This is a genomic window from Curtobacterium caseinilyticum, assembly GCF_030363035.1.
Lineage (GTDB): Bacteria > Actinomycetota > Actinomycetes > Actinomycetales > Microbacteriaceae > Curtobacterium > Curtobacterium caseinilyticum.
The window spans coordinates 168968-217110 of sequence record NZ_JAUCMN010000007.1 but is presented as its reverse complement, the minus strand read 5'-3'; the positions used below and the strand labels follow the sequence as shown (position 1 = coordinate 217110).

The 48143-nt window shown below is 73.1% G+C and carries 50 protein-coding genes (1 of these 50 cut by a window edge); 26 read left to right on the top strand and 24 right to left on the bottom strand.

Annotation, left to right across the window (positions count from 1 at the left end; genetic code table 11):
- The first annotated feature begins 247 nt into the window (after window positions 1-247).
- Entirely contained in the window at window positions 248-433 is a 186-nt protein-coding gene (locus QUG93_RS11805) for a hypothetical protein (RefSeq protein WP_289474082.1), read from the top strand.
- 41 nt (window positions 434-474) lie between these two features.
- A complete protein-coding gene (locus QUG93_RS11800) occupies window positions 475-1332 on the top strand; it encodes an NAD-dependent epimerase/dehydratase family protein (RefSeq protein ID WP_289474080.1) in 858 nt (285 codons plus the stop codon).
- Window positions 1333-1414: 82 nt separating this feature from the next.
- Here QUG93_RS11800 and QUG93_RS11795 read toward each other — a convergent pair whose 3' ends face one another.
- The gene (locus tag QUG93_RS11795) at window positions 1415-1603 is read right to left on the bottom strand and encodes a hypothetical protein (RefSeq protein ID WP_058729355.1); all 189 of its coding nucleotides are present in this window, start codon (window positions 1601-1603) and stop codon (window positions 1415-1417) included.
- Window positions 1604-1668: 65 nt separating this feature from the next.
- Entirely contained in the window at window positions 1669-2655 is a 987-nt protein-coding gene (locus QUG93_RS11790; RefSeq protein ID WP_434533108.1) for a DNA-3-methyladenine glycosylase family protein, read from the bottom strand.
- Window positions 2656-2729: 74 nt separating this feature from the next.
- On the opposite strand from QUG93_RS11790, the gene QUG93_RS11785 reads away from it, so the two are divergent.
- The 6 genes from QUG93_RS11785 to QUG93_RS11760 all read left to right on the top strand — a co-directional run bounded on the left by QUG93_RS11785 (window position 2730) and on the right by QUG93_RS11760 (window position 8124).
- Window positions 2730-3758 (top strand): 6-phosphofructokinase, encoded by a 1029-nt coding sequence (locus QUG93_RS11785; protein ID WP_289474077.1) that lies wholly within the window; start codon window positions 2730-2732, stop codon window positions 3756-3758.
- Window positions 3759-3802: 44 nt separating this feature from the next.
- Complete coding sequence (locus tag QUG93_RS11780) at window positions 3803-4780, top strand: MDR family oxidoreductase (protein ID WP_289474075.1); 978 nt, start codon at window positions 3803-3805, stop codon at window positions 4778-4780.
- A gap of 95 nt (window positions 4781-4875) precedes the next feature.
- Window positions 4876-5574 (top strand): GntR family transcriptional regulator, encoded by a 699-nt coding sequence (locus QUG93_RS11775; protein WP_289474074.1) that lies wholly within the window; start codon window positions 4876-4878, stop codon window positions 5572-5574.
- A 40-nt stretch (window positions 5575-5614) separates the two neighbouring features.
- Window positions 5615-6400 carry an ABC transporter ATP-binding protein gene (locus QUG93_RS11770; protein WP_289474072.1) on the top strand — a complete coding sequence of 262 codons (786 nt, stop codon included), beginning with the start codon at window positions 5615-5617 and terminating at the stop codon, window positions 6398-6400.
- Window positions 6401-6570: 170 nt separating this feature from the next.
- Entirely contained in the window at window positions 6571-7149 is a 579-nt protein-coding gene (locus tag QUG93_RS11765; RefSeq protein WP_289474070.1) for a hypothetical protein, read from the top strand.
- 84 nt (window positions 7150-7233) lie between these two features.
- Complete coding sequence (locus QUG93_RS11760) at window positions 7234-8124, top strand: L,D-transpeptidase (RefSeq protein WP_289474068.1); 891 nt, start codon at window positions 7234-7236, stop codon at window positions 8122-8124.
- A 3-nt stretch (window positions 8125-8127) separates the two neighbouring features.
- On the opposite strand, the gene QUG93_RS11755 is transcribed toward QUG93_RS11760, so the two are convergent.
- The 13 genes from QUG93_RS11755 to hemE form a co-directional block, all read right to left on the bottom strand.
- Window positions 8128-8787 carry a response regulator transcription factor gene (locus QUG93_RS11755; protein ID WP_289474066.1) on the bottom strand — a complete coding sequence of 220 codons (660 nt, stop codon included), beginning with the start codon at window positions 8785-8787 and terminating at the stop codon, window positions 8128-8130.
- A complete protein-coding gene (locus tag QUG93_RS11750; protein ID WP_289474064.1) occupies window positions 8784-9959 on the bottom strand; it encodes a sensor histidine kinase in 1176 nt (391 codons plus the stop codon). The genes QUG93_RS11755 and QUG93_RS11750 overlap by 4 nt, the downstream gene beginning before the upstream one ends.
- Window positions 9960-10100: 141 nt before the next feature.
- The gene (gene hemL / locus QUG93_RS11745; protein ID WP_289474062.1) at window positions 10101-11459 is read right to left on the bottom strand and encodes a glutamate-1-semialdehyde 2,1-aminomutase; all 1359 of its coding nucleotides are present in this window, start codon (window positions 11457-11459) and stop codon (window positions 10101-10103) included.
- The gene (hemB, locus tag QUG93_RS11740; RefSeq protein ID WP_289474059.1) at window positions 11456-12511 is read right to left on the bottom strand and encodes a porphobilinogen synthase; all 1056 of its coding nucleotides are present in this window, start codon (window positions 12509-12511) and stop codon (window positions 11456-11458) included. The genes hemL and hemB overlap by 4 nt, the downstream gene beginning before the upstream one ends.
- Window positions 12508-13356 (bottom strand): uroporphyrinogen-III synthase, encoded by an 849-nt coding sequence (locus QUG93_RS11735; protein WP_289474057.1) that lies wholly within the window; start codon window positions 13354-13356, stop codon window positions 12508-12510. The genes hemB and QUG93_RS11735 overlap by 4 nt, the downstream gene beginning before the upstream one ends.
- A gap of 30 nt (window positions 13357-13386) precedes the next feature.
- Window positions 13387-14475 (bottom strand): hydroxymethylbilane synthase, encoded by a 1089-nt coding sequence (hemC, locus tag QUG93_RS11730; protein ID WP_289474096.1) that lies wholly within the window; start codon window positions 14473-14475, stop codon window positions 13387-13389.
- Window positions 14476-14510: 35 nt separating this feature from the next.
- Entirely contained in the window at window positions 14511-15743 is a 1233-nt protein-coding gene (locus QUG93_RS11725) for a ferrochelatase (protein WP_289474055.1), read from the bottom strand.
- The gene (gene hemQ / locus QUG93_RS11720; RefSeq protein ID WP_289474053.1) at window positions 15740-16513 is read right to left on the bottom strand and encodes a hydrogen peroxide-dependent heme synthase; all 774 of its coding nucleotides are present in this window, start codon (window positions 16511-16513) and stop codon (window positions 15740-15742) included. Before hemQ ends, QUG93_RS11725 begins: the two co-directional genes overlap by 4 nt.
- Before the next feature lie 70 nt (window positions 16514-16583).
- A complete protein-coding gene (locus QUG93_RS11715) occupies window positions 16584-16814 on the bottom strand; it encodes a hypothetical protein (protein ID WP_289474051.1) in 231 nt (76 codons plus the stop codon).
- A 34-nt stretch (window positions 16815-16848) separates the two neighbouring features.
- Window positions 16849-17283 (bottom strand): phage holin family protein, encoded by a 435-nt coding sequence (locus QUG93_RS11710; RefSeq protein ID WP_289474049.1) that lies wholly within the window; start codon window positions 17281-17283, stop codon window positions 16849-16851.
- Complete coding sequence (locus QUG93_RS11705; RefSeq protein WP_066651317.1) at window positions 17280-17534, bottom strand: hypothetical protein; 255 nt, start codon at window positions 17532-17534, stop codon at window positions 17280-17282. Before QUG93_RS11705 ends, QUG93_RS11710 begins: the two co-directional genes overlap by 4 nt.
- Before the next feature lie 98 nt (window positions 17535-17632).
- Entirely contained in the window at window positions 17633-18961 is a 1329-nt protein-coding gene (locus QUG93_RS11700; RefSeq protein WP_289474046.1) for a protoporphyrinogen/coproporphyrinogen oxidase, read from the bottom strand.
- A complete protein-coding gene (gene hemE / locus QUG93_RS11695) occupies window positions 18958-19989 on the bottom strand; it encodes a uroporphyrinogen decarboxylase (RefSeq protein ID WP_434533109.1) in 1032 nt (343 codons plus the stop codon). The genes QUG93_RS11700 and hemE overlap by 4 nt, the downstream gene beginning before the upstream one ends.
- Before the next feature lie 232 nt (window positions 19990-20221).
- Here hemE and QUG93_RS11690 point away from each other — a divergent pair, with 232 nt between their 5' ends.
- Both QUG93_RS11690 and QUG93_RS11685 read left to right on the top strand, forming a co-directional pair.
- Window positions 20222-21544: a glutamyl-tRNA reductase gene (locus QUG93_RS11690; protein WP_289474042.1), complete on the top strand. Its 1323-nt coding sequence runs from the start codon at window positions 20222-20224 to the stop codon at window positions 21542-21544.
- Window positions 21499-21972 (top strand): NUDIX hydrolase, encoded by a 474-nt coding sequence (locus QUG93_RS11685; RefSeq protein WP_289474040.1) that lies wholly within the window; start codon window positions 21499-21501, stop codon window positions 21970-21972. Before QUG93_RS11690 ends, QUG93_RS11685 begins: the two co-directional genes overlap by 46 nt.
- Window positions 21973-22010: 38 nt before the next feature.
- Here QUG93_RS11685 and QUG93_RS11680 read toward each other — a convergent pair whose 3' ends face one another.
- The 4 genes from QUG93_RS11680 to QUG93_RS11665 all read right to left on the bottom strand — a co-directional run bounded on the left by QUG93_RS11680 (window position 22011) and on the right by QUG93_RS11665 (window position 26808).
- On the bottom strand, window positions 22011-22289 hold the full coding sequence (locus QUG93_RS11680; protein ID WP_289474038.1) for a hypothetical protein: 279 nt from the start codon (window positions 22287-22289) through the stop codon (window positions 22011-22013).
- A gap of 107 nt (window positions 22290-22396) precedes the next feature.
- The gene (locus QUG93_RS11675; protein WP_289474036.1) at window positions 22397-23392 is read right to left on the bottom strand and encodes a serine hydrolase; all 996 of its coding nucleotides are present in this window, start codon (window positions 23390-23392) and stop codon (window positions 22397-22399) included.
- Entirely contained in the window at window positions 23392-25356 is a 1965-nt protein-coding gene (locus QUG93_RS11670; protein ID WP_289474034.1) for a M13 family metallopeptidase, read from the bottom strand. Before QUG93_RS11670 ends, QUG93_RS11675 begins: the two co-directional genes overlap by 1 nt.
- A gap of 39 nt (window positions 25357-25395) precedes the next feature.
- Window positions 25396-26808 (bottom strand): hypothetical protein, encoded by a 1413-nt coding sequence (locus tag QUG93_RS11665; RefSeq protein WP_289474032.1) that lies wholly within the window; start codon window positions 26806-26808, stop codon window positions 25396-25398.
- A gap of 160 nt (window positions 26809-26968) precedes the next feature.
- Here QUG93_RS11665 and QUG93_RS11660 point away from each other — a divergent pair, with 160 nt between their 5' ends.
- The 10 genes from QUG93_RS11660 (at window position 26969) to QUG93_RS11615 (ending at window position 37012) form a co-directional block, all read left to right on the top strand.
- Window positions 26969-28567: an APC family permease gene (locus tag QUG93_RS11660; RefSeq protein WP_289474030.1), complete on the top strand. Its 1599-nt coding sequence runs from the start codon at window positions 26969-26971 to the stop codon at window positions 28565-28567.
- 10 nt (window positions 28568-28577) lie between these two features.
- Window positions 28578-28949, top strand: coding sequence for a tRNA-dihydrouridine synthase (locus tag QUG93_RS11655; RefSeq protein WP_289474029.1), 372 nt, complete (start codon window positions 28578-28580; stop codon window positions 28947-28949).
- Window positions 28949-30250 (top strand): glutathionylspermidine synthase family protein, encoded by a 1302-nt coding sequence (locus QUG93_RS11650; RefSeq protein ID WP_289474028.1) that lies wholly within the window; start codon window positions 28949-28951, stop codon window positions 30248-30250. The genes QUG93_RS11655 and QUG93_RS11650 overlap by 1 nt, the downstream gene beginning before the upstream one ends.
- Window positions 30251-30281: 31 nt before the next feature.
- A complete protein-coding gene (locus tag QUG93_RS11645; protein ID WP_289474027.1) occupies window positions 30282-30848 on the top strand; it encodes a hypothetical protein in 567 nt (188 codons plus the stop codon).
- 56 nt (window positions 30849-30904) lie between these two features.
- On the top strand, window positions 30905-32242 hold the full coding sequence (locus QUG93_RS11640; RefSeq protein ID WP_289474026.1) for a uracil-xanthine permease family protein: 1338 nt from the start codon (window positions 30905-30907) through the stop codon (window positions 32240-32242).
- 369 nt (window positions 32243-32611) lie between these two features.
- Window positions 32612-33940 carry an MATE family efflux transporter gene (locus tag QUG93_RS11635; protein ID WP_289474094.1) on the top strand — a complete coding sequence of 443 codons (1329 nt, stop codon included), beginning with the start codon at window positions 32612-32614 and terminating at the stop codon, window positions 33938-33940.
- Complete coding sequence (locus QUG93_RS11630; protein ID WP_289474025.1) at window positions 33937-35151, top strand: lipopolysaccharide biosynthesis protein; 1215 nt, start codon at window positions 33937-33939, stop codon at window positions 35149-35151. Before QUG93_RS11635 ends, QUG93_RS11630 begins: the two co-directional genes overlap by 4 nt.
- Entirely contained in the window at window positions 35148-35654 is a 507-nt protein-coding gene (locus QUG93_RS11625; RefSeq protein ID WP_289474024.1) for a hypothetical protein, read from the top strand. The genes QUG93_RS11630 and QUG93_RS11625 overlap by 4 nt, the downstream gene beginning before the upstream one ends.
- A 375-nt stretch (window positions 35655-36029) precedes the next feature.
- Window positions 36030-36734 carry a hypothetical protein gene (locus QUG93_RS11620; protein WP_289474023.1) on the top strand — a complete coding sequence of 235 codons (705 nt, stop codon included), beginning with the start codon at window positions 36030-36032 and terminating at the stop codon, window positions 36732-36734.
- Window positions 36725-37012 carry a PLD nuclease N-terminal domain-containing protein gene (locus QUG93_RS11615; protein ID WP_289474022.1) on the top strand — a complete coding sequence of 96 codons (288 nt, stop codon included), beginning with the start codon at window positions 36725-36727 and terminating at the stop codon, window positions 37010-37012. Before QUG93_RS11620 ends, QUG93_RS11615 begins: the two co-directional genes overlap by 10 nt.
- Before the next feature lie 205 nt (window positions 37013-37217).
- On the opposite strand, the gene QUG93_RS11610 is transcribed toward QUG93_RS11615, so the two are convergent.
- A complete protein-coding gene (locus QUG93_RS11610) occupies window positions 37218-38375 on the bottom strand; it encodes a LacI family DNA-binding transcriptional regulator (RefSeq protein ID WP_289474021.1) in 1158 nt (385 codons plus the stop codon).
- 108 nt (window positions 38376-38483) lie between these two features.
- On the opposite strand from QUG93_RS11610, the gene QUG93_RS11605 reads away from it, so the two are divergent.
- The 4 genes from QUG93_RS11605 to QUG93_RS11590 all read left to right on the top strand — a co-directional run bounded on the left by QUG93_RS11605 (window position 38484) and on the right by QUG93_RS11590 (window position 42717).
- Window positions 38484-39884 carry an MFS transporter gene (locus tag QUG93_RS11605; RefSeq protein WP_289474020.1) on the top strand — a complete coding sequence of 467 codons (1401 nt, stop codon included), beginning with the start codon at window positions 38484-38486 and terminating at the stop codon, window positions 39882-39884.
- A 9-nt stretch (window positions 39885-39893) separates the two neighbouring features.
- Entirely contained in the window at window positions 39894-40589 is a 696-nt protein-coding gene (nucS, locus tag QUG93_RS11600; RefSeq protein WP_289474019.1) for an endonuclease NucS, read from the top strand.
- Between the two features lie 197 nt (window positions 40590-40786).
- A complete protein-coding gene (locus QUG93_RS11595) occupies window positions 40787-41449 on the top strand; it encodes an HAD hydrolase-like protein (protein ID WP_289474018.1) in 663 nt (220 codons plus the stop codon).
- Complete coding sequence (locus tag QUG93_RS11590; protein ID WP_289474017.1) at window positions 41446-42717, top strand: MFS transporter; 1272 nt, start codon at window positions 41446-41448, stop codon at window positions 42715-42717. The genes QUG93_RS11595 and QUG93_RS11590 overlap by 4 nt, the downstream gene beginning before the upstream one ends.
- Window positions 42718-43298: 581 nt before the next feature.
- Here the strand turns inward: QUG93_RS11590 and QUG93_RS11585 are convergent.
- From QUG93_RS11585 to QUG93_RS11570, 4 genes are all read right to left on the bottom strand, one after another.
- Window positions 43299-44132 carry an SDR family oxidoreductase gene (locus tag QUG93_RS11585; RefSeq protein ID WP_289474016.1) on the bottom strand — a complete coding sequence of 278 codons (834 nt, stop codon included), beginning with the start codon at window positions 44130-44132 and terminating at the stop codon, window positions 43299-43301.
- A 109-nt stretch (window positions 44133-44241) separates the two neighbouring features.
- Window positions 44242-44883, bottom strand: coding sequence for a nucleoside/nucleotide kinase family protein (locus tag QUG93_RS11580; protein ID WP_289474015.1), 642 nt, complete (start codon window positions 44881-44883; stop codon window positions 44242-44244).
- Window positions 44884-44983: 100 nt separating this feature from the next.
- Window positions 44984-45373 (bottom strand): hypothetical protein, encoded by a 390-nt coding sequence (locus QUG93_RS11575; RefSeq protein WP_289474014.1) that lies wholly within the window; start codon window positions 45371-45373, stop codon window positions 44984-44986.
- Between the two features lie 64 nt (window positions 45374-45437).
- Window positions 45438-45878, bottom strand: a complete 441-nt coding sequence (locus tag QUG93_RS11570; protein ID WP_289474013.1) for an NUDIX hydrolase — start codon at window positions 45876-45878, stop codon at window positions 45438-45440.
- A gap of 380 nt (window positions 45879-46258) precedes the next feature.
- Here QUG93_RS11570 and QUG93_RS11565 point away from each other — a divergent pair, with 380 nt between their 5' ends.
- Both QUG93_RS11565 and QUG93_RS11560 read left to right on the top strand, forming a co-directional pair.
- Window positions 46259-47542, top strand: a complete 1284-nt coding sequence (locus QUG93_RS11565) for an alpha/beta hydrolase (RefSeq protein ID WP_289474012.1) — start codon at window positions 46259-46261, stop codon at window positions 47540-47542.
- A 13-nt stretch (window positions 47543-47555) separates the two neighbouring features.
- On the top strand, window positions 47556-48143 hold the 5' portion of the coding sequence (locus QUG93_RS11560) for a DUF4184 family protein (RefSeq protein ID WP_289474011.1). It continues 168 nt past the right edge of the window; the window shows 588 of its 756 coding nt (coding positions 1-588); the start codon lies at window positions 47556-47558; the stop codon falls past the right edge of the window.

Genomic DNA, 48143 nt, shown 5'->3' with positions numbered 1-48143 from the left:
GGGTGGAGAACCAGCTACCTGCGGCTGGTGAGCGCTCCGGGTGTTTCCCGGTTGATGCAAGGGATTCGACACCCTCGGGAGAAGGGTTTGGACGAGTTTGCTGACGTTATCGTTCTGTTACAAAGTCGGGGGACGAGGACGACTCAGCTCACCGAGCAGGTCGCGCCGGGACGCGGCACGGCCCCCGCACCCGGGGGACGCCCGCTCCCGGACGGCGGTGGAGCCGCCTGCGCGTAGCGTCCCCGGCATGAACGACCAGCACAGTGACACCAGCCCGACCGACGGCTCGACCGACGCTCCGGAGAGCGAGTTCCAGCGCACCGAGGACCTGCCCGACGGCTCGTCCACCGGCAACGCCACCGAGGACCCCCAGCAGGACAGCGACGTCGACTCGGGTGGCGAGCCCGCCTCTCCGGAGAACGACCAGCTCTGAGCTGTCGGCGGGCTCCGACGCTCGCCTGACAAGCTCGGGTCATGCACCACGACTCCCCCGTCGTCATCGCCGGCTGCGGTGACCTGGGCACCGAGGCCGCCCTGCGCTTCGCAGCGCTCGGCCACCCGGTGACCGGGTTCCGCCGCCGCGCCGAGCTCGTCCCGGAACCGATCACCGGCCGGAGCGTCGACCTGCGCCGCGAGGCACCGTCGATCGACCCCGACACCGGGGTCGTCGTCGTCGCCTTCGCAGCCGGGTCCCGTGACGTCGACGAGTACCGCGCGACCTACGTCGACGGGCTGCGGAACGTGCTGGACGGCATCGAGGCATCCGGCGCATCGCCCCGCATCGTCGTCGTGTCGTCCACGGCCGTCCACGACGTGGACGACGGCAGCGAGGTCACCGAGGACACCCCGACCAGCGCCGCGACCCCCACGGCCGGCGTCCTCATCGAGGCCGAGGCACTGCTGCGGGAGCGGGCACCCGAGGCCGTGCTCGTCCGGCTGTCCGGGATCTACGGGCCGGGGCGCGAGCGGCTGATCGACCAGGTCCGGTCCGGCCGGGCCAGGCTGTCGTCCGGTACCTCCCCGCACACGAACCGCATCCACCGGGACGACGCCGCCGCCGCGCTCGTCCACCTGGCGGGTGTGGACGACCCTGCGCACACCTACCTCGGGACCGACGACGAACCGGTCCGGCTCGACGACGTCCTGACGTTCCTGGCGGACGAACTCGGCGTCGAGCAGCCGCCGAGCGCGGAACCCGACGGCCGGCAGGCCGGCGGGGACAAGCGGCTCTCGAACGCCCTGCTCCGCTCGACCGGCTGGGAGCCGCGCTACCCGACGTTCCGCGAGGGGTACCGCGCCGTGCTGGCCGGCGAGGGCACCCGGCACCCGTAGACGCCGCACCGACGACGGACCGGAGGCTCGTGGCGGCTCCGCCACGTGCCTCCCGTCCGTCAGGTGGCCGCCTCAGCGACGCTCAGTGCTCGTCGTAGTGGTCCTCGTGACGGGCGTGCCGGTGGCCGTCGTGCACGAAGTCGACGTGGTCGCCGTGCTCGACGGTCTCGTGCTCGCCGCCGTCCTGCTCGTGGTCGTGGTCGGCGACGTCGTGCTCGGCGACGCGGTGCCCCTCGGCCTCGGCGGCGGGGGTGGTGTTCGGGTCCGACATGGTTCCTCCTTCGTGAGATCGGTTCTCACCTGGAGCCTACGTCGGCGACCCTCGTCCTGTCCGGCTCAGTGCCAGCGGTGGTCCTGGATCGTCATGCGCGGGCCGAACGCCGGCTTCCGGAAGCCCGAGCCCCCGATCAGTCGCACGACGCGCTCGCGGTGCCCGCGCCAGGGCTCGAGGAGCTCGAGCATCCCGTCGTCGTCGACGGGGCCGCCCGTCAGCGCCCACCCGACGAGGGCCGGCACGTGGTAGTCCCCGACGCTCGGCGAGTCCGGGTCGCCGTGCGCCCGCTGCGCCGTCTCGGCCGCGGTCCACTGCCCGATGCCCGGGATCGACTGCAGTCGCTGCGACACGACCGCGCCGCCCCGGCCGAGCGCAAGCGTCCGCTCGAGTGCCGGCGCGACCTTCACCGCCCGCATCACCGTCGCCGAGCGGCCGGGCTCGATGCCGGCCCGGTGCCACTCCCAGCTCGGGATCCGCGCCCACTGCTCGGGGGCCGGCGGGACGAACATCTCCACCGGCACCGGACCGGGCGCGGGTTCGCCGAAGCGCCGGAGCAGGTACCGCCAGGCGCGCCAGGCCTGCCGCGACGTCACCTTCTGCTCCATGATCGCGGGCACGAGCATCGCGACGACCGTGTTCGTCCGGAGCAGCCGTAACCCCGGCTGCCGGTCTCGGGCCTCGGCCAGGAAGGCGTGTGCGGTGACGTCGAGCTCGGACCAGTCGTCACCGCGCCCGAGCAGGTCGGGGGCGTGGGTCACCGCCCAGGCGGCGCCGGAGCCCCACGCGGAGACCGCGATCGCGTCGCTGCCCGCACGGCGCACGAGCACCGAGGCAGCCCCGGCCGGCGTCCGCAGCGCGAGCCACGTGTCGGACCCGACCACCTGGAAGGCGGGGTCGCCGGAGCCGCGCTGCAGGGGCCGGAGGGTCGCGCGGACGTCCACCGCGCCTCCAGGCCGGTACACGGTGTCCACCCGCCCGGCCGCAGCCGACCCGCCGGACGCACCAGCGGCACCGGAGGCACCCGGGGCGACGACAGCTGGGAGGGACACACGGGGATGGTAATGCCACACCACCGTCAGACATGATGGGGAGGTCCCCGCAACCCGACGACGTTGGAGTCTCCGTGCGCATCGGCATCCTCACCTCCGGAGGCGACTGCCCCGGCCTCAACGCGGTCATCCGCGGCATCGTGCTCAAGGGCATCGCGATCTACGGCCACGACTTCGTCGGGTTCCGTGACGGCTGGCGCGGCGTCGTCGACGGGGACATCGTGCCCCTCGGACGCAAGGACATCCAGGGCATCGCCAAGCAGGGCGGCACGATCCTCGGCACGAGCCGGACGAACCCCTTCGAGGGCCCGAACGGCGGCGTCGAGAACATCACGAAGACCCTCGAGCGGCACGGCATCGACGCCATCGTCGCGATCGGCGGCGAGGGCACGCTGGCCGCCGCGAAGCGCCTGACGGACGCCGGCCTGAAGATCGTCGGCGTCCCGAAGACGGTCGACAACGACCTCGGCGCCACCGACTACACGTTCGGCTTCGACACGGCCGTCGCCATCGCGACCGAGGCCATGGACCGCCTCCGCACCACGGGCGAGTCCCACTCGCGCTGCATGGTCGCCGAGGTCATGGGTCGCCACGTCGGCTGGATCGCGCTGCACTCCGGCATGGCCGCGGGCGCGCACGCGATCCTCATCCCGGAGCAGAAGACGAGCATGGAGCAGATCGCGGCGTGGGTGCAGGCCGCCTACGACCGCGGACGCGCACCGCTCGTCGTCGTGGCCGAGGGCTTCGTGCCCGACCACGAGGACACCGCGCACACCGAGCGGGGGCTCGACGCGTTCGGGCGACCGCGGCTCGGCGGGATCGGCGAGCGCCTCGCCCCGCTCATCGAGGAGATGACCGGCATCGAGACCCGCGCCACCACACTCGGGCACATCCAGCGCGGTGGCACCCCGACGGCGTACGACCGGGTGCTGTCGACGCGGCTCGGCCTCGCGGCGATCGACTCCGTCGTCGAGGAACGCTGGGGTCGGATGGTCGCGCTGCGCGGGACCGAGATCGAGCACGTGTCCTTCGCGGACGCGCTCGGCGAGCTCAAGACGGTGCCGCAGGCACGGTACGACGAGGCCGCCATCATGTTCGGCTGAGCGGCGCGGCGTCCGGCCGGGAGGCACGGGGTAGCGTCCGACGCATGACGCGCGCAGTCCTCGTCTCCCGTTCCGCCCCGCCCACGATCACGCAGATCGACGTGCCCGACCCGGACGAGGGCGAGGCCCTCGTCGACGTCACGTGCTCCAGCGTGAACTACAAGGACGGCCTCGCCCTGGCGGGCAACCCGGGCGTCGCCCGGATCGACCCCCTCGTCCCCGGCATCGACGTCGTCGGCACCGTCTCGGCGCTCGGTCCGGGCGTCCACGACGTCGCCATCGGTGACCGCGTGGTCTGCAACGGCGCCGGACTCGGCGAGACCCGGCACGGTGGCTGGGCCGAGCACGCGATCGTGCCGAGCGGGTCGCTCGTGGTGCTGCCCGGCGCCGTCGAGGACTCGTTCGCGGCCGCGATCGGCACCGCCGGCTTCACCGCGATGCTGTCCGTCCTGGCGCTCGAGCGCACGGTCGCCCCCGACGACGGTCCCGTGCTCGTGACCGGCGCGTCCGGCGGGGTCGGGACGGTCGCGATCGCCCTGCTGGCCGCCCGCGGGTACCGGGTGACGGCCTCCACCGGACGGACGTCGAACGCGGCGTCGCTCCGGACGCTCGGAGCGACCGAGGTCGTCGACCGAGCGACCCTCGCCGAGCTCGGCCGACCGATGCAGCGCGCGACCTGGGCGGGTGCGGTCGACAGCGTCGGGGGCGCAACCCTCGCGAACGTCCTCGCGTCGACGAAGTGGGGCGGCGCCGTGACCGCCTGCGGCCTCGCGCAGGACTCGGCGCTGCCGACGACCGTGATGCCGTTCATCCTGCGCGCGGTCTCGCTGCTCGGCATCAACTCCGTCGAGGCACCGCTGCCGCTGCGCCAGCAGGCGTGGGACCGGCTCGCGACCGACCTCGACCGCGCCCTGCTCGCCGACGTCACCCGCACGGTCGACCTCGAGCACGCCATCGCGATCGGCGCAGACGTCGTCGCCGGGAAGGTCCACGGACGGACGGTGGTCGACGTGCGGCGGTGAGGGTCGGGCAGCACATGCCGGGTGTTTTCCCAAACGCTTGCTAACTGACACGCTAGGTTTGGCACACGGAACACCCGAACCTGTGAGGAGCAGCCATGCCGGTACCCAAGTCGTCGGTCGAGTCGTCGCCGCGGAAGCTCCTGCGCGACGTCGTCCTCGAGAAGATGCTCGCGGCGATCCAGGACGGCACACTGCAGGCCGGCGAGCGCCTGAACGACGACGAGCTCGTCGCCTGGCTCGGGGTGAGTCGCACGCCGATCCGCGAAGCGATCGCGAAGCTCGTCGACTTCGGCCTGGTCGAGATGGAGGCGAACCGCTACACGCGCGTCGCCTCCCCGACCCGTGAGCAGTACGACGACGCGTTCCAGCTCCTGTTCGGCTTCGCCGAGCTCGCGGCGCGCTGGGCCGTGCCGAAGCTCGACGACGCCGCGGTCAAGCAGCTCGGCAAGCTCCTCGACCAGGCCCGGAAGCACGCCGACGCCGAGGACCGCGCGCTCAACGACGACATCGACGCGCTCATCGCCTTCCTCGTCGCCCACTCCGGCAACGAGCTGCTGGTGAAGACCTCCGAGGGCATCGTCAACCGCGCGAAGTTCGTGCGGATCGGGCAGCCGGAGTTCGTGTTCTGGGACGTCAAGCACGGGCTCGACTCCTTCCACGCCGCGGCGAAGGGTCGCGACGGCGAGGCCGCCGGGGCCGTCATCCGGTCGATGTCCCGCGCGATGGCGGAGCACCTGACGGAGATGCGCGCCGCGAACGCGAACGCCGACGCCGACGCCGACGCGACCGCTTGAGACGGGCGGTGCGGGCTACCCGACCGGGCAGACTGGCCGGGTGACCGACGTCCTGCTCAGAACTGCAGCCCTCCGTGTCACCCGCTCCGGGCGGGACCTGCTGCACGACGTGGCGCTGACCGTCCGCAGCCGTGAGCACTGGGCGCTGCTGGGTCCGAACGGCGCGGGCAAGTCGACCCTGCTCGCGGTCCTCGGTGCGAACGGGCACCCGACCGCGGGCACCGTCGAACTGCTCGGGCGTCGGCTCGGCCGCGTCGACGTGCGGGAGCTCCGCGAGCACATCGGGCACGTCGACCCGCGGCACCGCATGCTGTCGCCGCTGACGGTCACCGAGACCGTCCTGACCGGGCTGACCGGCACGACGGACCTCATGATGCGGTGGGAGCCGACGCCGGACCAGCTCGAGACCGCCCGACGGCACGTCGCGGACGTCGGCCTCGCGGCACGGGCCGACGCCCGGTGGCCGGTGCTGTCGCAGGGCGAACGCGGTCGGACCCTCATCGCCCGGGCGTTGATGAGCGAACCGCGCCTGCTGCTGCTCGACGAGCCGGCCACCGGACTCGACGTCGCCGCGCGCGAGCACCTGCTCGAGACGATCGACGCCCTGCGCCAGCGCCAGCCGGACCTCGGCAGCGTGATGGTGACCCACCACCTCGAGGACCTGCCCGCGTCGACCTCGCACGCGATGCTGCTGCGCGACGGCGCCGTGGTGGCCCAGGGCCCGGCCGACGAGGTCGTCACGTCCGAGGCGGTGTCGCACGCCTTCGCCTTCCCGCTGGCCATCGAGCGGACCGCTGGCCGCTGGCACGCGCGCCGCGCGGAGTAGCCGCACCGCGCCTCCCGTCCGGAACCACCTCTGGTCGGGGAACCGTGCGCCGCGTCGTCCGGACGGCGGGGTGCGCAACCGTCCGTCCGGACGGTGTGACATGTGGTGTTCCAGCGCTTCACTGTTCATGTCGACGGAGAGACCGCCGACACGACCGAACGGAGCACATCGTGAACACCATCAAGAAGACCATCCTCGCCACGTCGGCCGGGCTCGCCCTCGTGGGTGGGGTCGTCCTCGCGCCGCTCACGGCGCACGGCGAACCGGACCGGTCGGGAACCGGTCGACCGACCACCTCGCAGCAGCAGACCGGCAACCAGGGGCAGGACCGGAAGGACCCTCGGACGACGGACACGAAGGGGTCCGGCGGGAAGTCGGGGTCGACCGGGTCCGACGCGCGGGGGTCGGGCGGGAACGACGGGTCGACCACGCCCGCGGACCAGGAGAAGCAGCTGCAGTCCGAGCAGCAGCGCCAGCAGCAGCCGGCGGGTGACCGCTTCACCTGCACGAAGGGCACGAAGCCGACACCGGTGTACGGCAAGGACGGACACATCACGCCGGAGAGCGCTCGGCAGCTCCTCGCGGCCGGGTGCAGCGCGAACGACGGATCGGAGCTGGAGGAGGCGGCGAATCCTGACCGTCACTCGGGGAAGAGCACCCCCGGATCTGGCAGCTCCAAGCCGAAGGCCCCGGTCGGGAAGCAGGGCGTCACCCAGCCCCCGACCAAGCTCCCGCGCGTCGCGGGGTGATCCGGCTCGGGGCCGCGGCGCCACGTCGCCGCGGCCCCGCCGTCCCCCCACCGCTGATCCCCGGACCGTCGAAAGGACCGATCCATGACCCTCGACCGCCGTGCGGCGCTCCGTTGCCTCGGACTCACGGTGGGTGCTGCCCTCGTGGCAGGTGCGTCGGCGTGCAGCACCACCTCCACGGACCCGCGTCCGTCACACCCGACGTCACCCGCGCAGGGCCAGTCCCCGCCGAGCCCCACACCGAGCCCTTCCCCGGAGGCGAGCACCGCACCGGCCGGTCCGCCCACCGAGGACCTGCCGGTCGCCGTGCACGACGCCGTCATCGGCGCACTCCTGCCCGGGCCCGACGCTGTGGCGTCACACGCCGGCCTCCTCGAACACGACCTGGTGCTGTACGCGGCCCGCGACGGAGAACCGGTCGCCGTGCTCCCCGGGCGCAACTTCCTGCGGGGACCGACCGTCGTCGCCGCGGTGACCACGACCGGCGACTGGACGCTCGTCCTGACGCCCGCCCGGCAGACGCTGCCCTCGGCAGCGGGTGCGTCGGGGGCACCCGCACAGACGGCGGCGTGGGCGCGGACCGACGAGCTGCCCACGATGCAGCCAGCCACCGCCTCGGTCACGGTCCGTGTGGCGGAGCAGTCGATGACGATCACGACAGCGCAGGGATCGCACCGGCACGAGGTCGGAGTCGGACAGGACTCCACCCCGACGCCGACAGGTGTGAGCGGCTACCTCCAGGCCCGCTACGTGGACCCCGCGCAGGCGCTGGCGCCCGGGGCGATCCAGCTCACCTCGCTGCACGCGACCGCAGCCGACGAGCCGTACACCGGCACCGACGGCGGGCTCATCGCGATCCACGCCAACCCGGACCCACGCGGCCGCGTGTCGCACGGGTGCATCCGCGTCCGACCGGGTGCCATCGCGCAGCTCGACGCACTGCCGCTGGGGACGCCGATCGTCGTCCTGCCCTGACGATCAGTCCCGGACCACCCCGCAGCGGAACGCCTCGATGACGATGTGCACGCGGTCACGGACCCCGAGCTTCCGCAGGATGCTCGCGACGTGGCTCTTCACGGTCGCCTCGGAGATGAAGAGGGACCGGGCCACCTCGGCGTTCGACGACCCGTCCGCCAGGGCCCGGACGACGTCGAGCTCCCGAGCGCTGAGGGCGCCGAAGGGCGAGGCCTGAGCCTGCTGCGAGCGGGCCGTGAGCAACGCCGGCTTCACCGTCTCGACCAGGCGTCGGCACGCTCGAGGCGCCACGATCGCATCACCCGCGGCCACCGTCCGGACCGCAGTGCAGAGCTCCGCGGCGGAACTCTCCTTGAGCAGGTAGCCGCTCGCGCCGGCGGCGAGGGCGCCGAACACGTGCTCGTCGAGGTCGAACTGCGTGAGCACGAGGACCTTGACGGCCGGGAAGCGCTCCGTGATCCGCCTGGTGGTCTCGATGCCGTCGATCCCCGGCATCCGGACGTCCATCACGACGACGTCCGGTCGGAGGACACCGACCCGTTCCAGGGCCTGGAGACCGTCCTGCGCCTCCCCCACGACGACGAGGTCGTCCGCCGTCCCGATCACCATCGCGGTCCCGGTGCGGAGCAGGTGCTGGTCGTCGACGACGAGGACGCGGATCACCGTGCCACCACCGTCGAACGACGCTGGGCGGTCGCGAGGCCGCCGGGCGGAGGGACGACCGCCTCCACGCACCAGGTGCCGTCCTCATGCCCGGGCCCGACTCGGAGGCTCCCCCCGAGCGTCGCCACGCGCTCGGCCATACCGCGCGTCCCACGGCCGGACCCGCGCGTGGTGGCGACCACACCGTCGTTCAGGACCCGCAGGGAGACCCCGCCCTCCTGGTCGTGGCGGACCTCGAGTTCGACCCGATCGGGACCTGCATGGCGCAGCACGTTCGTCAGGGCCTCCTGCACCACCCGGTACACCGTCGCCGCGACCCGCTGGTCCCGCGGCTCCCCCGAGATCGTCGCCGTCAACGGGACGCCGACCGCCCGGACGCGCGCGATCATGGCGTGGACATCGCCGTCGACCGGGTCGCTCTCGGCGAGTCGCACGAACCGTCGGACCTCGGCCATGCCGTCCCGCGCAACGCGCGCGACGTCGTCCAGGAGACGCATCGCCGTGTCCGGTTCGGCCGCGACACGGCTGCGCGCGACCTCGCTGAGTCGACTGACGACGGCGAGGGAGTTGGAGCAGACGTCGTGGACCTCGAGGGCCAGCGCCGCTCGCTCCTCGGCGCGCTGGGTCGTCCTGCGCTCGATGCGCGACTGTGCGAGGAGCCGGAGCACTCGCCAGCGGTACGCCTGCACGCGCCGCACCGCCAGCCCCGCGACGATGCCGAACGTGTAGACGATCAGGCACGTCCAGAACCCTCGTGTCGTCCGGCCGATGAGCTGTGTCGAAGCCACGAGCACGGAGAGCGCCACACCGCCCGCGACGAGGGTCTGGCGCCACGGACGCTCGCTGGCGATGGTGAAGAGTCCCATCGCGACACCGAAGGGTTCACTGCCGATGGACCGCCAGCGGTCGTACCAGTCCACGGCGAGCAGGGCTGCGAGCACCGGCCACGGCACGAGCCGCCGGACGCCGACCAGCGCCACGGTGACGGCGGGGATGAAGAGGTGCCAGCCGGTCCATGCCCGGACGGCCCGGTCCCCGTTGTCGACAGACCCGTCGTACGAGAGCGAGTACGTCCAGATGACGCACGCGAAGGCCACGCCGACGGTCAGGTCGACGAGCAGGCGGCAGCCGCGCGCGGAGCGGAAGTACGAAGACAGCGTCGTGTTCTGCACACTGAAACACTACATGTCACTCGGTTTCCACACCAGCGTGCGGCTCGAGCGCACCCCTACCGCGAAACGCAACGTCGGCGACTCCGCGCAGCGAGATGTCGCTGCGCGGAGTCGCCGACGTGGCGTCTTGCGAGGGGACTTCTACGCGGTCGCGGCAGCGGCCGCGCGAGCGGCCGCGGGGAGCGCGTCGAGCACGCGACCGACGGCCTCGTCGTCGTGGGCCGCCGTGACGAACCACGCCTCGAACACGCTCGGCGGCAGGGTCACGCCCTGGTCGAGCATGCTGTGGAAGAACGGTGCGTACCGGAACGCGTCCTGCGCCCGGACGTCGTCGTAGTTCCGCGGCGCCGTCTCGGTGAAGGCGAACGAGAACAGGTTGCCGGCGTGCTGCACGGTGTGCGCCACGCCCTCGGCCGACAGCGCGGCACTCGTGGCGTCGGCGATCGTCGCCGCCGTCCGGTCCAGGTGCGCGTACACCTCGGGCGTCGCGGCACGGAGCGTGGCGGTACCGGCGGCGACGGCGAGCGGGTTCCCGGACAGGGTGCCCGCCTGGTAGACGGGGCCGAGCGGCGCGAGGAAGTCCATGACCTCGCGGCGGCCACCGAGTGCGGCGAGGGGCATGCCGCCACCGATCACCTTGCCGAACGTGACGATGTCGGGCTTCCACCCGGTGCCCTCGGGCACGGCACCGGACGCCTCGAGGCCCCACCAGCCGGCGGCGCCCACGCGGAAGCCGGTCAGGACCTCGTCGACGATGAGCAGCGCGCCCTGTGCGTGCGTGATCTCCGCGAGCGCCCGGTTGAAGCCGGGCTCCGGCGCGAGCACGCCCATGTTGGCGGCGGCGGACTCGACGATCACCGCCGCGATGCGCTCGGAGTGCTCGTCGAACGCGGCCCGGACGGCGTCGAGGTCGTTGTACGGCAGCACCAGGGTCTGCGCGGCGGTCTCCGCGGTGATGCCCGCGCTGCCGGGGAGCGCGAGCGTGGCGACGCCCGAACCGGCCTCGGCCAGCAGCGAGTCGGAGTGGCCGTGGTAGTGCCCGGCGAACTTCACGAGCAGGTCACGGCCGGTGTAGCCACGGGCGAGGCGGATCGCGGTCATCGTCGCCTCGGTGCCGGTGGACACCATACGGAGCTTCTCGATCGGCCCGTCACCGTCGACCTGCACGCGCTGCTTCACGAGCTCGGCGAGCTCGGTCTCCCCCGGGGTCGACGCCCCGAACGACAGACCCCGTGCGGCCGCCTGCTGCACGGCCTCGACGGTGCCCGGGTGCGCGTGCCCGAGGATCGCGGGACCCCAGGACGCGACGAGGTCGACGTACTCGCGCCCCTCAGCGTCCGTGACGTACGCGCCGTTCGCCGACGTCAGGAAGCGCGGGGTGCCGCCGACGGACCCGTAGGCCCGGACGGGCGAGTTCACGCCGCCGGGGATGCTGTCCTTCGCGCGGCCGAACAGCGCGTCGTTCGTCGTCGGACCGGTCATCGGAGCAGAGGTGGTCATTCGGGGGCCTTCCCGGTCGATGCGACGCCGGACACCGCCGCGGTGCTGCCGGACGTGCGCAGGCCGGCCTCCTGGTTGAGCTTCCGCGCGATGTCGACCGCGAAGTACGTCAGGATCGCGTCCGCACCGGCACGCTTGATGCCGACGAGGGCCTCCATCGCAGCGGCGTCCCGGTCGATCCACCCGTTCTGCGCCGCTGCCGTGATCATCGCGTACTCGCCGGAGATCTGGTACGCCCAGACCGGCACCTCAGACACGTCCGCGGTACGGGCGAGCACGTCGAGGTAGCTCATCGCGGGCTTCACCATCACGATGTCGGCGCCCTCCTCGATGTCGAGCAGGACCTCACGCAGCCCCTGCCGACCGTCGGCGGCGTCGATCTGGTACGTGCGGCGGTCCCCGACGAGGGTCGACGCGACGGCCTCGCGGAACGGGCCGTAGAAGGCCGACGCGTACTTCGCGGAGTAGGCGAGCAGTGCGGTACCCGAGTGCCCGGCGCCGTCGAGGGCGTCGCGGGCGGCCGCGATCTGGCCGTCCATCATGCCGCTCATGCAGACGAGCTCCGCGCCGGCCTCGGCCTGGGCCACCGCCATGTCGCGGTAGCGCAGGAGCGTGGCGTCGTTGTCGACGGAGCCGTCGGCCGTGAGCACGCCGCAGTGGCCGTGGTCGGTGAACTCGTCGAGGCACAGGTCGGACTGCACGACGAGCGCGTCACCGACCTCTTCCCTCGCGATGCGGATCGCGACGTTCAGGATGCCGTCCGGGTCGGTCGCACCGGAGCCCTCGGGGTCCTTCGACGTCGGCACGCCGAACAGGTTCACGCCGCCGACGCCCTGCTCCGCGGCCTCGTTCAGCGCGCGGCGGAACGAGTCGAGCGAGTGCTGCTGCACGCCCGGCATGCTCGAGATGTCGACGGCGTCGGTGGCGCCCTCGCGGATGAACATCGGCAGCACGAGCTCGGCTGGGTGCAGCCGCGTCTCCGCGACCAGCCGCCGCATGGCGGGGGTGGCGCGCAGCCGACGGGGGCGGACCTGGGGGAAGCGTCCGGTCACGATGACCTTCCTGTTCTGGGGTTCGGGTGGAGGGTCTCGACGACGGCGTCGAGGAGGGCTTCTGCGGACCGGCTCCGGGCGACGACGTGCACGGGGAGGCCTGCTGCACGGGCCGCGTCGGCGGTGGACGGTCCGATGCACGCGACGTGCGTGCGGGGATCGAGGGGGGTCATCCGACGGACGACCTGCTGGGCGACGCTCCCGCTCGTCACGAGCACGGCGTCCGGTGGTGGGGCGAGGACGACCGGCTCGTCGCCCGTCCCCACGGTACGGTACGCCACCACCTCCGACACGGCGATGCCGCGGGCACGCAGCCCGTCGACGAGTGTGGTCGCGGCGATCTCGGAGCGTGGGAAGAGGACGGGTCCAGCGTCCGACGGGAGGGCGGCGGCGACTCCGGCGGCGGACTCGTCATCGGGCACGAGGTCGACGGGCCAGCCCGCCTGGCGGGCGGCACGCGCGGTCGCCGCGCCGACGCACGCCACGCGCACACCGGCCGGGAGGCGCGGCACGCGTCCGGCGACCACCCGCACGGCCGTCGCACTGGTCACCACGAGCCAGGGGGCTCCGGGGCCGGCCGCGTCGGGTCGGGTGCGTCCCGTGGGTGGTGCGCCGTGCCTCCCGTCCGGAACTCCGTCCTCGTCCGCGTCCTCGGCGCTGTCCTCGTGTCCGGCGGCGAGCCGCGCCAGCGCGGCGTCGAGCGCCGCCGGGTCCTCGGGCGGCGCGTCCGCGATGAGCGGCACGACGACGGGGTCGAGCCCGCGCTGCCGTGCCGCGGCGGCGACGGCCTCGCCCCACGCACCGCCCCGCGGGACGAGGACGACCGGGGGCCGTTCCTCGTCCACGACGGGGGTGGTGTCGTCCGTGGTGACCGCCTACTGCGCGGTCGGCGTGGACGCGGTGTTCGTCGAGGCGTCGTCCGCGGGCTGCTCGGCTGCGGGGGTCGCCAGACCGGGGCCGGCGGAGTGGTCGCCCTCGGCAGGGGTGGCGGAGACCGAGGACGCCAGGTCGGCGAGCTCCGCGGCACCGTTCTCGAGCAGCTCGGCGGCCACGCGCCCGGCGACCTCGAGTGCCTCGTCGAGACGCTCCTGTGCGGAACCGTCGAGGTGCGCCGCGTGGGAGGCGGTCCGGTACTCCGAACCGTCGGGGCGGTAGACCGTCGCGGAGACGAGCAGCAGCTCCGCGTCGACCACGGCCGTGGCACCGATCGGTGCGGAGCAGCCGGCCTCGAGCTTTGCGAGGACCTCGCGCTCGGCCGTCACGGTGAGCCGCGTCGGTGCGTGGTCGAGCTTCCGGAGCGCCGCGAGCAGGCTCTTGTCCGTCTCGTCCGCACGGATCTCGACCGCGAGCGCTCCCTGGCCGGGGGCGCTCGGCCAGAAGCCGAGGTCGAGGAGCTCCGTCGCGGCGTCCAGGCGGTCGATCCGCCCGAGCCCGGCGGCGGCGAGCACCACCGCGTCGAGGTCGTCGTCGACGCGGCCGAGTCGCGTGTCGATGTTGCCACGGATGTCCACGACGTCGAGGTCGGGACGCTTCGCCTTGAGCTGCGCGACGCGGCGGGGCGACCCGGTGCCGACCTTCGCGCCCTCGGGCAGGGTGTCGACCGTCGCGCCGTTCCGGGCGACCAGGACGTCACGGGCGTCGGCGCGCTTCGGCACCGACGCGATCGTGAGCCCGTCGTACGGCGCGGTGGGAAGGTCCTTGAGCGAGTGCACGAGCACGTCGACCTCGCCGGCGACCAGGGCCTCGCGCAGGGCACTGGCGAAGACACCGGTACCGCCGAGGCTCGCGAGCGAGGCACGGTTCGTGTCGCCCTCGCTCGTCACCGTGACGAGCTCGACCGGACGACCGGCAGCCTTCGCCAGGCGGTCGGCCACGTCCTGCGACTGCGCGACCGCGAGCCGGCTGGCACGCGTGCCGAGCCGGATCGGGGCGGGACCGTCGGTCGCGGCACCGTCGGTGCGCAGGCCCGCGGCGGGCGTCGGCGCGCTGTCGGCGTCGGTCACGGGGCGACGCCGGCAGCGGCGGGCTTGAACCCGGCGCGCACGTTCTCGCAGCAGCCCGGGCGGCACACGTCGTACCAGGGGCCGATGTCGGTCAGGTGCGGACGCTCGGCCTTCGGCGTGCCGTTGACGCGCTCGAGCACCAGGTCCACGAGGCCGGACACGTAGGCCGGGTCGACACCGGGGGTCTGCGTCCGGAGCGACCAGAAGCCGAGCTCACCGGCGGTCTCGGTGGCCTCTTCGTCGAGGTCCCACATGACCTCCATGTGGTCGCTCACGAAGCCGAGCGGGACGATGAGCACGGCGCGCGTGGGGCCGCCCTTGAGCTCCTCGTTCATGTAGTCGTTGATGTCGGGCTCGAGCCAGGGCTGCGTCGGGGGGCCCGACCGCGACTGGTAGACGAGCTTCCACGCCGGCTTCGACGTCCCCTGCAGGTGCGCGAACTCCGGCTGCTCGAGCAGCTCGTTCCAGGCCTGCTCGAGGACGACCTCGCCGACGGCGAGGTGCTGGGCCTCGTACGCACCGTGCTCGTCGAAGCCCCGGTAGTCCGGGCCCGACTTCGCCGCGTCGGTCGACGGGATCGAGTGCGTCGAGAAGAGGATGCGCAGCTCGGTCGCCACGTCGAGGCCCTCGTTCTCGCGGATCGCACGGGCCATGCCGTCGCGCACGCCGTCGACGAACGGGCGCACGAAGCCCGGGTGGTCGAAGAACTGCCGGACCTTGTCGACCTGGATCGTGTCGATCAGGCCGGTCTCGGTGAGCACGCGGGCGTAGTCCTCGCGGTACTGGCGGCAGCTCGAGAACGACGAGTAGGCGCTCGTGGCGATCGCGATGAGCTTCGTGTAGCCCTTGTCGGCGGCCTCGGTGAAGGCCTCCTCGAGGTAGGGCTCCCAGTTGCGGTTCCCCCAGAGCACGGGCATGTCGATGCCGCGCTTCGCGAGCTCGCCCTCGAGCGCCGCCTTGAGCGCGCGGTTCTGCGCGTTGATCGGGCTCACGCCGCCGAAGTGGCGGTAGTGGTGCGCGACCTCCTCGAGGCGCTCGTCCGGGATCCCGCGGCCGCGGGTGACGTTGCGGAGGAAGGGGATGACGTCGTCCTGGCCCTCGGGGCCGCCGAAGCCGGCGAGCAGGATCGCGTCGTACGCGGTCGGGACCTCGACGTGCTCGGGTCCGTCGGCCGCGGCGGGTGTCGCGGCGAGGACCTTCCCGTTCGTGATCTGGCTGGTGTCGGTCACGACAGCACCTCCGGCAGTTCGGCGGTCGTCACCCGACGACCGGTGAAGAAGGGGACCTCCTCGCGCACGTGCAGGCGCGCCTCGGTGTAGCGCAGGTCGCGCATGAGGTCGACGAGGTCGACGAGCTCGGGGCTCTCGAGCGGCAGGATCCACTCGTAGTCACTGAGGGCGAAGGTCGCGATCGTGTTCGTCAGCACGCGGCGGTACTTCGCGCCGGCGATGCCGTGGTCACGGAGCATCTTCGAGCGCTCCTCTTCCGGCAGGAGGTACCACTCGAAGGACCGGACGAACGGGTACACCGTGATCCAGGCCTCGGGGTCCTTGCCGCGCAGGAACGCCGGCGTGTGCCGCTTGTTGAACTCGGCCTCGCGGTGCATCGCCATCGCGTGCCACACCGGCTCGGCGTCCTGGAAGAGCGCCGTGCGGCGGAGGTCGCGGAGTGCGGCCTGGATCGCCTGCGCGTCGTCGCCGTGCAGCCAGATCATGACGTCGGCGTCGGCGCGGAAGCCGGAGACGTCGTAGAAGCCGCGGATCGTGACGCCGGCGTCGGCCGCGCGGGCGACGGCACCGTCGAGCTCGGCGACGGCGTCGTCGCCGACGCGGTGGATCGGTCCGAGCGGCCGACGGAACACGGCCCAGAGCGCGTACGCGGTGAGGAGGTTCGGGTCGATCCCGCTCGACGGGTCGGTCTCGTGTGCCGGACTGCCGTGGTCTGCGGGGGTGCGGTCGGACACGTTCTCGTGCGTGGCTGCATGCACGTCGGAGCTCATGGTTCCTCGTCTTGTCGGTTGCCTGGGTCGTGGCTGCGCGCCGCGTCCGGAGGACCACCGAGCAGGCGGTCTACCGCCGTCGGAGCACCACCACGACGATACTCCCGACCACCGCCACACCGGCTGCGAGCCCGGCCAGGTACGGCACCGGCTTCTCGTCGATCCCCTGCTTGACCTTCGACGCCGCGATGCCGAGCTGCTTCGGCAGGTTGAGCTTGTCCTCGATGGCGTCGAGGGTCTCGAACAGCTGCGTGCGGGTCGCCGCGACGCGCTTCGCCAGGTCGTCGTGCTGGTCGGTCACAGGGGTCCTCCGGTGGGGGTGTCGGTCGCCCCGCTCAGGAGCGGGGGATCCGGTCGTGCTGGCCGGGCTTGTTGCCCAGGCCCTTCACGGCGTTGATGTCGTCCTTGACGCTGTCGATCGTGCGCTTCGGCGTGAGGGGCAGGCCCTTCTTGAAGCGCTTCCAGCCGACGAACCCGAGGATGCCGGCCACGATGAGCATGACGACGGCGAGCAGGAGCGCGGCGAGCCACGCCGGCATCACCGTCGCCAGGCCCATGACGGCCGCGGTCAGCAGCACGCCGATCGCGTAGAGCACGATCACGAGCGCGCCGACGAGGAGCCCGGCGGCGAGTCCGAAGACCTTCGCCTTGGCGATCATCTCGGCCTTCAGCAGGTCGATCTCGCCCTTGACGAGGCTCTTGACCAGCTTCGGGATGTCCCCGACCAGACCGAACAGCGATCGCGACTTGCGGTCGCGGGTGTCGGTCATGAGGTGGTCGAGTCCTTCTTCTGGCTGACCTTGCGGACGACCTTCTTGGTCTGCTCACCGACGAACTCGGCCACGTCCGGGCCCTTGTCCTGGATGAACTCCTCGGCCTGGTGCACGCCCTTCTGGACGTTGCCGTTGTTCCAGATCTTGCCGCTGACGGTCTTGATCTGCTCGTACCGCGCCCGTCCGGCTCGCGATCCCAGGACGTACCCGAGTGCGGCGCCGGCGACGAACAGGAGCTTGCCTCGCATGTGCGATCCTCCGTTGTTGAGGGTGTGCGGTGGTCATGCGCCGAACGGAATACGTCCGGCGTTCGTCCACAGTAGCCCTCGGGCCCTCTCCGGTCCGCTCAGGATCCCAGGATGCGTCCGGCGGACGCCCGCGCCGCCGCCACGATGCCCGCCAGCCCGCGGCCGGACGCGGTCTCGCCGATGCCGACGACACCCTCCGCCAGCCCCGCCGCGGTCAGGTCCGGCCCGTACCAGCGGACGCGGGCGGCACCCACGACACGGTCCGCCGTAACGGACACGCCGAGCAGGGCGCTGGCATCGCGGGTGGCACGGGTGCCGATCGCGTCGTCGGGTTCGACCGGGAGGCTCGTGGCGACCCCGGCAGGGTCGGTCGCCTCGTCGTGGGGCCGGGTCGCGTAGCTGAGCCGGAGGACGTGCCGGCCGCCGGCGGCCTCCGCGAGCCAGGGCCACTTCGCCGTGGCGTGGGTGAGCGCCTTCGCAGCGACGCCGTCGGCGTCCGGGTGCACGAGCATGCCGGTGCCGCGTGGCGCGTCGTCGAGGGCGGGCTGGTCGACGACGAGCGTGACGAGTTCGATCCCGGTGCGGTCCGGGAGTGTGGTCCGTGCGGGGTCGGCGGTCGACGCGAGCACGTGCTGTGCTGGTAGCCGCTCCCGGGTGCCGTCGGCCGCCAGGGTGTCGACGGCGAACCGCTCGACCGCCGTGGCGCGGGTGCCGAGCCGCACGTCCACGCCGTACGTCGTCATGTCGGCCACGAGTTCGTCGACCAGGCGGACGATGCCGCCGCGGAGGCCCTGCACCGCTGAGCCCGCTGCCGAACGGGAGCGCAGCGCGAGCACGGCCCGGGCGAGGGAGCCCTCGCGCTGCAGTGCCGCGCGGAGGCCGGGAGCCACCCGGTCGGGGTCGAGCTGGTCGGGGTGCGTCGAGTACACGCCGCCCGCGACCGGCACGACCAGGTCGTCGAGCACGCGCTCCCCCATCCGCTTCCGGACGAGCGCGCCGAGCGACTCCGCGCGGGCACCGACGGGCGAGGGCAGCAGCGAGTCCATCTGGGCGCGGAAGGCGGCGCCCTGTCCGATCACCGCGAGGACGTCCGCGGCCATCGGGCTGCCGGGGATGCCGAGGAACCCGGTCTGCGGGATCGGGGCGGTCCGTCCGTCGCGGGTCATCAACCACGCGCCCCGAGGGTCCGGCGACACGATGTCGTTCCCGAGTCCGAGCTCGGTCGCGAGCCGCTCGACGGCGTCGGTGCGGGTCGCGAACGACTCCGCGCCCATGTCGAGGTCGAGCCCGGCGACGGTGTGCCGGCGGAGCATCCCGCCGAGTCGGTCGCCCGCCTCGACGAGCACGACGTGCGCGCCCCCCTTCGCCAGGTCGCGCGCCGCGACCAGACCGGCGACCCCGCCACCGACGACGACGACGTCGGTCACGCGACGGACTCCTCGCCCACGCCCGTCCCGTCGCCGAGCGAGTGGATCAGCTCGACGACGCGGGTGAGCACGGTCGGGTCGGTCTCCGGCGGGACGCCGTGGCCGAGGTTGACGACGTGTGCCCGGGCCGCGCCGCCACGACGGACGACGTCGCGCACGTGGGCCTCGAGCACCGGCCAGGGCGCTGCGAGCATCGCGGGGTCGATGTTCCCCTGCACGGTGACCCCCGACCCGACACGGCGGACGGCCTCGTCGAGCGGGAGCCGCCAGTCGACGCCGACCGCGTCCACGGCGACGGCGTCGGCCGGGTCGCCCGGTGTCGTCGAGCCCAGCGTGGTCATCTCGCGCAGGACCTCGCCGCTGCCGACGCCGAAGTGGATGCGGGGCACGCCGAGCTCGGCGACGTGCCCGAGGGCCGTCGCCGAGTGCGGCGCGACCGATGCGACGTAGTCCGCGCGGGAGAGCGAGCCGACCCACGAGTCGAAGAGCTGGGCGGCCGAGGCGCCGGCGAGCACCTGGGCCCGCAGGAACGCCCCCGAGACGCCGGCGGCCCAGTCGAGCAGCCGCGACCAGGTCTCGGGATCACTGTGCATCAGCGTGCGGGCGCGGATGTGGTCCTTCGAGGGACCGCCCTCGACCAGGTAGGCGGCGAGGGTGAAGGGTGCGCCGGCGAACCCGATGAGCGGGGTGTCGCCGAGCTCGGCCACGGTGCGCTGCACGGCCTCGGTGATCGGGGCGAGCGCGGCCGGGTCGAGCGGTGCGAGGGCGTCGACGTCGGCGGCCGTGCGGATCGGGGAACCGAGCACCGGACCGCGTCCGGGCACGATCTCGACGTCGACGCCCGCGAGCTTGATCGGCACGACGATGTCGCTGAAGAAGATGCCCGCGTCGACCCCGTGCCGACGGACCGGCTGCAGGGTGATCTCGGACGCCATCGCCGGGTCGAGGCACGCGTCGAGCATCGCGGTGCCGACCCGCAGCTCGCGGTACTCCGGCAGCGACCGCCCGGCCTGCCGCATGAACCACACCGGCAGGGTCTCCGGCCGGTCCCCGCGGAGCGCCCGGACGAGCGGCGAGCCCGAGGTCCTGCCGGTCACGAGCGGGTGGCTGTCGGGCAGGGCGGCGGGTGCGGCGGTGGTCACCCCCCGATTGTCCCATCCACGACCTCGACCGCCGCCCTGCGCGGTGGACAGCCCCCAGTCTGCTGTGCACGCGGAGGGCGAACAGTCGGTGAACCGATGGCGAGTTACCATGGAACACGTGCTCATCTGTCTCACGGCGTCGCACCGCAACGCCAGCTTCGACCTCCTGGAGCGACTGAGCATCGGCGCACCGACCGCCGCGAGCCGTCTGGTGACGGACTCCGACGTGCTCGACGGAGCCGTCGTCCTCGCCACCTGCAACCGCTTCGAGGCCTACCTCGACATCGCGGGCGACGACCGCGACTCCGCCGTGTCGGCCACCGTCGACGCCGTCGCCACCGCCAGTGACCTGGTCCCCGCCGAGGTCCTCGACTCCGTCAGCGTGCTCGGCGGCGGGGACGTCGTGCAGCACCTGTTCGCCGTGTCGAGCGGGCTCGAGTCCGTCGTCGTCGGCGAGACCGAGATCTCCGGCCAGGTCCGTCGCGCGCTCGAGGACGCCCGCGCGAACGGCACCACCACCTCCGACCTCGAGCGCCTGTTCCAGGAAGCGGCGCACACCTCCCGCGGTGTCAAGACCCGCACGCGCATCGGCGCCGCCGGTCGGTCCCTCGTCCGCCTCGGCCTCGAACTCGCGTCCTCCCGCATCACCGACTGGGCCCGGACCCGCGTGCTGCTCGTCGGCACCGGCAGCTACGCCGCCACGACCATCGCCGCCCTGCGCGACCGCGGTGCCGCGAACATCCAGGTCTTCTCGCCCTCCGGCCGCGCGCCCTGGTTCGCCGCGAAGCACGACCTCGTCGCCGCGAGCGACCTCCGCACGGCGATCGGATCGAGCGACGTCGTCATCACGTGCACGTCGAGCGAGGTCCCGGTCGTCGAACCCGCCGACCTCGACGACGGCCGTCGCCGCATCGTCATCGACCTCGGCCTGCCCCGCAACGTCGACCCGGACGCTGCCGACGTCGACGGCGTCGAGCTGCTCGACCTCGAGACGATCAGCATCCACGCCCCGATCGCCGAGCTGAACGCCGAGTCCGAGGCGCGCCAGATGGTCGACGACGCCGTGTCCCGCTTCCGCGCGCAGGCGCTCGAGCAGTCCACGACCCCGGCGCTCGTGGCGTTCCGCAAGCACGTCTTCGACATCCTCGACGACGAGATCGACCGCGCGAAGCGACGCGACACCGACCCGGAGTCCGTCGAGCAGACCGAGCGGGCGCTCCGCCACCTGGTCGGGGTCCTGCTGCACCGTCCGTCGGTGCGCGCCCGCGAGCTCGGTCGCGCCGGTCGCGGCGAGGAGTTCGTCGGGGCGCTCGACGCCCTGTTCGGGGTGCGTCCGGAGCCCGAGGCGGAGCTGCCCTCGCCCGTCGTGCCGCTCGCGGAGCGCACCGCGCCCGAGTGCCCCGTGTCGACGGACCGCACCGGCGAGGCGGACGCGAGCTGAGCCTCCCGGCCGCCCCTCGCACCCTGCGCGTCAGTGCGCTCCTGCTGGTGCGTGACCGCAGCGTCCTGATGGTGCGCGCCCGTGGACGCGACGTGCTCTACCTGCCCGGCGGCAAGGCCGAGCCGCACGAGACCGACGTGCAGGCGGCCCTGCGCGAGGCGCGCGAGGAGACCGGGCTGCGCCTCACCGAGGCGGACGTCGAGCCCTTCGGCACCGTGCTCGAGGCGGCGCACGGCCAGGGCGAGGGCACCATGGTCGCGATGGCGCTCTTCGTCGTGCGGCCGGGAGGCACCGCCGACTCCGCCACGCCCGTCGCCTCGGCAGAGGTCGACGAGGTCGAGTGGGTCACCTCCGCGGACGCCGACCGGTGTCCGCCGGCGGGCGTCGAGACGCTCCGCCGGCTGGTCGACGCCGGCCTCGTCGACTGAGGATCCGGTCAGCCCCTGAGGGGCTCACCCGGCCCCGCTCACTCGTCCTTGTCGACGTAGTGGCCGGTCTCGCCGTCCTGGGCGGGCTCGGCCTCGCCGGGGATGTCCGACTCGACGTACTCGCCCGTGTCGGCTGCCGGAGCGTCGTCCGGTCGCGTCTCGCCGGGGATGTCGCTGGAGACGAACTCCCCCGCGGGCTCGTGGGACCCGACGTGCCGGTCGCCCGGGATCTCGCTGTCGGTGAAGGCCCCGGCCTCGGGCTCGACGCCGTCCGCCCGGCCCTCGTCGCCGCGTGCCTGCTCGTGCTTGCCTGCCATGTTCCGACCTCCGTCGCTCGTGTGCCTGGCTGTGCCGTGAGTGTGCCCGTGACGGCTGGACGCCGGCCGAGACACGCCGTGGGGCGTCGGTCGGACCGTGGGTCCGGTCAGCGGTGCGCGGGGGCGTGCACGGCCTCGAGCACCTCGGTGCCCATCGTCCGCATCGCCTCGACCACCGCGAGCCGACGCTGCAGGGTGGCGTCGTCGAAGGTCACCGTCACCGCGTAGCTCACCGACGAGCCCGGCCCGCGGAGGATCCCCGCCTCGGCCCGGACGCCCGTCGACGACCCGGTCACCACGACCGCCTGCAGCCCGTGGTCGAGAGCCCGGTGGGCCAACGGGTCGAGGCCGAAGGACCCCGCCACGAGGGTCGTGTCGCTCGCGAGGGACAGCCACCCGAGCACCCGGTTCGACACGGCCTCGTCCACGACCTCGCCGAGCGCCAGGCCGCGCAGCAGCCACGCGAGCTCGCCCGCCGGTGCGACCGACGCATCCGGGGCGTCGTCGGGTCCACGGCGGTCTCGGACCCGGTCGATGAGCGCCGTCCGGTCGATGCCGAGCGCCTCTGCCCGTTGCCGGACCGCGTCGATGCCGACCGTCGAGAGCAGGGCGTTCGTCGCCCAGGCGTCCGCCGTCGCCCCGACGAGGGTGGCGAGGTCCGGCACCTGCATCGTCGGCTCCTGCAGGAACTGCCAGAGCCCGGCGCCCGTCGCGGTGTCCCGTGCCATGCGCTGGAGTCGGTCCCCGTGCAGGCGACCGTCCTCGAGCCGCGCCGCGACCTCGATGAGCAGCAGGATCCGCCCGAGGCTCGCGACGGGCTGCACGAGGGTGTCGTCGACCGCGAGCAGGGCCTTGCCGGTCGACGTGTCGATCACCGACGCGCTGACCCCCGCGCCCTCGCGGGCGAGCGATCCGAGGGCGTCGACGGTCGCGGTGAACCGGTCGTCAGCGCCGCCGCGGTGCCGTCCGCGCACGCGGACGCCGTCCGCGCCGCCGACGTGCTGTCGACGGCGGGGACGGCGAGCGGCACCGTCGGCACTCGACTGCGCGCCCGGTCCGGAGGCACCCGGCTCGGACGACGGAGCCGCGTCCGGCTCGGTCATCACCAGATCGCGACGCGCTCGGCCGGGTCGAGGTACATCGCGTCCGACTCGGTGACGCCGAAGGTGTCGTAGTAGACGTCGATGTTGCGCACGATCTGGTTGCAGCGGAACTCGTTCGGCGAGTGCGGGTCGATGCTCAGCAGGCGCGCCGCCTCCTCCGGCCGGATCGCCATCCGCCAGGCCTGCGCCCAGCTGAGGAAGAACCGCTCGGCGCCCGTCATGCCGTCGATCACGGGCGGCTCCTGGCCGTCGAGGGACAGCAGGTAGGCCTTCCACGCGATCGACAGGCCGCCGAGGTCGCCGATGTTCTCGCCGATCGTCAGGGCGCCGTTGACGTGCCCGTCCGGCACCTCGGTCGGCACGAGGGCGTCGTACTGCGCGATGAGGGCCTTCGTCCGCTCCTCGAACGCCGTGCGGTCGGCCTCGGTCCACCAGTTGTCGAGGCGGCCGTCACCGTCGTACTGCGAACCCTGGTCGTCGAAGCCGTGGCCGATCTCGTGCCCGATGACGGCACCGATCGCGCCGTAGTTCGCGGCAGCGTCGCGCTGCGCGTCGAAGAACGGGAACTGCAGGATGGCCGCGGGGAACACGATCTCGTTGAAGCCCGGGTTGTAGTACGCGTTGATCGTCTGCGGCGTCATGAACCACTCGTCGCGGTCGATCGGCTTCCCGATCTTGCCGAGCTCACGGTCGACCTGGAAGCTCGCGACGGCGCGGACGTTGCCCACCAGGTCGTCCGGGGTGATCGGCAGCGCGGAGTAGTCACGCCACTTCACCGGGTAGCCGATCTTCGGCGTGAACTTGTCGAGCTTGTCGAGGGCACGGGCGCGGGTCTCGTCGGTCATCCAGTCGAGCGCGGTGATGCTCTGCCGGTAGGCCTCGACCAGGTTGGCGACCAGGTCGTCCATCTCGGCCTTGGACGTCTCGTCGAAGTGCTCCTGGACGTAGATGCGGCCGACGGCCTCGCCCATCGCGCCCTCGACCAGCGAGACACCGCGCTTCCAGCGCTCGCGCTGCTTCGGTGCGCCGGTCAGCGCGGTGCCGTAGAACGAGAAGTTCGTCGCCGACATGGCGCTCGTCAGGTACGCCGCCGATCCGCGGATGACCTGCCAGCGCAGCCAGTCCTTCCACGCGTCGAGCGGCTGCGAGCGGAGCAGGTCCGCCAGGCCGGTGACGAACGACGGTTCGCGGACCACCACGGTGTCGAAGGCGCCGGCTGGAGCACCGATCACCTGCCACCACAGGTGCAGGTCCGCGCCGTTCGCCAGGGCCGCGACCTCGTCCCACGACATCTTGTTGTAGGTCTTCTGGCTGTCACGGGTCGTGACGTTGTCCCAGTGCACGGCGGCGAGCGCCGTCTCCAGCGCGATGACGGCCTCGGTGCTCTGCCCGGCGTCGGCGAAGCCCGCGAGCGGGAACATCGACGCGACGAACTCGCGGTACTTCGCGCGGATGTCGGCGAAGCGCTCCTCGCGGTAGTACGACTCGTCGGGCAGCCCGAGGCCGGACTGCTCGAGGAACACGACGTACGACTCCGGGTCGCCCGGGTCGTTGTCGACGAAGAGCTGGATGAAGCCGGGCAGGCCCAGGCGCTCGAAGCGTCCGACCATCGCGATGACGTCGTCGACGGTCTCGACCGCGTCGACCTCGCCGAGCAGCGGGTCGATCGGCCCGGTGCCGAGCTCCTCGAGGTGGCGCTCGTCGGTGAAGGACGTGTAGAGGTCGCCGACCTTCCGCTCCTCGGTGCCCGGCGCGGCCTGCTGCGAGCGCTCGACGATCGCGCGGACGGCGACCTCGGCGTCCTCGGCGAGCACCGTGAACGACCCGTAGCGGGCCTTGTCGTCGGGGATCGGCGTCTGCGCGATCCACGTCCCGTTCACGTGCCGGTAGAGGTCGTCCTGCGGGCGGACGTCCGGGTCGAGCTCGTCGGTGTGGATCCCTGAGGTGCGTGCGACGTCGGTCATGCGCTCCACGATAGCCACCGGCTCCGGATCGGAACGGAGTCAGCCACGACGGGAGCGACGGCCGCGCAGCAACCGGGCCGCGACGAGGCCACCGCCGCCCGCCGCCAGCAGTGCCGAGGCGACGACCGTGGGCGCCAGCACGTCCGCGCCGGTGTACGCCAACCGGGTCGTGTCCGGCTGCCCCGCGACATCGCCGTGGCGGATGCGACTCGCGGCGGTCCGGCCCGGCTCCGGGGCTCGGCCGCCCGGCTCGACGAGCGCGCCCCCGCTCCCACCGCTGCCGCCGTGCCCGCCGCCGGGGCCCGGGACACCGGGCCTGCGCGGGAGCACGAGGCGCAGCGCACCCTGCTCGACACCGCCGACCCGCTGCCGCGCCACGACGACGTCGTCGGGCAGCACGTTCCGCGGCAGCACCAGCTCCCAGGTGCGCCCGATCTGCGTCTGCACCTGGTGCCCCTCGGCATCGGTCACCGGAGTGCCCTCGGCGTCCTCGAGCGAGACGATGCCGCCGACCTCGCCCGTGCCCGCCAGTCGCACCGACCCGTCGGGGAGCTCCTCGGCCGTGCCGGCCAGCGCGATCGGGATCGTCACCCGAGCCTCGGCCGTCCCGACCGGCCGCCCGCCGTCGAAGGTGGTGACGTCGACCACCTGGAAGCGCACGTCGTCGGGGATCGGGATCGTCACCTGCCAGGTCGTGTCGTCGCCGACCGGGACCTCGACCGGGGCACCCGAGTCGTCGGTGATCGGCCCGTCCGGGTCGGCGAACCGCAGCGTGGTCCCCGCAGGTGCCCGGCCTGCCAGGGTCGTCCGGTCGGTCTCGCGCGATGCCGTCGCCGTGGTCACGGCCGCGGCGCCGGAGACCCGGTAGACGTCGTCCACGCCGCCGTTGTGCGTACCGTCGAAGTACTGCCAGACCTCGACGTGGTGGTCACCGAAGGACAGCCCTCGGAGCGTCGTCGACCAGGTGCCGTCCGCGGCGACGTCGACCTCGTCGAGGACCGCGTCGGCCTCACGGACCACCAGGTGCGCTCCGGGGTGCCCCGACCCCTCGAGCGCGATGGTCCTCGCGATCCCGTCCACGGTCGCGATCATCTCGGGCGGCAGCAGGATGCGCAGTTCGACGGCCACGTCGATCGTCCGACCGGTCACCTGGGACCGGACGTGCAGGACGTGCGGCCCGGGCCCGAGCCGGACCTCGGCCGTCCACGACCCGTCCGAGCCGGCCTCGGTCCAGACCGGCTCGACGCCGTCGGCGGTGATGCCCACGCTCCCGCCGACCGGCCCCGTCCCGACCAGGGTGACGATGCCGCGACCGTGGTCGATCGAACGGACGCCGGCCGTGAAGTCGGACCGGGGATCGGACGCCGTCGCTCCCGGGTGCTCCTTGGCGAGGGCTGCGGGACCGGCGGCGACGGGTGCGAGGGCGGCGGCGACCACCGTCGCGGCGAGCACGGCACCTCGGACGGGATGCGGACGACGGGGAGGGACAGAACGAGGCATGGTGACTCCTGACTGGTACGTCACACACCGTATACCGGAGCCGGAGTCGCCGCCGGCGTGTCCTCGTGCTGATCGCGACGAACCGTGGCGTGGGATCGTGTTGAGTGCAGGCATGACCGACCGCACCGGGATCGCTCGGACCACGCCGAAGGGCCTGCAGCCGGGCTCGATCGGCCTGCTCGGGAGCATCGTCGTCGGCCTGTCGTCGACCGCTCCGGCGTACAGCCTCGCGGCCAGCCTCGGCCTCGTCGTGGCCAGCGGCGGTGTCCTGCTCGCCGGCGTCAAGGCGCCGAGCATCCTGCTGCTCGCGTTCGTCCCCGTCTGGATGATCGCGGTGGCCTACCGGGAGCTCAACCGCGTCGACCCGGACTGCGGCACGACGTTCACCTGGGTGACCCGCGCGTTCGGGCCCGTCCCCGGGTGGCTCGGCGGGTGGGGGATCATCGCCGCGGACGTGATCGTGATGGCGAACCTCGCCCAGGTCGCCGGGTCGTACGGGTTCACCTTCGTGGGCGCGCTCGCGGACGACGCCACCGTCGCCGCGCTCGGCCACGACCGGCTCTGGTCCACGGTGGCCGGGGTCGCGTGGATCGCGGTGATGACCGTCGTCTGCCACCTCGGCGTCGAGGTGTCCACGCGCCTGCAGGTCGTGCTCCTCAGCATCGAGGTGCTGGCACTCGTCGTGTTCGCCGGCGTCGCCGCGGTCCGGGTCGCCGGCGGCACCGGCACCGCGGCCTCCATCACCCCGACGCTCGCCTGGTTCTGGCCGAGCGGCCTCGACCTCGGGTCCGTCGTCGCCCCCGCGATGCTGACGGCGATCTTCATCTACTGGGGGTGGGACACGGCGGTCTCGCTCAACGAGGAGACGAGGGACCCGACCAGGACACCGGGTCGGGCAGCCGTCGTCAGCACCGTCCTCCTGCTCGGCATCTACGTCCTCGTGGCGACCGCGACGATCGCCTTCGCCGGTGTGGGAGTCGACGGCACCGGCCTCGGCGCACCGGCGAACGCCGAGGACGTCTTCGCCGCGATCGCGCCGGTGCTGTTCGGGTCGTCGGCCCTCGGACACGCGGCCACCGCCCTGCTCGCGTTCGCCATCCTCACGTCCGCGGCGGCGTCGACCCAGACGACGATCATGCCGACCGCCCGGACCGCGCTCGCGATGGCTGCCCAGGGCGCACTGCCGTCGCGTTTCGCCCGCGTGCACGAGCGCCACCGCACCCCGACCTGGTCGACGTGGGCGATGGGACTCGCCTCGGCCGGGTGCTACGTGCTGCTCACCGTGCTGTCCGCCGACCTGCTCTCCGCGCTCATCGAGTCCGTCGGGCTGATGATCGCCTTCACCTACGCGCTCACCGGGTTCGCGTGCGTCTGGGTCTTCCGCCGCACCCTGCTCGACAGCGCGCGCCACCTCGTCGTGCGGGGCATCGTCCCGTTCCTGGGCGGGACGGCGCTGACCCTGGCGTTCGTCCACGGTCTTGCGCAGTTCGCGCGCCCCGACTGGCTCCAGGACGCGGACGGCAGGAACGTCACGGTGTTCGGCATCGGTGCGGTGGCCGTCGTCGGTGTCGGCTCCATCGCCGTGGGCGTCGTCCTGATGGTCGCCCAGCGCTTCCGGTCACCGGCCTTCTTCACCGGCCGGACGCTCGTTCCCCGGAGCGATCCGGACGTCGCCGGGACCCCCGAGCCCGAGCGGGACGTGCGTCGCTAGTGTCGTGGTCGTGAGTGTTCGTCGTCGCGCGTCGCGTGTTGTCTCGATCGGGGTGGTCGCCGCCCTGGCCGCGTCACTGACCGGGTGTGGTGAGGGGTCGGGGGTCGACGCCGACTACGCGAAGATCTGCCGCGACAACGCGACGCAGAAGCGCCTGCCGGACGACGACTGCAACAACCACGGCGGGCACGCCGGGTGGTACTACCTGCCGGTGAGCAGCAGCCGCAGCACCAGGGTCCCCGCGGTCGGCGAGCGGACATCGGGCGGCACGACCGCGCTCCCGTCCGGGAAGACCGCGGAGTCCGGCATCTCGTCGAGGGGCAGCTCGGTGTCGAAGGGCGGCTTCGGCGGTTCCGGCGAGCACGGCGGGTTCGGCGGCTGATGGAGCGCGTGGAGTTCGCGCCGCGCCCCGACTGGCGACGGAAGATCCAGCAGACCGGGCTCGTCTACTCGCACTCGGTGCGCGAGGACGGCACGGCGGTCGAGTACTGGAACGAGGGTGCCGCCTACGTCTTCACGCTCCCCGAGGTCGAGGCGCTCGAGCAGCAGACCGAGGAGCTGCACCGCATGTGCCTCGAAGCCGCGCGCTACATGGCGTCGGGCGAGCTCGGCACCCTCGGCCTCACCCGCGACGGCTTCGAACTCGCCGCGTGGTCCCTCGAGCAGGCCGAACCCGACGTCTACGCCCGCTTCGACCTGGCGTACGCCGGGGACGGCTCGCCCGCGAAGCTCCTGGAGTACAACGGCGACACCCCGACCGGGCTGATCGAGGCATCGGTGACGCAGTGGCACTGGATGCGCGAGCGCGTCGAGTCCGGCGAACTGCCCGCCGAGACCGACCAGTGGAACGGCATCCACGAGGCACTGGTCGCCCGCTGGCGCACCCTCCTGCACGAGTCGCTGCGCTCCGAGGACGGCGGTCGACTGTTCGTCGCACACTCGGACCTCGACACCGCCGGGGAGGACTGGGACACCGTGGCCTACATGCGCGACCTCGCTGGCGAGGCCGGCTGGGAGCACACCGGCATCGAGATGAAGGACATCGGCTGGCACGCCGTCGCACGGCAGTTCGTCGGCAACGAGGAGCCGTCGGGCTCGGCGCGCAGCGTGTTCACCCTGCCCGGTGACGAGCCGGGGACGCAGTGGCCCGTCATCCGGAACCTGTTCAAGCTCTACCCCTGGGAGGACCTGGTCTCCGGCGACGACCGGGCCGCGGGTGACCAGGAGTTCGGGGCGTTCCTCGTCAGCGACCGCGGCCGCCTCGGACGCTGGTACGAGCCGGCCTGGAAGATGTTCCTGTCGAACAAGCTCCTGCTCGTGGCCCTCTGGCGACTGTTCCCCGGTCACGAGAACCTGCTGCCCTCGTACGCCGACGGGCCCGACGGCATGACGGACTTCGTCGTGAAGCCGGTGTTCGGGCGCGAGGGCGACGGCATCGCCGTGCACCGTGCGGACGGGTCGGTGACGTCCAACGGTTCCGAGTACCGTCGCGCCGGGACGGCCGGCGAACGTGTCTGGCAGCAGTACCACGAGCTGCCGGACTTCCCCGGGTCGAACGGGCACAACCACCCGGTCCTCGGATCCTGGGTGGTCGACGGTGAGTCCTTCGGCGTCGGGATCCGCGAGTCCGACGGCCCGATCACCGACTACTGGTGCCGCTTCGCGCCGAACCTCATCAGGTAGGGACGCCCAGGGTCGGCGTACGTTCTGCCGAGTGGGAACCCGACCAGGACCGGATGCACCGTCGCACGACGACCAGCACCAGCCGCACGACCCGTACGCGAAGCGCCCGGGCTACGTCACCGGGGTCGACGGCCGCACGGACACCTGGACGACCGCGGCGGTCGCCGGCATCGTCACGGGCGTCGCGGTGCTGTTCGTGTCGGGGTTGCTGCAGGCCCCGACCTCGCTCGCGTACGCTGCGGCTGCCGTGATCGGTGCCGTCGTCTGGTTCGCCGTGCGCGCACGACGCCGAGCCGCGGATCGACGTGCAGGCCGATCCCCCGACGCGGTGGCGCGGGCCCGCTCCCAGGCGATCGCCGACGCGAACGGCGGGCGGCGCTTCTTCGTCGCCCAGAACCCCGTCGTCGTCATCGTGATGGGCGGCATCTTCCTCGTGCTCGCGGTCGTGCAGCTCGTCGCACGTGGACCGTCCGTCGTCTCGGTCGCCGTGGCGGTCGTGATCGCCGCGTCTGCCGTGTACTTCGTGGTGCAGGGCATCGGCACGCTCGTCGTGCAGCGTCGGGAGCGTTCCCAGGGCCCGGACGTCGCAGAGCGCTAGCCACAGCGGGACCGGAGTGCCCGCACCAGCAGCCCCGCAGCCGCTACGGTGCTGCCATGGGACTCGGCTGGAAGCTGCACGGTGACGGCGCGACCGTCTCCTCCTCGACCATCGTGGCGCCGGACGAGCGCCTCTCCTGGGGCCGCACCATCGGGCTCGGCGTCCAGCACGTCGTGGCGATGTTCGGCGCCACCTTCCTCGTCCCGCTCATCACGGGCTTCCCACCCTCGACGACCCTGCTCTTCAGCGGCATCGGGACGATCCTCTTCCTGCTGATCACCGGCAACCGGCTGCCGAGCTACCTCGGCTCGTCGTTCGCCTTCCTCGCCCCGATCGGTGCAGCGACGAAGATCGGCGGCATCCCGCTGGCGCTGTCCGGGATCATCGTGGTGGGCGTGCTGCTGGCGGTCGTCGGCGCGATCGTCCACCTCGCCGGCGCCGGCTGGATCGACCGCCTGATGCCCCCGGTGGTCTCGGGCGCCATCGTCGCCCTGATCGGCTTCAACCTCGCACCGGCCGCGCGCGACAACTTCACCAAGGCTCCCGTCGTCGCGCTGGTCACCCTGGCGGCGATCATCCTGGTCACGGTCCTGTTCAAGGGGCTGCTCGGTCGCTTGTCCATCGTGATCGGTGTCGTGGTCGGCTACGTCGCCGCACTGCTCTCCGGTCAGGTGGACCTGTCGGCGGTCGGCGCGGCCCCGTGGATCGGCCTGCCGACGTTCACCGCCCCCGCGTTCGACCCGGGCCAGCTCGCGATCTACCTCGGCTTCGTGCCGGTGGTGCTCGCCCTGGTCGCCGAGAACGTCGGACACGTCAAGGGCGTCGGGCAGCTGACCGGTCGTGATCTCACCCCGCTGACCGGACGGGCACTCTTCGCCGACGGCGTCTCGACCGTGCTCGCGGGCGTCGGCGGCGGTTCCGCCACCACCACCTACGGCGAGAACATCGGCGTGATGGCCGCCACCCGGGTGTTCTCGACGGCCGCGTACTGGGTCGCCGCGATCGTCGCGGTCCTGCTCGGTCTGTCACCCAAGGTCGGCATGGTCATCTCGTCGGTGCCGGCGGGCGTGCTCGGCGGCGCCACCACCGCGCTGTACGGGCTGATCGGCGTGATCGGCATCCGCATCTGGGTCGAGAACCGCGTCGACTTCGCCAAGCCGAAGAACCAGCTCACCGCCGGCATCGCGCTCATCATGGGCATCGCCGACTTCACGTTCTCGTTCGGCGGCGCGACGTTCGGCGGCATCATCGTCGGGACGATCGCCGCGATCGTCGTCTACCACCTGATGGACCTGGTCGGCCGGGCCCGCGGTACCGACCCGGCGACGCCGCCGGCGTCGGACGCGGCGCGCGCAGCGACCGGTGCGGTCCCGGCGGAGCCCCGGACGGACTGAGCGGAGCCACACGCGGACCGGGCGGGACCAGCCACGGACCGAGCCGAGCCACACGCGGCCCGGGCGGAACCAGGCACGGACCGAGCCGAGCCACACGCGGCCCGGGCGGAACCAGGCACGGACCGAGCCGAGCCACACGCGGCCCGGGACGCACCACCTGACGGACGGGAGGCCCGTGGCGACGCCGCCACGGGCCTCCCGTCCGTCGGCCGGTCCCGCTGGCCGCTCCGTGGAGCAGGAACTGTCGGGTGGGCGCGCTCGACCCGACGTCTCCTGCTCCACCGGTGCACCGGAGGAGCGACATGACATCAGCGGAGCAGGTCCACGCCCGCGGCCCATCCCCGGCAGGATGGTGCGGTGCCCCGACCGATGCCCCCCGCCGCCGCGACCGAGCGACGGTCCGTCGACCGGGACATCGTCCGGCTCGCGCTCCCGGCGCTCGGGGCGCTGGTCGTCGAGCCGTTGTTCCTGCTCACCGACACCGCGCTCGTCGGGCACCTCGGCGCGACCGCCCTGGCGGCGGTGGGGCTGGCGAGCGTCGTGCTGCAGACCGTGACGGGCCTGCTCGTGTTCCTGGCGTACTCGACCACCCCGGCGGTGGCGCGCGCCCTCGGCGGCGGGGACCGCCGCGGGGCCGTGCACGCGGGCATCGACGGGATGTGGCTGGCGCTCGGACTCGGTGTCGTGCTGGCACTCGTCGGGTGGCCGCTCGCCGGGCCGCTGGTCGACCTGTTCGGTGCCGCCCCGGACGTCGCGGACGCCGCCACCGCGTACCTGACCGTGTCCCTGATCGGACTGCCCGGGATCCTCGTGGTGACGGCTTCGACCGGACTCCTGCGCGGGCTGCAGGACACGCGGACGCCGCTCGTCGTCGCGACCGTCGGCTTCGTGGCGAACGGGGTGCTCAACGCCGCGCTCATCTACGGCCTCGGCTGGGGCGTCGAGGGGTCCGCCGCCGGCACGGTCGTCGTGCAGTGGGCGATGGCCGCCGTGTACGTCGTGATCGCGGTGCGGGCCGCGCGGCGGGTCGGTGCCCCGTTGCGGCCGGGCACGTCCGGTGTGGTGCGGGCACTGCGATCGGGTGCCTGGCTCTTCCTGCGGACCGCCTCGCTGCGGGTCGCGATGCTCGCGACCGTGGCCACCGCGACCGGCCTCGGCACCACCGGGCTGGCGACGACGCAGGTCGGGCTCACCGTCTTCTCGACGCTCGCCTTCGCGCTCGACGCCCTGGCGATCGCCGGACAGGCGCTCGTCGGGCACGGGCTCGGCGCGCGGGACCCCGCACGGGTCCGTCTGGTCACGCGACGGCTCGTCCTGCTCGGCGTCGTCGGCGGGGTCGTGCTCGGGGTCGTCGTGCTCGGGCTCGCGCTGAGCGGGCTGCTCGGGCCGGTGTTCTCCGACTCGGCGGCCGTGCGCTCGGCACTGCCGGACGTGCTCGTGCTCATCGCGGTCGGGATGCCCGTCGCCGGGTACGTCTTCGTGCTCGACGGCGTGCTCATCGGCGCGGGCGACGCGCGCTACCTGGCGCTGGCGGGTGTGGTGAACCTCGTCGTGTACCTGCCGCTGCTCTGGTGGGTCGGCGGGACGCTCGCCGGGCTCTGGGCGGCCTTCGCGCTCGGCTACATCGGCGTCCGTGCGGTGACGCTCGGCGTGCGCGCGCACCGGCCGGGCTGGGTCGACCAGGCTCTGGCCCGATGAGCACCGGTCGGGGCGTGGCGTCGTCCGCGCTGCTCGCCACCGTCGGCATCGGGGTGCAGGGGCTCGCGAAGCTGCTCGTCACCGTCGTCGTCGGACGGGTGTTCGGCACCGAGACCCTCGGGCAGACCACCGCGCTGCTGTCGCTCTCGGTGTTCACCGCGCTGCTCTGGCCGAACGCCGCGGGCAACACCGCGTCGCGCGTGCTGGCGATCGCGATGCGCGGACGGCGGTCCGACGCCGCCGTGAACCGGCTGCTCGGGGCGACGATGGCGGTGTCCAGCGTCGTGCTCGCCGGCGTGACCGTCCCGGTCGCGGTCGCCTGGGGTGCGAGCCCTGGGATGGTCGTCGGCGGGGTCGGGGTCGTCGTCGGCTACGGGCTCTACTGCTACGCCCGCGGCGCCCAGCTCGGGTACGACCGGGCACCCCGGGTCGCACTCTGGGACACCGTGACGAGCCTGCTCGCCCTCGGGCTGCTCGTTGCGGCGTGCGTCGCCCGGCTCGAGCCCCTCGTCCTGCTGCCCCTGGCGATCGGGTACACCGTGTTCGCGATCGCGTGCTGGCCGCGGGGGAACCTGACCGCGGACGCGGCAGCACCCGCCGAGCCCACCGCCGGACTGCTCGCCTTCGCAGCGTGGAACGTGCTGGCGGTCGTGACCTCGAACGGGTTGCTGCAGCTGACGATGATCTCGGCGCAGGTCAGTGCGTCGGCGCTCGACGCCGGCGTGTACGCAGCGGCCTTCACGCTCGCGACACCGGCATCGATGGTCGGGCAGGCGCTCGGGCAGGTGCTCGTGCCGGCGTTCGCGCACCGCACTGACGGCGGGTCGCTGCGGTCGCGCGGCGCACTGCTGCTCGTCGTGGGGTTCGCAGCGGGGACCGCGGTGGTGTTCGGGCTCGTCGCCTGGCTCGCGGGGTGGTTCCTGCCGCTCGTCTACCCGGCCGAGGGCGCTGCCGCCGTGGCGGACCTGCGGTACCTGATGGTCGGCGTGTGGGTGTTCACCGTCGGGCTCGTGCCCGCGGCGCTCCTGCTGGCGTCGGGGCGGTCACGGCAGGTGGCGCTGGCGTCGGTCGCGGGCTTCGTCGTCGGGGTGGTGCTGATGGCGGCGCTCGGGCCGGTGGCGGGGGTCGCGGGCGGGACGACGGGGTTCCTGGTGGGGAGTGCGGTGAACCTCGTGGCGGTGGTGGTGCTGGGGCTGCGGCGGCGCGGGTGAGCATCGAGTCGTACGACGTCGAACCGGTGGACGCCCGTCGGCCCTCGGCCTGGGTGCTGGGCGTCGTCGCTGCAGTGACCGGCACCCTCGCCGTCATCGGGTGGCCCCTGCCGGTGGTGTCCCGGCGATCCGGCACCTGGGAGCAGACGACATCACTGGTGCGGGCTTGGTGGCGGCACGACGGGTGGCGGATGACCGGAGACTCCTGGCTGTGGGCCGCTGTGGCGATCGCAGCCACGACGGCGGCGATCGTGTGCCGGTACCGGAGTGCGCCCTGGACTTCGCGGACGTGGTTGCTGGTCCTGGTCCCCGGCGGCTCACTCGCCGTGTCCGGGCCGGTCGTGCAGGTCCTGGCGGGCGTCCCCTGGCGCAACTACGCCGCCGGGCACGAGAGCCGGGCAGTCGTCGTGGTGTTCTCGGTCGTGCTGGCGGGTGCCGTCGTTCTCCCGTTCCTGCTGCATCGGATCGACCGCGCTCGCCACGCCAGATCAGCGGACCGCTGACCGCCCAGTCGGTCCGACCGCACCGCACGATGACCCGTTGTGAAGAGGGCCTTCCATGACAAGACATCTTGCGTCGGACCGGCTCAGGCCCACCCGTCACTGGCGCGACGAGCCGCAATCGGCAGCCCGGTGCTGGCCAGAGGATCAGCGCGGCCCCGGTCCGCTGAGGAGTACCGGCAGCCGAGCGACCGCCCAGGCCAGGGAGAAGATGCTCGTCACCCTCGTCGACGATCCACTGATATGTCTCAACATGCGTTTCTCACATCTTGTGGTTGGCTGAACCAACGGTGGCAACGCCGCTGAGACGGCCGATTGCGCGGCCAGGAGAGGAACTCCTTGTTCAAGAACCACAACGCTCGCAGACGGTTCACGACCGTGTGCACCGCAGTCACCACGGTGACCCTCGCCGCGACGTGCGCGGTGCCTGCGAGTGCTGCGTCCGCTGCGACGGCGATCAGCACGCCGCAGGAGACATCAGTCCTGTCAGTTCTCCGCGGAGATCTCGAGCGATCGGGCTCATCGGCCGACCTCGCTGCCTTCGACGCCCTCGATGCCGGGCAGCGCCACGAGCTCGCGTCCTACTTCCTCGATCCGGAGATGGCCGAACGGGTCGCCGTCGACATGGCAGCGCGCGCGAACACCTCGATGACCGCCGGCCAGGACCGCGGCTTTCAACGGGGCGGAACGAGGTCCCCCGAACCTGGACAACAGCAGGACGAGAAGGGTGCGACGATCAGCGCAGCGTCGCGCACTTCTTCGGGTACGCAGTGGTTCGCTTTCGCTGGTATCAGACTCACCGAGACGAAGGTGTCCGAGACGTACGAGTACAGCGGCTCCACCGCGCGGAAGCTGCTCGGCTACTCGTGCACGGTCGTGAGGAACATCCAACCGTTCACCCAGGTGTCGTCCTCGAAGAACAGCGGGTACATCAGCGGCGGCCAGGCCACTTCCAAGTGCAAGGTCGTCGTGAAGCGCGGGGTTCCGACTCCCTGGGGGACGATCGCCTGGAGCACCTACTCGAGCATCCAGCGGCTGAGCGCCAGGGGCAACGGCGCCGTGACGTTCAACGGATGGCAGTGATCGGGCTCGCTGCGGGACTCGTGCCAGAAGCCGCCGCGAACCCGCTCGTCCCGACGCCGACCGACGCAGTGGCGATGGTCGCCGCCGTGGTCGGTCTCGTGCTGGCCCTCGTCGCGCTCGTCTCGGTGCTCCGCGACGCTGCACTGTCAGGCAGGGGCACGCTCGCATGGGCCGTGTTCATCCTCGTCGTCCCGTACGTGGGAGCAGTGACGTGGTTCGTGACCATGCGGTGTGGGGCTACTGCGCGAGCTGCAAGGGGCACCGACGCCTCTCGGTGACCTCGGTGTGTACGCCGCCGGTTCGCCGGGTCGATCAGCTGTCGATCCCGCGGCGCACCGGCTTCGTCTCGTCTCCGAACGGAACGAGACCGGCACCAGCCTGTCCCCCTGGCTGTGCGCAGAGCGGTTCGGCAAGGAGCCGTCGCGGCGTTCGACGCGCAAGACCTTCCGTGATCGGACCTGATCGGGGTTCGCACAGCCGGCATCAGACCTGGGCGCGCACCGGCCCCGTCGTGTCCCCGATCCGCAGCTCCGACCGGAAGCCGGCCGGCTCCGGCTGCCCGCCCTCGAGCATCGCGAGCGCCGCCCGCGCCGCGGCCCGACCCTTCTGCTCGAACGGCTGCTCGAGCGTCGTGAGCTGCCGGATCGGCGACCGGTGGAGCAGGCTGTCGTCCACCGTGATCCCGTCGAACCCCACCACGCTGACGTCCTCGGGCACCCGGAGTCCGGCGTCGAGCGCGGCCGAGATCACCCCGACGGCGAGCAGGTCGCTCTGCGCCACCACCGCCGTCGGCACGGGCGCACCGTCGGCGAACAGGATGCGACCGGCGGTGCGGCCGTCCTCCACCGAGCTCCCGGCGGCCTCGACCGCAGATGCCTCCGGGTACACCTCGCGCACACCGCGCAGCCGCTCGAGCGTCGTGTGCGCGACCCCCGCCGCCTCGCGTGCTGCATCGACCGGCCCGCACCGGCGGTGCGCGTCGAGCGGGAGCGTCACGATCGTGACCGCCCGGTGCCCGAGGTCGCGCAGGTACGCGGCCGCGCGGTGCGAGGCATCGCGGTTGTCCAGGTGGATCGGCACGGCACCCTCGATGTCGTCCGCCTCGATCGCGACGACAGGGATCTGGCGGCGCCGGAGCACCGCGACCGCGGGGTCGATCCGGACGTTGCAGCCGACCAGGACGACGGCGTCCATCGGCGCGTCGACGATCGGTCCGGCGCCCTGCTCGTCGTCGAGGGGACTGCGCACGAGCAGCAGGGAGGCCCCGGCCTCCCCCGCGACCTCGGCGATGCCGTCGAGCGTCAGGACGTTCACGGGGTCGCGGAACGCGTCGCTCAGGCGTTCGTCCATGACGACGCCGATGACCCCGGACCGACCCCGGCGCAGCGAACGGGCGCGAGGGTCCGGGCCGCCGTAGCCGAGCTCCGCGGCTGCGGCGAGCACGCGGGCCTTGGCGTCCTCGGAGACCGGGCCGGCGCCGCTGAACGCGAGGGACGCGGTCGACGGGGCGACACCGGCGGCACGGGCGACGGCGGCGAGCGTGGGGCGGGGGCCGCGGCGCGCTGGGGCGTCGGCGGCGTCGCGGGAGCGGTCCGTCCCGGACGCGCCGGGAGCGCCGGGTCCTGTTGCCGGTTGGTCCATCGCCCGTTAGCGTAGTCACACCGAACGGTCGAATCGATTCGACCAGCCCCGGGACGCACCATCACCCGCACTGCAGCAGCCGCCACCAGCACGAGACCGGATCCCAGCATGACGACGACGTCCGCCCGCACCGCCCCGACCACCCGCGTCTGGATCGCCGCGGTCTTCGTGGCCTTCACGCTCTCCGGGCTCGCGATCGCCACCTGGCTCGGCCGGATCCCGAGCGTCCGCGACTCCCTGGGAGCGAGCACGTTCGAGATGGGCCTGCTCGTGCTGGGCATGGCCGTCGGCTCGATCGGTGGCCTGACGTTCGCCGGCCACATCGTCGCGAAGGTCGGGGCACGGCGGGGCGTCCAGGTCGCTGCGGTCTGCCTGGCGGTCGGTCTGGTGTTCGCGGGCGTCGCCGTCACCGCGGGCTGGGGCTTCGCGGCCATCTGGGTCGGGCTCATCGCGTTCGGCTTCGGCAACGGCCTGGTCGACGTGTCGATGAACGTCTCGGGTGCCGCCGCCGAGAAGGCCGGCGGGCGCACGATCATGCCGCTCTTCCACGCGGCCTTCAGCGTCGGGACGCTCGCGGGTGCCGGTCTGGGCGCCCTGACCGAGGCCCTCGAGGTGCCGGTGGTCCTGCACTTCGCCGTCCTCGGCGTGGTAGTCTGCCTGGTCATGCTCGCGGCCGCGTCACGCTTCGGCGACGAGCACCGGTTCGAGGAGCACGAGTCCACCGCCACCAGCCCGACCCCCGTGCAGCTCACCCGCTGGCAGGTCTGGGCGCAGCCGTCGACACTGCTCATCGGCGTCATCGTCCTCGGCATGGCCCTGGCCGAGGGCTCCGCCAACGACTGGCTGCCCCTGGCGATGATCGACGGTCACGGGCTCGACAACGCGGCCGGTTCGGCGGTCCTCACGGTGTTCCTCGCCGCGATGACCGCGGGGCGCATCGCCGGCAGCCCGCTCATCGACCGGTTCGGCCGGGTGCCGGTGCTCCGCGTGAGCGCTGCCGTCGCCGTGGTCGGCCTCGGGCTCCTCATCTTCGTGGACGTCATCCCGATCGCGATCGTCGGCGTGGTGCTCTGGGGCCTCGGCGCGAGCCTCGGCTTCCCGATGGGGATGTCCGCCGCGGCGGACGACCCCCGCTCGGCTGCGCTCAAGGTCAGCGCCGTCGCGACGATCGGGTACGTGGCGTTCCTCGCCGGCCCGCCGCTCATCGGGTTCCTGGGCGAGCACATCGGCCTGCTCGGCGCCCTGCTCGTGGTGTTCGTGTTCATCATCGCCGCCGGCCTGGCGTCGGGCGCGGCCCGCGAGACGGGCGCCGCGGCGGAGACCCTGCGGCGACGGCGTGAGCAGCGGGCCGGTGGCGACCACGGCACCGGTGGTGACCAGGGCACGGACGGGACGGCCGACGACGGGCGTGCCCCGCGCCTCCAGGCCGGGACGACCCGACCGACCGCAACGGCCGGTACGGCCGAGCCGACGGACCGAGCGGACGCCGGAGCACGCACCGACCGTTAGGATCGCCGGGTGCGTCTCGTCATCGCCCGCTGCTCCGTCGACTACGCCGGACGCCTGTCGGCCCACCTGCCGCTCGCGACCCGCCTGCTCATGCTCAAGGCGGACGGCTCGCTGCTCGTCCACTCCGACGGCGGCAGCTACAAGCCGCTGAACTGGATGAGCCCGCCGTGCTCGATCGAGATGACCGAGCCCGACGAGGAGCAGGCGACCGCCGGCATCACGCAGGTCTGGACCGTCACGCAGAAGAAGACGCAGGACAAGCTCATCGTCAGCCTGTACGAGGTGCTCGCGGACGAGTCGCACGACCTCGGCGTCGACCCGGGCCTGGTGAAGGACGGGGTCGAGGCGCACCTGCAGCAGCTCCTGGCCGAGCAGATCGAGCTCCTCGGTGACGGCCACACCCTGGTCCGTCGCGAGTACATGACCGCCATCGGCCCGGTGGACATCCTGGCGCGGGACGACGCGGGCGCGAGCGTCGCGGTCGAGATGAAGCGCAACGCCAACATCGACGCCGTCGAGCAGCTCACGCGCTACCTCGAGCTGATGAACCGCGACCCGCTGCTCCGTCCGGTGCAGGGGGTGCTGGCCGCGCAGACGGTGGCACCGCAGGCCCGCACCCTCGCCGAGGACCGCGGCATCCGCGTCCTCGTGCTCGACTACGACGCGATGCGGGGCATCGAGGGCGGGCACACCCGCCTGTTCTGAGGCGGCGCCGACCGCGGGGTGCGCTCCGTGTGCTCCCCGGAACCAGGTTCCGGACACCACACCGCGGAAGAGCGTGGTGCTGTGTCCGGAACCTGGTTCCGTGGAAGACGCGGCCGGGAGGCACGCCCCACCTCCGCCACACGCCCTGCGGCCCGTCCCCTGGTCGCGTCGACCGCCGCGACTAGGCTGGGCAGGACATGACCCGCCCGTACACCGCCATCCTGTTCGACCTCGACGGGACCATCAGCGACTCCGCTCCGGGGATCCTCGAGAGCATGACGCACACCTTCCGCACGGTCGGCGTGCCCGTGCCCGACCACGCGACGCTGATGTCGTTCGTCGGTCCGCCGATCATGGACACCTTCCGGACGGCCATGGGGATGGACGACGCGCAGGCGGAGCACACGCTCGCCGTCTACCGGGAGCACTACCTGTCGCACGGGGCCCTCGACTCGGCGATGTTCCCCGACGTCGACGTCGTCCTCCGCACCCTGCACGAGGCCGGCCTGCCGATCTCGACCGCGACGAGCAAGCCCGAGACGCCGGCGACCGTCATCCTCGACCACTACGGCCTGACCGGGTACATCGACTTCGTCACCGGTGCCAGCGACGACGAGGTCCGGAGCGCCAAGGCCGACGTCGTCGCCGAGGCCCTGCGTCGCCTCGGTGCCGCCGGGCACGACGTCAGCCGACCGGTGCTCGTCGGCGACCGGCTGCACGACGTCGAGGGCGCCCGCGTGCACGGCGTCCCGGTCGTCTTCGCCGAGTGGGGGTACGGCGCCCCGTCCGAGGCCGAGGGCACCGTCGCGCAGGCGGCGACCCCGCTCGACCTGCTGCCGATCCTGCTGCCGGCCTCGTGACGGACGGCACCGCGGTTCGTCGCGGACTCCGCGGGGCCGCCTGGCTGCTGCCGGCCGCGATCGTCCTCATCGCCCTGAACTTCCGCGGGCCGATCGTCGCCCCGGCTCCCGTGATCGGCGAGATCCGGGCGGACCTCGGCCTGACCGCGACGATCGCCGGACTCCTCACGACGATCCCGGTGCTGTGCTTCTCGCTCGCGACGCCGTTCGCCAGCTGGGTCATCGCGAAGGCCGACCCGGAGCGGGCGGTGTCGCTCTCGCTGGTCATCGTGCTCGCGGGCACGGTCGTGCGGTCCCTGCCCTCGTCGGCGGCGCTGCTGGTCGGCACGGCGGTGATCGGCATCGGCATCACGATCGGCAACGTCGTCGTGCCGGTCGTGATCCGGCGGGACACCTCGCCCGAGCGCGTCGGCATCGTCACGGGCGTGTACACGTCGGCGCTCAACGTCGGGTCGATGATCACCTCGCTCGGCACGGCGCCGATCGCCACGGCCTGGGGCTGGCCCGTCGCGATCGCGGTGTGGGCGCTCTTCGCGGTCGTGGCCGGCCTGGCGTGGACGTACGCCGTCGGTGCGCGGGCCGCGTGGCTCCGGCCGGCCCGGGTCGAACCCGTGGTCGCGACCGGCCCGGTCGAGCTGCTCACCGAGACCGGATCGATCCGCACGGTGCCGTCCGGCTCCCGTTCCGACGCGGTCACGGAGCCGGTCCGCCCGGCCCGGCGGCTCATCACCTGGGGACTGACGCTGGCGTTCGGCGGCCAGGCGTTCTCGTACTACGCGCTCACGGCGTGGATCCCGACGCTGCTGCACGACGAGATCGGGTTCTCGGCGGAGTCCTCCGGGGCGAGCTCGTCCGTGTTCCAGATCATGGCGGTCGTCGGCGCGCTCGGGGTCCCGGTGCTCGCCACCCGGTTCCGGCCGCGCGGGATCATCGCGCTCGTGGCCGTCCTCTGGCTCGCGATGCCGCTCGGGCTGCTGTTCGCACCGCAGCTCTGGTTGCTCTGGTCGATCCTCGGCGGGGCGGCGCAGGGCGGCGGCATCACGGTCATCTTCATCGTGATCGTCCGGATCGTGACGAGTGACGACGACGCCAGGCGGATGTCGGCGTTCGTGCAGGGCGGCGGGTACCTGATCGGCTCGGCCGGGCCGCTCGTCGCCGGGTCGTTGCACGGAGCGACCGGCGACTGGACGGCACCGCTGCTCGTCGTGCTCGTCGCGGTGCTGACCCTCGGCGTCGCCGGGACCATCGCGGCGCGACGCGTCGCCTGACGCATCCGCGGCGTGACGCGGCGCGACGCGACGCCGGACGCGCGACGCGTCACCTGACGCGCCCGCCGAACCACTGACGCGCCCGCCGAACCACGGGTGGGACGGACCACGTGCACGCCGCGACCGGTGCGGCGGCCGGGGGCCGTGCCTCCCGGCCGAGGCGGACGCGGACTCGTCGAGCCCGGCGGTGGAGGGTTGCGGGAGCGCCCGTCGTGGTTCGGGTCCGAGGCGGGCACCCCCGCGCTACGGCGCCGTCGGGTGCGACGCTGGGTTGCAGACGAGACCAGCCCGGGAACAGGGATCCGGGCTCCCGCGGTCAGGGTCCCGCGGAGTAGCGGAGCCGACACTACGAGGCCCGGACGCTCCGCCTCACAGGTTCGTTCGCAGTGCGGACTGGCGCGGGCCGCCGTCAGGAGCGCTGTGCCTGGCCACGACCCGAACGCAGCCAGACACGTCGACCGCCGGGCCGACGGGGGTCCGGCGGTTCCGGCACGAACGCCGGACACTCCGCAAGTGGACCACCGCGTCACCACCGCCCACGAGCCCCACAACTTGGGGAGAACGGACGTTCTCGCGGCGGGTCAACCCGCCTGCAGCACCTCGCGCAGCGAGAGCGGACGACGTCCGGTGACCCGCTCGACGTCCGTGGACACGTGCGCCAGCGCGCCCTCGGCGATGGCCGTGTAGGTGCTCACCCAGGCATCGGCCTGCCACGGTTCGGGGTTCCAGCGCGCCCGTGAGGCGTAGGCCTCCTCCACCGTCTCCGGGTGGTAGGTGACCGTCCGACCGCGCACTTCGGACACGATGGCAGCGGCCTGCGCGAGGGTGATCGCCTCCGGCCCGGTCAGGTCGTACGTCCGGTCACGGTGCTCCGACGGGTGCAGCAGCACCTCGGTCGCGACCCGGGCCACGTCGGCCCGTGCGACGGCGGCCATCGCTCCGTCGGCGGCCGGCCCGCGGATCACCCCGTCCTCGCCGACCAGGTCCTCGACGAAGTCGAGGTAGAACGAGTCGCGGAGGAACGTGTGCGCCATCGACGTCGCCTCGATCGCCCGCTCGGTCGCCCAGTGGTCGCGCCCCAGGGTGAAGGTCGCGTCCGGAGCGGCACCCGCGAAGGACGTGTAGACGACGTGCCCGACGCCCGCCTCCGCAGCGGCGTCCACGAAGGTCCGGTGCTGGTCGAGCCGGTCCTGCGCCTCGGAACCGGAGACCATGAGCAGCGTGTCCACGCCCTCGAGTGCCGCGCGGCTCGCGTCGGCGTCGGCGAAGGACGCGACCGCGACCTCAGCGCCCGGCAGCTCCGGCGCGCGGCTCGCGTCACGGACGAGCATGCGGAAGGGCGTGCCCGACGCGGCGAGCGCGCGGGCGACGGCACCGCCGATGTTGCCGGTGGCCCCGGTGATGGCGATGGTCATGGTCGCTCCTGTCGTCTGGTCGCGCCGGGGTCCGGGCGCTGGGCGTCCGGTCGTGCGGCGGTCGGTCGTGCGGCGGTCGTCGGTCGTGCGGCGGTCGGCCGTGCTGCGGTCATGTCCGCACCGTCCGGGAGGCTCGGGTCACCGTCGTCGCGACCCTCGCCGCGTTCACGCCGTCGACCTCGACCGCCCAGCTGCGGGCCGCCTCGTGGTCGCGTCCGTGCCGCATGTGCCGGCCCACCAGGCGGTCGACGCGGACCCGGTCGTCCACGACGCACGCCCAGGTCTCGGCGAACAGCGTCGGCAGCGCGGACCAGGGCTCGTCGGCGTCGAGCAGGTAGTTGCCCTCGGTGACGACGAGCCGGGCGGTGCGCGGCACCGGGATGCTCCCGGCGACGGGCTCGTCGACCCGGCGGTCGAAGTCCGGTGCCCAGACGACGTCCTCGTCGGCGGTCGCCAGGCGACGGACGAGCGCGACGTAGCCGCCGGCGTCGAAGGTGTCGATCGCACCCTTGCGGTCGCGGCGTCCGAGCGCGTCGAGGGCGGCGTTCGTCAGGTGGAACCCGTCCATCGGGACCTGCACCGCGGTGCCCGGGCCGTGCGCGGCGTCGACGGCTGCGACGACCCGACGCGCGAGGGTCGACTTGCCGGCACCGGGCGCCCCGGCGATGCCGAGCACACTGCGCCCGTCGGAGTCGGCGAGCGCGACGGCGCGCTCGACGGCGGCGTCGACGGACAGCTCGGGCGGGGTCACCGCACCATCCTCGCAGGCGCGGTGGTCCTCCGGCGTGACCGGCACGGTGGACCGCTGGTCGCCTGGTGCACCGACCCGTCCGCCAACGCGCTCAGCGCGCTCAGCGTGCTCGAGCCCTGATCCGGTCCCAGGCATCGCGGACCGGGCCGAGCGGGACGAGGGAGTCGAGCCGGGCGCTCAGGGTGGCCAGGGCCGCCAGGTGGTCGGGCAGGAGCAGGTCCCACGGCGGTGGCGCGACCCGTTCGAGCGAGCGGAGCGTGGCCGTGTCCGGTGCCGCACCCCACTGCTCGGCCAGGGCGTGCACGAGGACGTCCTGCTCGAGGCGCAGCGCGCGCAGTCGGTCGAGCAGGGGCAGAGCGGTGGCGGTGGCAGCGGCGCGAGGGCCGTCGTCGGGGCCGGTGTCGGGGTCGTCGACCAGGGCGACCAGACGTTCGAGCACGGCGCGCTCGTCCCAGAGCCGGGCCGACAGGTCGGTGGCCTCGCCGCTCACGTCCGCTCCCTCCGGTCGGTCACGGACACGACGCTACCCGGAGCCGCCCGACGGCCCGCGGTGGTCAGGGGTGCAGCGCCCCGGCCCAGCCGAGGGCGATCGGCACGAGCAGCCCGTGCCGGCGGCGCGGCAGCTCCGCGACGGGCACCCATGCCGCCTCGTCCGTCGACCCGTCGGTCTCGCTGCGGAGCGATCCGCCGGTGACGGTCGCGCGGAACACCACCTGCACCGCCTTCATCGGTCGGCCGTTGTCGTGCATCCGACGCTCCTTCGGCACGATGTGGTGCCGGACGCCGAGCAGCGGGCCGCACGTGGCCTCGTACCCGGTCTCCTCGAGGACCTCACGCACGACGGCCTGTTCGACGGTCTCGTCGAACTCGACCCCGCCGCCGGGGAGGGTCCACGTGCCGGCCTCGGGCACGCGGAGGCGAGCGAGGAGCACGCGGTCGCCCTCGGTGACCACCGCGTACGCGGCGAGCCGGGTGTCGTAGTCCGTGTACTCCATCCGCCGACCTTGCCAGGAACCCCTGACGACGCCGCCCAGACGCGCCGCGGTCACACCCGGAGTACGGACCGGCACGCAGCGAGCACGGAGGCGGACCGCCCGCTCCGGGGCTTCCGGTCGTGCTCCGCTGCACCGTGGTCGGTCGCCGACGACCCCTGGCCGACGGACCAGCCGGATGCCGGGCACCGGCCGGTCGGACAGGTCCGGACCGTCACCCGGCCAGGAGTCGGTGCGGGGTCGCTCAGGGTCAGCCGGGAAGGCGCCGGGGAAGCCCGGTCCGGCGGCCTCCCGGTCACCTCCGCTCGCTACGGTCGCGGGACCACGCCGCTCCCGCCCGTCACCCGCCGGCACCCGGGAGCGCCCGACCGCCGGACCCGCCCGTGACGACCCTCCCACTCCTCTCCGCCCACGTGCTCCTGCCGCTGTACGCGCTGACCCTGCTGACCGCGGTGACGGTCGTGGCCGCCACACGACGGTCGTGGCGGTGGGTCGCGGTGGCGGTCGTCGTGGGCGCACTGCTCGGCACGCTGCTGTCGTGGTTCGTCGGCGACGTGCTGGACGTGCTGGACATCCCGCCCACCTGGGTCGACCGAATCTGGACCGGGGTCGTCTGCGCCCTGCTCGGTGTCGCGGTGGTGGGGTTCGTCCGCGGCCGTCGGCCGGCCCGTGCGGTGGCGGTGCTGCTCGTGCCGCTCGCGCTGGTCTCCGGCGGCCTGGCGGTCAACCGCGACGCCGGACTCTTCCCGACGATCGCGGACGCGCTCGGAGAGTCCCACGTACCGCCACTCCGGCTGCCGACCGATGCGCACCCGGGACCACGACCCACCGACGCCGTGAGCTGGCGACCCCCTCGGGACCTGCCCGCGCACGGCCGGTACGGCTCCGTGCGGATCCCCGGCGCGGTCTCCCACTTCCACGCGCGGCCGGCGCTCGTCTGGCTCCCACCGGCCGCCCTCGTCGAGCACGCCCCGGAACTCCCCGTCGTCGTGATGCTGTCCGGGCAGGGCCCCGGCGCTGCCCCGGCGAACATCATCGAGGCCGGACGGATGGTCGCGCGGCTCGACGCGATCGCGCGGCGGCACCGCGGGCTCGCCCCGATCGTGGTGATGCCCGACCAGCTCGCCGAGGCGACGAACAACCCGATGTGCGTCGACGGCCCGCTCGGCAACAGCGCCACCTACCTGACCCGGGACGTGCCGGCGTGGGTGCACGCACACCTGCACGCGGCGACCGGTGGCACCGACTGGGCGATCTCGGGGTTCTCGCAGGGCGGGACGTGTGCGCTGCAGCTCGGCGCCGGGCGTCCGGACCGGTTCGGTTCGTGGATCGACGTCTCGGGTCAGATCGGACCGGTGCTGCGCGACCGCGGCGAAACCGTCTCGAGGGGTTTCCGTGGCGACGACGCAGCCTACGAGGCCGCACAGCCACTCCGGGTGCTCGCGGAGCGTGCGCCCTACCGCGACTCCGCCGCGTTCGTCGCAGCCGGTGCGGACGACAGCCGCTACGGCCCGGTCGTGCCCCGGGTGGTGGCAGCTGCGCGCGCCGCCGGGGTCGCCGTGACCGAGCGCGTGGTCGAGGATGGTGGGCACGACTGGCACACCGCCGGTGTCGCCCTGGCCGAGGGCGTCGTGTGGTTCATGCACCGCACGCACCTCGCCCGATGACGAGGACGTGACCGTGCCCTTCACCGTCAGCCACGCGGTCGTCGCCCTCGGCGCCCGTCGTCTCCCGGTCCCGGTGGCCGCCGTCGCGGTCGGGTCGATGGCACCGGACGCCGTGCTGTTCGCGCCCTTCCTGCCGCCGTACGAGGCGGCGCACTCGTGGTGGGGCGTCCTGACGATCGACCTCGCCGTGTCCCTCGTGGTGCTCGCGGTCTGGTGGACCCTGGTGCGCCCGGCCTGGACCCCCGTCGTGCCGGGGCTCCGCCGTCGCCTGCCGGAGCACTGGGCGCACCGTCCGCGGCTCGCTCCGCGGGACGTGCTGCCGGTGGTCCTCGGGTGCGTGCTCGGGAGCGTGACGCACGTGCTGTGGGACGGGTTCACGCACGAGTCCGGGTTCGTGGTGCGGGCCTGGCCGGCGCTCCGCGACACCTCCGTCGGCGGCGAACCGCTCCCGTTCCTGCTGCAGGACGCCTCGAGCGTGCTCGGGCTGCTCGCCCTGCTCGCCGCCGCCGCGGTCTGGTGGCGGCGAGCCCGGGTCCGGTCGGCGCCACCGCTCCGGACGGTCGAGGTCACCGTGCCGGTCGTCGCACTGGCCGCCGTCGTC

What these genes read in the sequence shown, in the direction of transcription:
- QUG93_RS11805 (WP_289474082.1), top strand. Translation starts at nt 248, where the DNA reads ATGAACGACCAGCACAGTGACACCAGCCCGACCGACGGCTCGACCGAC.
- QUG93_RS11800 (WP_289474080.1), top strand. Translation starts at nt 475, where the DNA reads ATGCACCACGACTCCCCCGTCGTCATCGCCGGCTGCGGTGACCTGGGC.
- QUG93_RS11795 (WP_058729355.1), bottom strand. Translation starts at nt 1,603, where the DNA reads ATGTCGGACCCGAACACCACCCCCGCCGCCGAGGCCGAGGGGCACCGC.
- QUG93_RS11780 (WP_289474075.1), top strand. Translation starts at nt 3,803, where the DNA reads ATGACGCGCGCAGTCCTCGTCTCCCGTTCCGCCCCGCCCACGATCACG.
- QUG93_RS11775 (WP_289474074.1), top strand. Translation starts at nt 4,876, where the DNA reads ATGCCGGTACCCAAGTCGTCGGTCGAGTCGTCGCCGCGGAAGCTCCTG.
- QUG93_RS11760 (WP_289474068.1), top strand. Translation starts at nt 7,234, where the DNA reads ATGACCCTCGACCGCCGTGCGGCGCTCCGTTGCCTCGGACTCACGGTG.
- hemL (WP_289474062.1), bottom strand. Translation starts at nt 11,459, where the DNA reads ATGACCACCTCTGCTCCGATGACCGGTCCGACGACGAACGACGCGCTG.
- hemQ (WP_289474053.1), bottom strand. Translation starts at nt 16,513, where the DNA reads ATGAGCTCCGACGTGCATGCAGCCACGCACGAGAACGTGTCCGACCGC.
- QUG93_RS11710 (WP_289474049.1), bottom strand. Translation starts at nt 17,283, where the DNA reads ATGACCGACACCCGCGACCGCAAGTCGCGATCGCTGTTCGGTCTGGTC.
- QUG93_RS11705 (WP_066651317.1), bottom strand. Translation starts at nt 17,534, where the DNA reads ATGCGAGGCAAGCTCCTGTTCGTCGCCGGCGCCGCACTCGGGTACGTC.
- QUG93_RS11680 (WP_289474038.1), bottom strand. Translation starts at nt 22,289, where the DNA reads ATGGCAGGCAAGCACGAGCAGGCACGCGGCGACGAGGGCCGGGCGGAC.
- QUG93_RS11675 (WP_289474036.1), bottom strand. Translation starts at nt 23,392, where the DNA reads ATGACCGAGCCGGACGCGGCTCCGTCGTCCGAGCCGGGTGCCTCCGGA.
- QUG93_RS11670 (WP_289474034.1), bottom strand. Translation starts at nt 25,356, where the DNA reads ATGACCGACGTCGCACGCACCTCAGGGATCCACACCGACGAGCTCGAC.
- QUG93_RS11660 (WP_289474030.1), top strand. Translation starts at nt 26,969, where the DNA reads ATGACCGACCGCACCGGGATCGCTCGGACCACGCCGAAGGGCCTGCAG.
- QUG93_RS11650 (WP_289474028.1), top strand. Translation starts at nt 28,949, where the DNA reads ATGGAGCGCGTGGAGTTCGCGCCGCGCCCCGACTGGCGACGGAAGATC.
- QUG93_RS11640 (WP_289474026.1), top strand. Translation starts at nt 30,905, where the DNA reads ATGGGACTCGGCTGGAAGCTGCACGGTGACGGCGCGACCGTCTCCTCC.
- QUG93_RS11635 (WP_289474094.1), top strand. Translation starts at nt 32,612, where the DNA reads ATGCCCCCCGCCGCCGCGACCGAGCGACGGTCCGTCGACCGGGACATC.
- QUG93_RS11630 (WP_289474025.1), top strand. Translation starts at nt 33,937, where the DNA reads ATGAGCACCGGTCGGGGCGTGGCGTCGTCCGCGCTGCTCGCCACCGTC.
- QUG93_RS11615 (WP_289474022.1), top strand. Translation starts at nt 36,725, where the DNA reads ATGGCAGTGATCGGGCTCGCTGCGGGACTCGTGCCAGAAGCCGCCGCG.
- QUG93_RS11610 (WP_289474021.1), bottom strand. Translation starts at nt 38,375, where the DNA reads ATGGACCAACCGGCAACAGGACCCGGCGCTCCCGGCGCGTCCGGGACG.
- QUG93_RS11605 (WP_289474020.1), top strand. Translation starts at nt 38,484, where the DNA reads ATGACGACGACGTCCGCCCGCACCGCCCCGACCACCCGCGTCTGGATC.
- QUG93_RS11595 (WP_289474018.1), top strand. Translation starts at nt 40,787, where the DNA reads ATGACCCGCCCGTACACCGCCATCCTGTTCGACCTCGACGGGACCATC.
- QUG93_RS11585 (WP_289474016.1), bottom strand. Translation starts at nt 44,132, where the DNA reads ATGACCATCGCCATCACCGGGGCCACCGGCAACATCGGCGGTGCCGTC.
- QUG93_RS11570 (WP_289474013.1), bottom strand. Translation starts at nt 45,878, where the DNA reads ATGGAGTACACGGACTACGACACCCGGCTCGCCGCGTACGCGGTGGTC.